General features: G+C 46.8%; 59 protein-coding genes, 2 tRNA genes, 1 pseudogene and 1 riboswitch. Of the genes and pseudogenes, 34 read left to right on the top strand and 28 right to left on the bottom strand.

From position 1 onward, the window contains the following. The 5 genes from G7Y37_RS06275 to G7Y37_RS06295 form a co-directional block, all read left to right on the top strand. On the top strand, window positions 1-3610 hold a 3610-nt coding region (locus G7Y37_RS06275), incomplete at its 5' end, for an InlB B-repeat-containing protein (RefSeq protein WP_165062626.1). A gap of 39 nt (window positions 3611-3649) precedes the next feature. Continuing rightward, window positions 3650-4231: a hypothetical protein gene (locus G7Y37_RS06280; protein WP_165062627.1), complete on the top strand. Its 582-nt coding sequence runs from the start codon at window positions 3650-3652 to the stop codon at window positions 4229-4231. Window positions 4232-4566: 335 nt separating this feature from the next. Then, window positions 4567-5166: a hypothetical protein gene (locus tag G7Y37_RS06285; protein ID WP_165062628.1), complete on the top strand. Its 600-nt coding sequence runs from the start codon at window positions 4567-4569 to the stop codon at window positions 5164-5166. A gap of 116 nt (window positions 5167-5282) precedes the next feature. After that, entirely contained in the window at window positions 5283-5951 is a 669-nt protein-coding gene (locus G7Y37_RS06290) for a hypothetical protein (RefSeq protein ID WP_165062629.1), read from the top strand. 18 nt (window positions 5952-5969) lie between these two features. Next, complete coding sequence (locus G7Y37_RS06295) at window positions 5970-8522, top strand: hypothetical protein (protein WP_165062630.1); 2553 nt, start codon at window positions 5970-5972, stop codon at window positions 8520-8522. Here G7Y37_RS06295 and G7Y37_RS06300 read toward each other — a convergent pair. From G7Y37_RS06300 to G7Y37_RS09130, 8 genes are all read right to left on the bottom strand, one after another. Beyond that, window positions 8519-9310 (bottom strand): mechanosensitive ion channel family protein, encoded by a 792-nt coding sequence (locus tag G7Y37_RS06300; protein WP_165062631.1) that lies wholly within the window; start codon window positions 9308-9310, stop codon window positions 8519-8521. The genes G7Y37_RS06295 and G7Y37_RS06300 overlap by 4 nt on opposite strands. 5 nt (window positions 9311-9315) lie before the next feature. Then, a complete protein-coding gene (gene nrdG, locus G7Y37_RS06305; RefSeq protein WP_165062632.1) occupies window positions 9316-9915 on the bottom strand; it encodes an anaerobic ribonucleoside-triphosphate reductase activating protein in 600 nt (199 codons plus the stop codon). 168 nt (window positions 9916-10083) lie between these two features. Continuing rightward, complete coding sequence (locus G7Y37_RS06310; protein WP_165062633.1) at window positions 10084-12414, bottom strand: anaerobic ribonucleoside triphosphate reductase; 2331 nt, start codon at window positions 12412-12414, stop codon at window positions 10084-10086. A 292-nt stretch (window positions 12415-12706) separates the two neighbouring features. Next, on the bottom strand, window positions 12707-12976 hold the full coding sequence (locus tag G7Y37_RS06315; protein ID WP_165062634.1) for a hypothetical protein: 270 nt from the start codon (window positions 12974-12976) through the stop codon (window positions 12707-12709). 29 nt (window positions 12977-13005) lie between these two features. Then, window positions 13006-13995, bottom strand: a complete 990-nt coding sequence (locus G7Y37_RS06320) for a homocysteine S-methyltransferase family protein (protein ID WP_165062635.1) — start codon at window positions 13993-13995, stop codon at window positions 13006-13008. 105 nt (window positions 13996-14100) lie between these two features. After that, a complete protein-coding gene (locus tag G7Y37_RS06325) occupies window positions 14101-15930 on the bottom strand; it encodes an ABC transporter ATP-binding protein (protein ID WP_165062636.1) in 1830 nt (609 codons plus the stop codon). Between the two features lie 83 nt (window positions 15931-16013). Beyond that, window positions 16014-16913 (bottom strand): DUF4097 family beta strand repeat-containing protein, encoded by a 900-nt coding sequence (locus G7Y37_RS06330; RefSeq protein WP_165062637.1) that lies wholly within the window; start codon window positions 16911-16913, stop codon window positions 16014-16016. Window positions 16914-16918: 5 nt separating this feature from the next. Beyond that, window positions 16919-17725 (bottom strand): helix-turn-helix domain-containing protein, encoded by an 807-nt coding sequence (locus G7Y37_RS09130; RefSeq protein WP_206214115.1) that lies wholly within the window; start codon window positions 17723-17725, stop codon window positions 16919-16921. Window positions 17726-17976: 251 nt separating this feature from the next. Here G7Y37_RS09130 and G7Y37_RS06340 point away from each other — a divergent pair, with 251 nt between their 5' ends. The 4 genes from G7Y37_RS06340 (at window position 17977) to G7Y37_RS06355 (ending at window position 20215) form a co-directional block, all read left to right on the top strand. Beyond that, window positions 17977-18342: an argininosuccinate lyase gene (locus G7Y37_RS06340; RefSeq protein WP_165062638.1), complete on the top strand. Its 366-nt coding sequence runs from the start codon at window positions 17977-17979 to the stop codon at window positions 18340-18342. A gap of 10 nt (window positions 18343-18352) precedes the next feature. Next, window positions 18353-18763: a type II toxin-antitoxin system VapC family toxin gene (locus G7Y37_RS06345; protein WP_165062639.1), complete on the top strand. Its 411-nt coding sequence runs from the start codon at window positions 18353-18355 to the stop codon at window positions 18761-18763. Window positions 18764-18783: 20 nt separating this feature from the next. Next, entirely contained in the window at window positions 18784-19932 is a 1149-nt protein-coding gene (locus G7Y37_RS06350; RefSeq protein WP_165062640.1) for a PucR family transcriptional regulator, read from the top strand. 118 nt (window positions 19933-20050) lie between these two features. After that, window positions 20051-20215, top strand: a complete 165-nt coding sequence (locus G7Y37_RS06355) for a hypothetical protein (protein ID WP_165062641.1) — start codon at window positions 20051-20053, stop codon at window positions 20213-20215. Between the two features lie 44 nt (window positions 20216-20259). Here G7Y37_RS06355 and G7Y37_RS06360 read toward each other — a convergent pair whose 3' ends face one another. Continuing rightward, window positions 20260-21795, bottom strand: coding sequence for a sodium:alanine symporter family protein (locus tag G7Y37_RS06360; protein ID WP_255463958.1), 1536 nt, complete (start codon window positions 21793-21795; stop codon window positions 20260-20262). Window positions 21796-21887: 92 nt separating this feature from the next. After that, window positions 21888-21984, bottom strand: a riboswitch (glycine riboswitch). Between the two features lie 293 nt (window positions 21985-22277). Here G7Y37_RS06360 and G7Y37_RS06365 point away from each other — a divergent pair. The 3 genes from G7Y37_RS06365 (at window position 22278) to G7Y37_RS06370 (ending at window position 23243) form a co-directional block, all read left to right on the top strand. Then, window positions 22278-22586, top strand: a complete 309-nt coding sequence (locus tag G7Y37_RS06365) for a BrnT family toxin (RefSeq protein ID WP_165062643.1) — start codon at window positions 22278-22280, stop codon at window positions 22584-22586. Further along, window positions 22576-22779, top strand: coding sequence for a CopG family antitoxin (locus G7Y37_RS09135; protein WP_165253891.1), 204 nt, complete (start codon window positions 22576-22578; stop codon window positions 22777-22779). The genes G7Y37_RS06365 and G7Y37_RS09135 overlap by 11 nt, the downstream gene beginning before the upstream one ends. A 185-nt stretch (window positions 22780-22964) precedes the next feature. After that, window positions 22965-23243, top strand: coding sequence for a hypothetical protein (locus tag G7Y37_RS06370; protein ID WP_165062644.1), 279 nt, complete (start codon window positions 22965-22967; stop codon window positions 23241-23243). Window positions 23244-23356: 113 nt separating this feature from the next. Here G7Y37_RS06370 and G7Y37_RS09270 read toward each other — a convergent pair. The 3 genes and pseudogenes from G7Y37_RS09270 to G7Y37_RS06385 form a co-directional block, all read right to left on the bottom strand. Beyond that, window positions 23357-23470 (bottom strand): annotated as a pseudogene (locus G7Y37_RS09270) (alanine:cation symporter family protein); the annotation flags it as partial. Then, complete coding sequence (locus tag G7Y37_RS06380; RefSeq protein WP_165062645.1) at window positions 23471-23764, bottom strand: type II toxin-antitoxin system YafQ family toxin; 294 nt, start codon at window positions 23762-23764, stop codon at window positions 23471-23473. Next, complete coding sequence (locus tag G7Y37_RS06385; protein ID WP_206214117.1) at window positions 23765-24091, bottom strand: type II toxin-antitoxin system RelB/DinJ family antitoxin; 327 nt, start codon at window positions 24089-24091, stop codon at window positions 23765-23767. 263 nt (window positions 24092-24354) lie between these two features. Between G7Y37_RS06385 and G7Y37_RS06390 the strand changes: the two genes are divergently transcribed. The 5 genes from G7Y37_RS06390 to G7Y37_RS06410 all read left to right on the top strand — a co-directional run bounded on the left by G7Y37_RS06390 (window position 24355) and on the right by G7Y37_RS06410 (window position 28415). Beyond that, entirely contained in the window at window positions 24355-25695 is a 1341-nt protein-coding gene (locus G7Y37_RS06390) for a phenylacetate--CoA ligase family protein (RefSeq protein ID WP_165062646.1), read from the top strand. Beyond that, window positions 25696-26349: a LysR family transcriptional regulator substrate-binding protein gene (locus G7Y37_RS06395; RefSeq protein ID WP_165062647.1), complete on the top strand. Its 654-nt coding sequence runs from the start codon at window positions 25696-25698 to the stop codon at window positions 26347-26349. A 26-nt stretch (window positions 26350-26375) separates the two neighbouring features. Beyond that, window positions 26376-26450: transfer RNA gene (locus G7Y37_RS06400), tRNA-Arg, on the top strand. Window positions 26451-26619: 169 nt separating this feature from the next. Next, on the top strand, window positions 26620-27396 hold the full coding sequence (locus tag G7Y37_RS06405) for an ABC transporter ATP-binding protein (protein ID WP_165062648.1): 777 nt from the start codon (window positions 26620-26622) through the stop codon (window positions 27394-27396). Between the two features lie 89 nt (window positions 27397-27485). Then, window positions 27486-28415 (top strand): SufD family Fe-S cluster assembly protein, encoded by a 930-nt coding sequence (locus G7Y37_RS06410; RefSeq protein ID WP_165062649.1) that lies wholly within the window; start codon window positions 27486-27488, stop codon window positions 28413-28415. 63 nt (window positions 28416-28478) lie between these two features. Here G7Y37_RS06410 and G7Y37_RS06415 read toward each other — a convergent pair whose 3' ends face one another. The 4 genes from G7Y37_RS06415 to G7Y37_RS06430 all read right to left on the bottom strand — a co-directional run bounded on the left by G7Y37_RS06415 (window position 28479) and on the right by G7Y37_RS06430 (window position 32623). Then, a complete protein-coding gene (locus G7Y37_RS06415; protein WP_165062650.1) occupies window positions 28479-29564 on the bottom strand; it encodes a DUF4013 domain-containing protein in 1086 nt (361 codons plus the stop codon). A gap of 28 nt (window positions 29565-29592) precedes the next feature. After that, window positions 29593-30120, bottom strand: a complete 528-nt coding sequence (locus G7Y37_RS06420; RefSeq protein ID WP_165062651.1) for a shikimate kinase — start codon at window positions 30118-30120, stop codon at window positions 29593-29595. Between the two features lie 90 nt (window positions 30121-30210). Further along, entirely contained in the window at window positions 30211-31155 is a 945-nt protein-coding gene (locus G7Y37_RS06425; RefSeq protein WP_206214118.1) for a DMT family transporter, read from the bottom strand. Window position 31156: 1 nt separating this feature from the next. Next, a complete protein-coding gene (locus G7Y37_RS06430; protein ID WP_165062652.1) occupies window positions 31157-32623 on the bottom strand; it encodes a DUF2207 domain-containing protein in 1467 nt (488 codons plus the stop codon). Between the two features lie 65 nt (window positions 32624-32688). Between G7Y37_RS06430 and G7Y37_RS06435 the strand changes: the two genes are divergently transcribed. After that, window positions 32689-32779, top strand: a tRNA-Ser gene (locus G7Y37_RS06435). A 218-nt stretch (window positions 32780-32997) separates the two neighbouring features. On the opposite strand, the gene G7Y37_RS06440 is transcribed toward G7Y37_RS06435, so the two are convergent. The 8 genes from G7Y37_RS06440 to G7Y37_RS06475 form a co-directional block, all read right to left on the bottom strand. Then, entirely contained in the window at window positions 32998-33528 is a 531-nt protein-coding gene (locus G7Y37_RS06440; RefSeq protein WP_165062653.1) for a metallophosphoesterase family protein, read from the bottom strand. Window positions 33529-33616: 88 nt separating this feature from the next. Then, entirely contained in the window at window positions 33617-34339 is a 723-nt protein-coding gene (locus G7Y37_RS06445; protein ID WP_165062654.1) for a metallophosphoesterase, read from the bottom strand. A gap of 5 nt (window positions 34340-34344) precedes the next feature. After that, window positions 34345-34584, bottom strand: a complete 240-nt coding sequence (locus tag G7Y37_RS06450; protein WP_165062655.1) for a hypothetical protein — start codon at window positions 34582-34584, stop codon at window positions 34345-34347. Next, entirely contained in the window at window positions 34581-35135 is a 555-nt protein-coding gene (locus G7Y37_RS06455; RefSeq protein ID WP_165062656.1) for a hypothetical protein, read from the bottom strand. Before G7Y37_RS06455 ends, G7Y37_RS06450 begins: the two co-directional genes overlap by 4 nt. A gap of 333 nt (window positions 35136-35468) precedes the next feature. After that, a complete protein-coding gene (locus tag G7Y37_RS06460) occupies window positions 35469-36587 on the bottom strand; it encodes an ABC transporter substrate-binding protein (RefSeq protein ID WP_241156041.1) in 1119 nt (372 codons plus the stop codon). Continuing rightward, window positions 36574-37398, bottom strand: coding sequence for an ABC transporter ATP-binding protein (locus G7Y37_RS06465; RefSeq protein ID WP_165062658.1), 825 nt, complete (start codon window positions 37396-37398; stop codon window positions 36574-36576). The genes G7Y37_RS06460 and G7Y37_RS06465 overlap by 14 nt, the downstream gene beginning before the upstream one ends. Then, window positions 37395-38465: an iron ABC transporter permease gene (locus G7Y37_RS06470; RefSeq protein ID WP_165062659.1), complete on the bottom strand. Its 1071-nt coding sequence runs from the start codon at window positions 38463-38465 to the stop codon at window positions 37395-37397. Before G7Y37_RS06470 ends, G7Y37_RS06465 begins: the two co-directional genes overlap by 4 nt. 114 nt (window positions 38466-38579) lie before the next feature. Continuing rightward, window positions 38580-39149: a hypothetical protein gene (locus G7Y37_RS06475; protein WP_165062660.1), complete on the bottom strand. Its 570-nt coding sequence runs from the start codon at window positions 39147-39149 to the stop codon at window positions 38580-38582. A gap of 278 nt (window positions 39150-39427) precedes the next feature. On the opposite strand from G7Y37_RS06475, the gene G7Y37_RS06480 reads away from it, so the two are divergent. The 5 genes from G7Y37_RS06480 to G7Y37_RS06500 all read left to right on the top strand — a co-directional run bounded on the left by G7Y37_RS06480 (window position 39428) and on the right by G7Y37_RS06500 (window position 43060). Beyond that, window positions 39428-40531, top strand: a complete 1104-nt coding sequence (locus G7Y37_RS06480) for an AAA family ATPase (RefSeq protein WP_206214119.1) — start codon at window positions 39428-39430, stop codon at window positions 40529-40531. Between the two features lie 218 nt (window positions 40532-40749). Continuing rightward, window positions 40750-40989: a glutaredoxin gene (locus tag G7Y37_RS06485; RefSeq protein WP_165062661.1), complete on the top strand. Its 240-nt coding sequence runs from the start codon at window positions 40750-40752 to the stop codon at window positions 40987-40989. Continuing rightward, window positions 40968-41468: a tRNA adenosine(34) deaminase TadA gene (tadA, locus tag G7Y37_RS06490; RefSeq protein ID WP_241156042.1), complete on the top strand. Its 501-nt coding sequence runs from the start codon at window positions 40968-40970 to the stop codon at window positions 41466-41468. The genes G7Y37_RS06485 and tadA overlap by 22 nt, the downstream gene beginning before the upstream one ends. A 114-nt stretch (window positions 41469-41582) precedes the next feature. Beyond that, entirely contained in the window at window positions 41583-42641 is a 1059-nt protein-coding gene (locus G7Y37_RS06495; RefSeq protein ID WP_165062662.1) for a 4-(cytidine 5'-diphospho)-2-C-methyl-D-erythritol kinase, read from the top strand. Beyond that, on the top strand, window positions 42638-43060 hold the full coding sequence (locus G7Y37_RS06500) for a guanylate cyclase (RefSeq protein ID WP_165062663.1): 423 nt from the start codon (window positions 42638-42640) through the stop codon (window positions 43058-43060). Before G7Y37_RS06495 ends, G7Y37_RS06500 begins: the two co-directional genes overlap by 4 nt. 15 nt (window positions 43061-43075) lie before the next feature. Here the strand turns inward: G7Y37_RS06500 and G7Y37_RS06505 are convergent, their stop codons facing one another. Further along, on the bottom strand, window positions 43076-44770 hold the full coding sequence (locus G7Y37_RS06505) for an amidohydrolase (RefSeq protein WP_165062664.1): 1695 nt from the start codon (window positions 44768-44770) through the stop codon (window positions 43076-43078). 27 nt (window positions 44771-44797) lie between these two features. Next, entirely contained in the window at window positions 44798-45661 is an 864-nt protein-coding gene (locus tag G7Y37_RS06510; RefSeq protein ID WP_165062665.1) for an Rpn family recombination-promoting nuclease/putative transposase, read from the bottom strand. Between the two features lie 380 nt (window positions 45662-46041). Between G7Y37_RS06510 and G7Y37_RS06515 the strand changes: the two genes are divergently transcribed. The 3 genes from G7Y37_RS06515 to G7Y37_RS06525 all read left to right on the top strand — a co-directional run bounded on the left by G7Y37_RS06515 (window position 46042) and on the right by G7Y37_RS06525 (window position 46938). Further along, complete coding sequence (locus tag G7Y37_RS06515) at window positions 46042-46353, top strand: DUF4190 domain-containing protein (RefSeq protein WP_165062666.1); 312 nt, start codon at window positions 46042-46044, stop codon at window positions 46351-46353. Beyond that, complete coding sequence (locus G7Y37_RS06520) at window positions 46314-46577, top strand: hypothetical protein (protein ID WP_165062667.1); 264 nt, start codon at window positions 46314-46316, stop codon at window positions 46575-46577. Before G7Y37_RS06515 ends, G7Y37_RS06520 begins: the two co-directional genes overlap by 40 nt. A gap of 79 nt (window positions 46578-46656) precedes the next feature. Further along, entirely contained in the window at window positions 46657-46938 is a 282-nt protein-coding gene (locus G7Y37_RS06525; protein WP_165062668.1) for a hypothetical protein, read from the top strand. Window positions 46939-47069: 131 nt separating this feature from the next. Here G7Y37_RS06525 and G7Y37_RS06530 read toward each other — a convergent pair whose 3' ends face one another. Next, complete coding sequence (locus G7Y37_RS06530; protein ID WP_165062679.1) at window positions 47070-48344, bottom strand: ArsB/NhaD family transporter; 1275 nt, start codon at window positions 48342-48344, stop codon at window positions 47070-47072. A gap of 197 nt (window positions 48345-48541) precedes the next feature. Here G7Y37_RS06530 and G7Y37_RS09140 point away from each other — a divergent pair, with 197 nt between their 5' ends. From G7Y37_RS09140 to G7Y37_RS06580, 8 genes are all read left to right on the top strand, one after another. Beyond that, a complete protein-coding gene (locus G7Y37_RS09140) occupies window positions 48542-51448 on the top strand; it encodes a MurT ligase domain-containing protein (RefSeq protein WP_206214120.1) in 2907 nt (968 codons plus the stop codon). Between the two features lie 16 nt (window positions 51449-51464). Then, a complete protein-coding gene (gene rlmH, locus G7Y37_RS06550; protein WP_370514609.1) occupies window positions 51465-51935 on the top strand; it encodes a 23S rRNA (pseudouridine(1915)-N(3))-methyltransferase RlmH in 471 nt (156 codons plus the stop codon). Window positions 51936-52048: 113 nt separating this feature from the next. After that, window positions 52049-52855, top strand: coding sequence for a type II toxin-antitoxin system HipA family toxin (locus G7Y37_RS06555; protein WP_165062669.1), 807 nt, complete (start codon window positions 52049-52051; stop codon window positions 52853-52855). After that, window positions 52842-53432, top strand: a complete 591-nt coding sequence (locus G7Y37_RS09240; protein ID WP_165062670.1) for a helix-turn-helix domain-containing protein — start codon at window positions 52842-52844, stop codon at window positions 53430-53432. Before G7Y37_RS06555 ends, G7Y37_RS09240 begins: the two co-directional genes overlap by 14 nt. Window positions 53433-53509: 77 nt before the next feature. Further along, window positions 53510-54295 carry an exodeoxyribonuclease III gene (locus G7Y37_RS06565; protein ID WP_165062671.1) on the top strand — a complete coding sequence of 262 codons (786 nt, stop codon included), beginning with the start codon at window positions 53510-53512 and terminating at the stop codon, window positions 54293-54295. Then, on the top strand, window positions 54295-54858 hold the full coding sequence (folE, locus tag G7Y37_RS06570) for a GTP cyclohydrolase I FolE (RefSeq protein WP_165062672.1): 564 nt from the start codon (window positions 54295-54297) through the stop codon (window positions 54856-54858). The genes G7Y37_RS06565 and folE overlap by 1 nt, the downstream gene beginning before the upstream one ends. A 111-nt stretch (window positions 54859-54969) precedes the next feature. Next, window positions 54970-55245, top strand: a complete 276-nt coding sequence (locus G7Y37_RS06575) for an ACT domain-containing protein (protein WP_165062682.1) — start codon at window positions 54970-54972, stop codon at window positions 55243-55245. Window positions 55246-55382: 137 nt separating this feature from the next. After that, window positions 55383-56315 carry an exopolyphosphatase gene (locus G7Y37_RS06580; RefSeq protein ID WP_165062673.1) on the top strand — a complete coding sequence of 311 codons (933 nt, stop codon included), beginning with the start codon at window positions 55383-55385 and terminating at the stop codon, window positions 56313-56315. Window positions 56316-56718: 403 nt separating this feature from the next. Here the strand turns inward: G7Y37_RS06580 and G7Y37_RS06585 are convergent. Continuing rightward, a partial coding sequence (locus tag G7Y37_RS06585) for an Rpn family recombination-promoting nuclease/putative transposase (RefSeq protein WP_165062674.1) occupies window positions 56719-57338 on the bottom strand: 620 nt, incomplete at its 5' end.

Below are 57338 nucleotides of genomic sequence, written 5' to 3' on the forward strand. Positions count from 1 at the left end.
TATTTACGAAGTAAACCTAGATGCTAACACTGCAAATGGTGGCAGTTCTGTTACTCCCTCTACAATTTATGAGTGGTATGAGACAGGCTGGTATACAAACGCCGACGGATCAGGTGAATTAACTGCAGAAACTTTCCCCAAGGCTGTACCTAAAGCGGGTTACTCTTTTGTGGGTTGGTATGATGCGCCAGTTGATGGCACACTAATAGCTGCATCCGGTGAACTTCCAAGCAATACTGTTGTAAGCAATGGTCCTACAACTTGGTATGCACAATATGAGGCAAACGATATTACGCTTCATTTTAATGTAGATGGTGTAGTTACCACAAAGATTCAGAAATACGCCCCCAATTCAACGATAGCAGCAGAAACATTCCCGCCAGCGCCTACAAAACCCGGTGCGAAATTTGTTGGTTGGTATACCAACGCCACCACAAGCACTACCCGAATATCTACAAATACAACAATGCCGTCTTCTAATATAACCTGCTATGCACAGTGGGCATATGAAGTTACATTAGATGCAGGTGATGGCATCGCAACTTATGGAGAAGGATTTTCTAGTCCTATTTATGCTTGGAAAAACCACGGGTACTTAAAGAGCGTGCCTGAATGGAGTGCATCAACAACTACAAACCCAACCATCACAAATACAAACACTGTAATAGTGACAGCAGAGAAGGAAGGCTACATATCTCAAGGCTATCAAAGTGGTGGTACTACATATATCAAAGCAGATGGCAAATTGAGTTCAAGTGTGGCGCCAACGTTTACAAGCGCTCAAACATGGACGTGTGGTTGGTCTGCTATTTACGAAGTAAACCTAGATGCTAACACTGCAAATGGTGGCAGTTCTGTTACTCCCTCTACAATTTATGAGTGGTATGAGACAGGCTGGTATACAAACGCCGACGGATCAGGTGAATTAACTGCAGAAACTTTCCCTCAGGCTGTACCTAAAGCGGGTTACTCTTTTGTGGGTTGGTATGATGCGCCAGTTGATGGCACACTAATAGCTGCACCCGGTGTACTTCCAAGCAATACTGTTGTAAGCAATGGTCCTACAACTTGGTATGCACATTATGAAGCAAACGATATTACGTTTAGTTTTTATGTAGATGGTGTCGTTACTAAAAGAACCCAGAAATACGCCCCCAATTCAACGATAGCAGCAGAAACGTTTCCACCAGCGCCTACAAAACCCGGTGCGAAATTTGTTGGTTGGTATACCAACGCCACCACAAGTACTTCCCGAATAACTACAAAGACAACTCTGCCGTCTTATAATGCACTCTGCCATGCACAGTGGGCATACGAAATTACATTAGATGCAGGTGGTGGCATTGCAACTTATGGAGAAGGATTTTCTAGTCCTATTTATGCTTGGAAAAACCACGGGTATGTAAAGAGCGTGCCTGAATGGAGGGCATCAACAACTGCAAACCCAACCATCATAAATACAAACACTGTAATAGTTACAGCAGAGAAAGAAGGCTACATATCTCAAGGCTATCAAAGTGGCGGTACTACATACATCAAAGCAGATGGCAAATTGAGATCAAGTGCGGCGCCAATGTTTACAAGCGCTCAAACATGGACATGTGGTTGGTCTGCTATTTCCTACACCATTCACTTCGATGGTAATGGCAATACGGGCGGAAACATACCTTCTGACATAAATGCCACTTATGATGTTGAATATTCGGTGCCCACTGCAACACCCACAAAAACGGGTTATGCATTTATGGGCTGGGCGAAAGACCGTGCTGCCACTTCTCCCGATTATATAGTAGGCGGCGATAAACTCGTTAACCTTACCGCCGAAAATGGCGCAACTGTAACGCTATATGCAGTATGGGAAGAAAACACAGCAACCATCCGTTTTGCTATAGCTAACGATAGTGCAGGCTGGGGTACATTAAGTAAAACTTCAGAGACTATTGGGGTAGTTAATGGCGCTACATCATGTATAGCAACTTCTAATGCCGGCTATGCTCTTGAAGGCTGGTATGACGGTGCCACCAAAATTACTACTACAAATGAAAATAACAATGCCTATATTGATAGTGAAAACAGTAATGTTTTGCATGTACACAGTACTCCAACCAGCCTGCTGCAGGATAAAACCTACACTGCAAAATTCATAGGCGAAACTATTACGCTTTCGTGGGATTCGTGCGGTGGTAGCCAAGTGGGCGATACTACGCAAGTGTATTCGTCTTCGTCGAAAGTAATTTTGCCCACCACTGTACCCACTCTCGAAGGCTATTCGTTTGAGGGCTGGTGGACGCGAGAATCGGGCGGCACGCAAGTTTTTAATACCACAGCATTGCCCACTTCGGACACTACCTACTATGCACATTGGCAAATTGGTAATTACAGCGTGTCATATCAAGATGCCGATACAGAAGAAGCTTCATCAGCTAATTTCGCCTATGGAACCACCATTACTATGAATCCTGACGGCGGTACATTTTCGCCTGCCACGCCGGAAGGTTGGACTGCTTCCGGTTCTGGTTTTACACGCAATATGCCAGCTGAGGCTATAGAGTTGCCTGTGCCCACGCGCGACAAGTTTAGTTTCAAAGGTTGGCGGCTTAACAACACCACATTTACAGCTGTTTGGGATAAGGCAGTTTATAGGATATTGCTAAATGGTGGTGAAGGTGTGAATGTGATTTCAACCTCGCAAGACAACTATACTTACGGCAATCAAGAGACGATTGCTTTGACGGTTACGGCAAGGTCGGGCTATGACGTAAATCGTGCAGTTTGTGTTTGCTCGGATGCAGGTGTCATCATAACAGCCAATGGCGGGGGCACATTTTCAGCCAAAATTGGGCAGGACGTTTGGGGCGATATAACCTTTACAGCAACGTGCCCCAAGTCATATTCCTACACACTTGAATACTACGACAATGCGGGTGGCGATACGCCTATAGCCACGCAAACTGAAACCGGGAACAAGGTTACATTGCCAGATGAAACCGATGAGCGCTTCAGGAAGGAAGGCTATCTGCTCTTAGGCTGGGCTAATGCGCCGAACGCTACCGCCGTAACGTATCAAGCTGGTGCGGAAGTTGACGCGCTAACAACCGAAGATGGCGCGGTTGTAAAGCTATATGCGGTGTATGCATTGCGCTTGTCGTGCAGCATTCCAGTTGAGATGCCACTGAAGTTCAATGTGGAAACCGGCAAGTCTATTCCGGCTTCTATAGAAGTGAAGTCGGACACTGTGGTTCCGATTAATTTCAGTGCGTATGCTTTAGCGACTGAAACCGGTTTGTGGTTATTCCCGAATGCGGATAATCGCGACAACGTTACGTTTAATTTCAAAGATGCCAACGTAGTGTTCAAACTGCCGCTGTTATATGCCGAGCCCGGTTCGCCAACATACCGGATGCTTGTGGATCGGCTTGAGGCAAATGGTGCGAAATCGCTTCTTATGTCGCTAGAAACGAATGGTGCCGATTGGCGACCTAGTGATGAATGGAACCAATCTCCAAGTAACGGTCAAGCGGGATTAAACGGATTAGATGAGGGATCTGCCATCTATCAACTGAATGATTCGATAGCGCAGATTTGCTGGTATGTATCAGCTTCTGAATAAAGCGGCACATAGGGACGAGAGAAAGAGGAGAGGAAAACAATGTCAGATAACAAAGTGAAGAACAAGCAGCCAGCGCCGCATGTTGGGCGGAATGCGCAAGGCGCTGATACTCAGAGTAAGAGTCACACAGGTAAAACCATTGCCATAGTGGTAATTGCGGTTCTTATAGTAGTCGGCATAATTGCTGGCATTGTATATGCTTTGTTCTTCTCAAAAGATAATTTCTACGACTCAAATTCCATAGTGGGTCAGGCACCATACAAGACACAAGAAGAAATTCAGGCTGAACTTGACCGCAAAATAGAAGAGGGCATGTTCAACATAAGCATAGCTTCTGTTATTGAATTTCAAGACGGCTCATCTTCAGGTACTGCGTATATAGAAAATGTGCCCGGCAATCAATATGTAATGCAGGTAGATATAAAGCTAGATGAAACTGGAGAAACCATTTATGAATCCGGCGGCTTAAAACCCGATTCCTACATTAAAGACATTGCTCTTACTCGTGACCTAGATGCAGGAACTTATCAAGCGACAGCAACATTTCATGCAATAGATCCCGAGACACTAGAGGAACAAGGTCAAGCCGCCGCAAAAATAACTTTGAACGTACTGAACTAGCTTCACCGTATCAACCAAATGTTTCACGTGAAACATTTTATGAAACATAAGCAGCAAGAACTTTGACAGCTAGTTGAGAAAACAATGCAGTTAAGGCGGGATGTCGGTGTGCTCACAAAGCGAGTTCCGCAGCGAACAGAAATGTCCTGTGGACATTTCTGCCGAGCGAGGACTGTAGAGCGACTGAGCATTCCGGCATCCCGCCTTAACGAACAAACTAGCAAGGCGTTTCACGTGAAACATTTTGAGACTAGCAAGGAAGAAAAGGTATCAAGAGGTAAGGGCCCTCTGGATATAGAAAAGGAAATGGTCATAACTAAAAAGGAGGAAAGACCATGAAAAAGACAAGAAAGCTGATGGGTGCATTTGCCCTGTCCGCTGCGTTGGCGATTGGGTGCGCCATGCCAGCGTTCGCAGCAGCAGGTGACTACGATGGAGAAAGTCCTTTCTATGGCGCCAAGACAGATGTATTCCTGCAAGGTGTTGCCGATAGTCAACAACAAATTAGCATTACAGTACCTGTGAATCTAACCCTTTCTGCCCCGCAAGCTGGCGGCACTATTACAGCTCCTAGTGCAGCTGCATACACAATTACCAATCGTGGTACAACGCCAGTAAAGGTTTCGGAAGTTTGTGCGATTCTTGCGACCAAAACTGTGCTTAGCGAAACCCCTTTGGATACTTCATTCGAAAAAGACTCGGAAAATACAACGATTTATCTAACTATGAAGACCGACACTCTAGCTACTCCAGTTCGTTTTATGAGTCCTGACATTGAACTTATTCTTCCTGATGGTCACTTTGACATTGCTGGTGGCGATAGCTTAGGCATAACCCTAGCTGGACAGGCATATCCTGCCTCAAGCGGGTCTTTCGCGATAGATACATCTGTTAAGGCTGTATCTCTAGAATATACCGTTGAACTTATTAATTAAAGCGTGCAGCGAAGAACCAATGTAGAAAATTGGTAGACAGTTTATCAATTTGCCCGTGGGAGCCGCCAAACCGTGTGGGCGGCGGCTCCCGCACCCATCCTTAAAGGATAGATACCATGAACAATAACCCAAAACCACCGTCTTGCGACGGGAAGACTAAAGATTTACCGCAAATGCATAACAATGACGGTATATATAATCCACGTACAGCGCCTAAGAGTAATGCGACAACAGATTCTGCAAGCAGTTCCGCTGCTGATGGGGTTAATAATTCTGGCAAGCGCAAGCGCGGAGCCGCTTTCTATATCGCTATTGTTATAGCAGTGCTAGCCATTATTGTGGCTTGTGTGTTTACTTATCTTTGGTGGCAAGACCAGCAGGTTGGTTCGCGCGATAGCAATGCGCTAATAGGTCAGCTAGAAGGCAAGTCGCAAGAGGAAATTCAGGCAGAGCTTGACCGCAAGGTTGAAGAGGGCATGTTCAATATAAGCATTGCCAGCAGGGTTGAATTTGAATCGGGTACATCTAAAGGACCGCTTCGCATAGAAAATGTGCCGGGAAATAGATATCTAATGCAGGTGGAAATTTTGCGCGACGATACGGGTGAAGTTATTTATAAGTCGGGCGTAATAGATCCGAATTATCACATTCAAGAAGCGGAATTAGACGTAGCGCTTCCGGCGGGTACTTATGAATGTACAGCGTTGTTTTATGCGTTAGACCCAGAAACTGAAGATCAGATAGGAAAAGTTGCAGCCAAGATGGTGATAACAGTTCTAAATTAAAGGGAAAAGGGATGCGCTATGGGAAGCACTATTCACGCATATATAAATAAGCTGATAGCGTGTCTTTTATCGGCGGCTCTTGTTGTGGGGTTATCGCCGGGTGCGGCGTTCGCTGAATCCGATGCAGGTTCGGGTTCTACCACGTACGAGGATAAAGACTTCAACGGCACCAGCGGTCAGTTCCAAAGCGACATTTACTTTATTGGGCAAGAGACGTTTGCTGTAGTTGACCCGACAACTTCTATGTATGAGCGAGAATTTGTAGCGGGAAACGCCATTGAAATGTATGTAAAAGGTGCTGCTAATTTTGTGGACAGTCTTACGGCTACGTGGAAAATGGCAGAGGCGGTGTATACGGGAGTTGATTCGCCAAACTATGCGGTGGCGTATGCAGCAGCGCAAGTTGTGGCGGCACACGAAAACGACAGCATTGCATTAGACAACCAGACTAGAGCGGTTGTTTGCAGGCATTTTCCGCAAAACGATGGGCTGGAAGCTAACAAAACTTATTGGTATTGGCTAGAGGTGGAAAATGCGTCGGGTCAGGTGGCGGTGCAAAACACGGATAAGCCTTTTGTAGTTATACGCGAAACGGGCTATAGAGTAGGACCCTACTACGATGATTTGGCTGCGAATGGGGCTGCTTATACTTGGATGGTGGCGGGCGGTCCGGTGGCTAATATTGATGGAGTTAATGTAAATACCGGTGTTAATGGTGCAATTTATAAGGGGTCTACGCTTTCTAGCATTGTGTCGCCGTCTACGTCGTCAGTGTATGAGTTTTTGGAGCAGGTGGCTGTAGCTGACAAAGACATTAGCGGTAACGCTATGAAGCTTAGTAAGGTGTGGCAGGTTGCTATACGTGGAGTGAACGAGGGTTTCGAAGCCTACAAGGAAGACATTTTCGTTAAATTGAATACCGATGCTGTAGAGGGTTTTGACACGAACGCTCTTGGCGACTACAAGCTGTTTATGCTTGACGATAGCGGGCAGGCGTGGAGGTCGGTCGATTTGATGGACGCTGCGGCGGCGGCAAGTGTCGGCATTACCGATGTTGCGGTTGAGGCAACGGGCATTACGTTTAAGCTGACGGGCACAAATACTACAGGCAATATTGGTGTGTTTGGTTTGGCAAAGCGCATGACGCAAGAAGAAACTGACTATTCTTTCCGTGTTACTCCGCAATTCAGCAGCGGCGGGCAAATTAACAATAATGGAGGCACATTCGCGTATGGTGCGTGTCCTACGTTTACATTCGATTCTTATCCGGGGCACAAGGTTGATAGTGTGGCGCTTTTAGTTGGCGACAGCAGACTAAGCGGCGGTCAGGTTAGGTATGAAATTCCGCATGCATCTAAGGCAAATGCGCAGGCGCCATATGGCACATACAGTGGCAACATCTACACTTTTCCCGCCGATTTTAACAACGACGGCAGTATGTCAGATGTAATTTTCTGTGTTACTTTTACTAAAGCCGACTCTTATGTGCCGCCGGTGCAGGGTCAAGTTCCTATCGTGCAGCTAACCGCGGGCGATGCTCGGCGGTTTTTGACTGATGTGCCGCATGGCAGTGTGTATTTTGGCGCCAAGACAAATGAAACGCGCGTGAATGCTGGCGAAACGAAGCGATTTGAAGCGAACAGAACTTATGGGTCGTACACCATGAAGGTAAACTATCCCATGACGCTTTACTTTGAACCTGCTGATGGTTGCAGAGTTGAGTCGATAACAATAAATGGTGAAACATATGCTGTAGCTGGAAGTTCTTACACTATTCCTTCGTTTAATACCGACATGTCTATAAAAGTTAACTTTGTATTTGCGACGATTGAACCCGTGCTCTATTTCAAAGTGTCAGCCGATTACGATAGCAGTCAAGCGCGTGTGGGCTTTGGGCAAAGCGGTGCCCAGTGGGTTGATTCTATTCGTGTATCTCAGGGCGAGCAGACTACATTTATTGTTGAGCCGTATGCCAATTATGCGCTTCAAAGTGCTGTTGTGTCTTACGGTGAAGGCACGCCTGAAACTGATGCAACAACTTGGATTTCAGAGCAAGGCATTCTTACTGTCCCAAATATTCAACGTGATACTATCGTTAGCTTCGTGTTTAAGAAAACCAACGAGCCGCCTGTGCCGGCTGACACGTTTACTGTAACTGCGCGCGCTGTGGGCAATGGTGGCTTCATATCTGGTAGTGGTACTGCTGGCACACTTTCTGCGACGGTTCAAGCCGGTGGTAGTTACACAATAAATTATCAGGTGCATTTGGGTTACAGAGTTGTATCCATTACCGATAACGGCAAAAGCATGAATTTTGGTTTGCGCGACAGGTCGTATACGGTATTTAACATTGCCGAAAATCACGACGTTGTTATAGCGTTTGATACGGTTAGTTCATGTCCACCGGCTGGCGTAATATCGCCCACAAAAAGGATAATTCACCGGTTGCAATCGCTTGCTAAGACGGGCGACTTGAATGTGCCAATTGCAATTAGTTTTGCTGCGGTAGCTGTAGTTGCTGGCGGTACTGCTGTATTTCTTTTGCGTCGCCGCAAACGAGCCGCTAGCTAGATGTTTTCCTCTTCGGCGCGTGCATGCACGTAAGGGGCGATGGCGCGTATCACTGAATCGCGTGCAGGTTTTACTTTCGACGCATCAGCAAGAGTGAATGAAAGTGTGCCTTTGAAGCCGTCTGCGGTAACTTCCGTGAAAGCCACCGATGGATCTTTGCGCAGCTTGCTTACACGGGTAAGCGCTTTTTGTGCTGCATCTTCTATGCGGTGGGCAACCGTTGTTAGGCGCTGTTCGTTGTTAGTGGCAACAATGGGAATAGATACGTTTTCCGGATCGGTTAGCTTCAGCAGCGCTGTTGTATTGATTATGGAATTGGGAATTATGACTGTGGTGCCATCTGGATTGTCTATTGTTGTGTGTCGCCAAGTTACGTCGCGCACTATGCCATTTACTCCGTTTGCGCCTAGCTGTATGTTGTCGCCGGGTTCTACGATACGTGACAGACTTACCTGTAAGCCCCCGATCAGGTTCGATATTGTGTCTTGAAAGCCCAGCGAAATTGCGATGCCGCCTACACCAAGCGCTGTGATTATGGCGCTAACATTTATGTTGAAGCAGACCGACAACATAAAGCTGATGCCTATCAGCCATATGCAAACACGTATTACGTTTACAAAGATGGAGCTTTGTGGCAGCAGCGAACCGCGCTTCAAAATTCGGCGCAACAATATTACGCAAATACGCGATACTAGCGCGGTTATTGCCAATATAACAACGATGCCTAAGGCAGTGGTTATCCAGTCGGTGTGGATGAATTTATCGAAATTGTTATATAGGCTATCCATATTTCCTACCAGCTTGCCGGTTTTGGTGGTGTGAAGCTAGGCTGGCTCCACTCTACTATTTTGCCTGTATTACGGGTGGCTTGCATGTCTATAATTCGTTGGTTCGACGATCCTCGCCATTTCAAATCTAGCGATTTGAGGCTTTCCACAAATGGACCATCTATAAGTACGTCTGCTGCATTTAGCAGTTTTGCTATAGCTGCCGCTTCCGGGGTTTCGTCTTGGGTGCGTTTTAGCAGGTCTTCATAAAGGTATCCCGTGAATACCCACAAGCCGTAGCCTTCCGCTTTTATGCGGCTGGCAAGTTCGGCACAGGCTTGCGGTTGTTCAAATGGTTCACCGCCGCTTAGGGTTACATCGTGTACAAGACCGTTATTGTGAATGTCTTGCATTATGGCATCAAGTGAAGTTTCGATGCCGCCCTGCGCATCCCAACTTTCAGGGTTATGACAACCGGGGCATGCGTGTGTGCATCCCTGCACAAATACAGCGTAGCGAAGTCCGGGTCCGTCAACTATAGAATTTGGGTCAGCTCCGAAAAGCCGCACGCTGGTAGGTGCATATTCCGGAGCAGGCGTAGAGTCGGTGTTGGAAGTGTTGGGCATATTTGTTCTTTCAGCTGATTGTGCGTCGCGTCTTGTGTCGGTCGGTTGCGTGGTTGGCTGGTTCGTTGTTTTGTATGTTTGCGTTTGCGTATTCATAACTGTAATTATAAAAGTAGCCCGCTGGCATTGCTGTGCGCGGGCTACTAAATTTACTCTATTGTTGACGAGTTACGCAGATGGAATAGAATGCTTCACTCTTTCGCTTTCCTCGGCGCGTTTAGCGTCGTTAAAGCGGTCTAGCGTACCTACCAGATAACCGGTGATGCGGCGAATGCGCTCAAAACCTTGCTTGCCGTCGTTTTCGCTGCGACCGCATTTTGGACATGTATCGCCGATGATGCCGTTGTATCCACATACCGGGTCGCGGTCAACCGGATGATTGATAGAGCCATAGCCCATTCCGCATTCCTTCATGTAGCGGATAACCGATTCAAACGCCTCAAGATTTTCTGTGGGGTCGCCATCAAGTTCGATATAGCTTATGTGACCGCCGTTGGTTAGTGCATGATACGGTGCTTCAATAGCAATTTTGTCGAATGCGGTTATGTCGTAGTACACCGGCACATGGAAACCGTTGGTGTAATAATCGTGGTCGGTTACGCCGGGGATAACGCCATAGCGTTCACGGTCGAAGCGAACGAAGCGACCCGAAAGACCTTCAGCAGGCGTAGCGATAAGCGTGTAATTCATGCCGCGTTCGCGTGATACGCTATCGCAGTAGCTGCGCATGTGACCAATAATTTCAAGCCCCAAGCGCTGTGATTCTTCTGATTCGCCATGATGCTTGCCTGTTAGAGCAACCAAGCATTCCGCTAAACCAATAAAGCCAGTTGTTAGCGTGCCGTGCTTTAACACTTCGCGCTGCTCTTCGTCGTGCGCTAGCTTTTCAGAGTCAATCCAGACACCCTGACCCATAAGGAACGGCGCGTTATAAACCTTTTTGCGAGCCTGAATTTCAAAGCGCTCTTCTAGTTGCTTGGTGACTAGCTGCAGTTTGCTGTCAAGCAAATCGAAGAATAGGTCTAAGTCGCCTTTAGCGCGGATAGCCAAACGTGGCAGATTGATTGAAGTGAATGATAAGTTGCCACGACCGGGTGTTACTTCGCGTTCTGGGTCGAATGTGTTGCCTATGACGCGCGTGCGGCATCCCATGTAAGCAATTTCGGTTTCGGGTGTGCCTTTGTAGTATTGGGCATTAAACGGTGCATCTAGGAAACTGAAGTTCGGGAATAGACGCTTTGCCGAGCAATGAATAGCTAGCTTAAACAGGTCGTAGTTAGGATCTTCCGGATTATAGTTCACACCTTCTTTGACGCGGAAAATCTGTACTGGGAAGATGGGGGTTTCACCGCTGCCTAAGCCTTCTTCGGTGGCTAGCAGCATATTTTTTATAACCATGCGACCTTCAGGTGATGTGTCCATGCCATAGTTAACACTGCTGAAAGGCGTTTGTGCTCCTGCGCGGCTGTGCATGGTGTTCAGATTGTGTACTAATGCTTCCATAGCTTGGAATGTTGCGCGGTCAGTGTCTTTTGCGGCGCTTTTTTTGCTGTAGCCTATTATGGCTGCAATTGAATCTTCGGCGATTCCAGCCTGACGCAGCTGATCTTCTATTGCGTTTTGGAATTCTTCGCTCATGTCTAGCGCTGCCCACTGACCGGTGGCATCTTCTACTTTTGCCATTATGTCTTCAGCCATTGTGCGTTCGTCTTCCACATTGCATAGCAAATCTAGTGCTTCGGCTAAATGCTTTTTGAACAGACGACGATGCGTTTTGCGCACGCCATCTGCCAGACCATAGTCGAAATCGCAAACGCTTTGACCGCCGTGTTGGTCGTTTTGGTTGCTCTGAATTGCGATACAAGCTAGGGCTGTGTAGCTGGCAATGTCGTTCGGCTCGCGCAGTACGCCATGACCGGTGGAGAAGCCGCCCTTGAACAACTTTTTCAGCTCTATTTGGCAGCAAGTAGTAGTAAGCGTGTAGAAATCCATATCGTGAATGTGGATGTCGCCTTCGCGATGCGCTTTGGCAAAACGCGGGTCAATAACGCACATTTCGTAGAATTGTTTTGCGGATTCGCTGCCATATTTAAGCATGGTGCCCATGGCTGTGTCGGCATTGATATTGGCGTTTTCGCGCTTTAAGTCAGAGTCGGAAGCTTTGCTGAATGTAATATCTTTTAGAGTTTGGATTAGACGACTGTTTACATCGCGCACACGGCTGCGCTCGGCGCGATACAAAATGTATGATTTGGCTGTTTGTACAAAGCCGCTTTCAATAAGGGTTTCCTCTACAAGATCTTGCACGCCCTCTACAGTAGGGATGCCTTCGATAGCACCGTCATCAATTTTTTGCGCAACTTTGTGTGCGATTTGATCGGCGGTTTCGCGATCCTGCATGGCAGCGCATGCCTGAAAAGCCTTCTCAATAGCTGCAGCTATTTTTTCCTCATGAAATTCGGTTTTACGACCATCACGCTTGATAATGGCTTGTGGCATGGTTGCTTCCTTTCGTTTGCTTTTATTCAGCCATTGTTCGTTTGTAAGGTTCCACCTGCGAAATGATATGTTTAATCAACATTCTTTCCACAGGCTTTATACCAACTTATCCACAACATCTTGTGGTTGTATTTAATGTAGCGGGTATATATAGTATATTGCTAGACGCGAAGGCGCAAGTGATTTTCACAAGTTTTTTAATTTCTGTAGGTTACAAAATTGGAAACTGGTGGCTTTTAAGATATTGCAGCTTGGGGTTGTTTTATTGGGGTTGCTTTGAGAAGTTGTTGGCTTATGAAACTGTGCCGTAAACTTGTCCCCAAGCGTGACCGATTATGGCTGAATTTAATTGGGTGGTTAGGCGTTCGCGTGTGTATTCGCCCGGAGGCAATAAATTGACGATGCGCATTAAGTCGTCGGGCAAATCGGACGACTCTGCTGCTAGTACTGTTTGCAAGCGCGTTACGGTGTCGTCTTCGGTCATATCGCGATACAGATTATCCACAACAGCTTGAAGAGCGCCGTAGTGTTCGCTTCTGTCTATGTTGGTGCCTTGTGCCACAGTTTTCTTTCTGTTTGTAATGTTTTCAATCAGGTCAAATTGTTTATAGCCTTGGCTACTTTTTCGCGCAACTGAGTGGCAATGTCTTCAACAGGGGGCATGTTTTCAGCATTGCGCGTAACAGTTGTGCCGGATAAAAGTATTGCGTCTAAGTCGTCGGTGGCAGCCACTAAAGCGCCGGTGTATGCAGGTGTGGCTTCTCCGGTTGCGCGCAGGAATTGCACGCCGCTTTCGCGCAGGGCATCGGCGGCATCTACCATAGTTTCGGCATCGTAATACGGGTTTTCAGGTGTTGGCACGGTTTGATCTTCGTTGTGGTGTGAAACGTACAGCTGTGTCAGTATAGGCAAACAGATTGCTTGGCGAATGCTAGAAGCTATGCGACAGGCATCGGATATAGGTGCACTTGTTTGGAACCCTGCTGTTTGGGCTCCGTATTCAGCCATAACAGCTACTGCGTCTAGTATTGTTTCGCCGCTGGGTAAAAGACCTTGTGCATCTATGTTGACAGATGCCAGAATAGGGGTATCGCTTACCTTGCGCATGCCTATTAGTGCGCATTTTAGATCGGTTATGCGTGTAAAACCATTTAGGAAAAAGGCATCGAACGTTTCGTTTTCGAACAGTAGGGCTGCTCGTTTGTATTGATCGCAGTTTTCATTTAGAGATGCTTTCGATGAAGCATCCAACGGAAGTCCGCATGGTCCTATTTCTACCAAAATATGTTGTGGTTTTTGTGCTTGCATTATGCGAATTGCTGTATGCGCCAGCTCTTGTGCACGTTCGCGCATGTTTGTATGAGTAAGTCGGGCTGGTGTTAAGGTTGCTGTAGGTGCTATTAAGCATTGAACACCAGTCAGCATGTCAAGTTTATATGCTTCTTCGAACACTTCAGGTTCTAGGAGCAAGGTTAGCTCGCCGTCGCGCGCTACGTTTAATCCTAGTTTTTCCAGCCCGGTCATAATCGGTTCAGATAGAACAAGCATATCTTTATGGAATCGCAGTTGTATATCAGCCATATATTTCCACCTTGTCTTACGACTTCAGCTAAATTATGCACAACAGTACAATCTAGCAGGAATCTGGTATGAATCTAGCAGCAATCTTGCATGGCATGCCAATCTTTACATATCAAACTCAACATTGCGTGTGTTGTTCGTTTCGCTATCTTCAAAAGCTCCAGTTTGACGGTTCCATAAATTTGAATATTCTCCACCGGCTTTTACTAAGTCGGCATGCGGACCATCTTCCACAATTTGTCCATGGCTTAGCACCACTATGCGGTCTAAGCTGGCAACAGTGGATAGGCGATGTGCAACCACAATGGTAGTGCGATTAGCCATCAATTTGCGCAATGCGTCTTGTACTAATGCTTCACTTTCGCTGTCTAGTGCGCTAGTGGCTTCGTCTAAAACAAGAATTGGTGCGTCGGCTAGCATGGCGCGCGCTATGGCTATGCGTTGGCGTTGTCCACCGGAAAGTTTTACACCGCGTTCGCCAGTAAGTGTGTCAAAACCCTGAGGAAGCCGTTCTATAAATTCCAATGCGTTAGCTCTTTTTGCTGCTGCGCGTATTTCCTCTGCACTAGCGTCGGGGCGTCCGTAAGCAATATTTTCGGCGATGGTGCGATGAAACAGCATGGCTTCTTGAGGCACATATGCGATATTACGTCGCAGGCTTTGCTGCGTTACGTCGGCTACGCTTTGACCATCTATTAATATCTTTCCTTTTTGAATGTCAGCCAAGCGCAGTAAAAGCTTAGTTAGTGTGGTTTTTCCAGCGCCGCTCATGCCGACCAAGCCCACACGTTCACCTGCGGGAATATGTAGGTTGAAATCGTCGAACACTACTGTTTCTGCGCCACCATCGGTATAGCTGAATCCGATGTTGCAAAAATCTATGGTGCCTTGCTTTACTACAAGCGGCTTTGCGTTGGGTTTATCAGCCACAAGGCGTGGCTCATCTAGTACGGCGGTCATGCCACTTGCGTCACCAAACACCTGATTCAACCGCTGCAGTCCAGTATTTATAAAGTTGAACTGATTTGTAAGTGTGTATGTATAGGTGAACATCATTACTAATGTGCCGGCTGAAATTCCAAACCACGCATTGCCGCCGGCTATGAATACGGTAACTATACTCATAATTACCACAGTAATGCATGCGGTTATAACACCGCGCGCAATAGATGATTTCATGCGTTTTGAATCGCGGCGCACAACATCGCGATTTGCCGTGTCGAATAGTTCGCGTTCGTAATCTTCGCGACCACAAGTCTTTACTGCCAAGATATTGGTAACTGCATCTGATAATTCACCTGACAATCTGTTTTGTGCGGCAGCAGCTTTTTCATTCAGATGCAAGATGCGTTTGTACATCAAGTAAGACACGCTGGCGTATATAACCAATAACACCATCAATATACCCACGTATACCGGCACAAGTGGTAACAATAGTAGGCAGGTGAAAGTTACAGAGCAGCAAACCGGCAAGAAAGGAAACACGATAGTATTTATTAGCAACGTGTAGGCGCTCATAAATTTCGAAGTTTGGCTTACAAGTGTGCCACCGAAGCGGCTGGAATGAAACGACATAGACTGATTCGACAGTGCGTCAAATGCCATAGTAGCAAGGTCGTAATTCACGGCTATTTGCAGTTTCCAAGAAACGTAATCTTGAAGTTTGCTGCATGTTTGACCGCAGACGTTAATTAATATTAGCGCTGTAATATAAGGTCCAAACACAGAAAAGACCTGATCGGATGCTACTGAACCTTCCGCTACGCGGTCTACAATTAGGCTCATAACATATGGGTTTCCATATGTTAGAAACCCAACAAAACCAATTGTAGACAATAGCAGCGCTACAAAATACCCCAAGTGATTACGTGTGGCTATCCAAAAATAGTGCAGCGTGCGGCGTGTTGCAGAGTGATTGTTTCTAGTGCTATTCATGCACGCTAGTATAACCTCAAGTGCATGCCAAACTGGTAGTGAATTGATATGTTGTGAGCGATAATGCTACCAACTTGTTTACCCTAAGCCTGATTGAAGGTTACTCGTCCGCTGGCTATGAATACATTGAAATTGCTCTTTCCGCTTCCAACTTTGTAAACATTATCGTTTTGCTGCGTGCTATTTGTGGGGAAATTGCAAGTGAAAGAACCTGACATTTTATCTACTGTAGCCAAGAAACTGCTATCTGTGGGTAATGTCATGTCTACGTTGCCGCTAGCTATTTGCAAATTGGCGTTAGAGGGGCACTCTTGAAGACAAGTTAAATTGATACCTCCACTGGCTATATCCAAGTCAACAAGTTGGGAGAAAACTCCGCGTATATTTGCATCGCCGCTAGCCACGTTTATTTGTAATTTGTTAGCACGCAGTTTTTCGCTATTTACATTTCCGCTTGCTAAGTCAATTTTAAGAGAATCGCAGCCGATAGATCCAAGGTTATAGGTGCCGGATGCAGCTTGTAAAGTGAAGGAGTCTAAGTGTTCGCCAAGTGTTTTGGGAATAGTAAGGGTTAGATTCTTATGCGACGTAGCTGAACAACCCACCAGCCATGATTGTTCCCAACCATATGCAACTTGCAGCGTATTGTTATGTACGCGCCAGCGCATTTTTTGGCGCTCTGGCATTCTTGATGAAGACGTTTCGCTTAACACGATTTCGTTAGAGTTGCTTTCATCTAAAACAACATCTACTGCGCCAGCCAACCATTGCAGTTCAATATTTTTTATGTCGTCAGCGTTTATGTTAGCGCTGCCCAGATTTTCAAATTGAGCTGCATCAAATTCAGTCATGAAATGTTTGTTGAATTGCTGGAAGGCGTGCGAACAGCCTACGCTGCAACTAAAAATGCCGCCACACAGTACAAGACAAAGCAATATAACAAGAGATATTTTTACATAGGTGGCTTTTGTTAGTTTTGTCATGTGAACTACCTTTTATCCTGAGTGGTTTGATGAGTGGCTTTATAGTTTGGATCGTGCAATATAAGGCTAACCACCCAGTAATAGAAAGGTATGGTTAAAAATACGATCCATCCCGGATGCCATAAGCCGCAGAAAAACCCGAGGAACAAATAAATAACTATACAGAGCAGCGGATAGGGAAAAATTCGCCATGCGCGGCTGGTTTTTTGCGCATCTACGTCTGCAGTATTTGGCGCGATGGTTTCAGCAGATGAATTTGGCGCTACGGGAATTTCTGAAGCCGGAACAGATTGAGTGTTCGTGTTCATGCTGGAACCAGATGCAGCTTGAGGTGCTGCGCCGTATGCTTGTTGGTATGCGTTAGGTTGCAAACTCGGTGCGCTTTCTTGGAAATCTTCAATAGTGGTTTTAGGTGAAGCAATTTCTTCTGCGGCTGCTTCATTTTCGCTGATTGCTGCATTAGCTTCTGTTGGCGTTGATGTTTCATTTAGTGCTGGCGCATCTTCGACTGATTTCTCGGGCTGTTTCGTTTCTGGTGAGTTTTCCGTTGCAGTTTCTGCTTCAGCTTCAGCTTTTGTTTTTGCTTCTGTTTCAGACTCGACTTCTGGCGCAATTCCGCGAACTAAATCGTCTAGCGATATTTCGTACAATTCAGAAAGCGCGACTAGATTTCCTATGTCTGGAGCTGATTCCGCTCTTTCCCATTTCGAAATAGCTTGGCGCGATAATCCTAGCTTCTTAGCTAGTTCTTCCTGACTTAAATCCTGCGAACGTCGCAGTTCTATTAGTCGGTCAGCAAACTCGTAGCTCATAAAATTCCCTCGTTTGTTGGCTGTCATACTATCTGCCTTTCGAGTATGTAGTAGCAATGCGGGTTGCGTAAGAAATTTCAGTAGTCATTTTTAAATTTCTTTGCAACTGTTAGTTGCATTGTTAATTTGCGCTGGTAAAACAATACTTTTAGCATACATGCAATATTAATTCATTATGCATGAACCTGCTTGCATAATAATAGAACATATGTATAATACATGCAAGATGCATTTAATAAAAAGGAGGCATCATGCCAGCATTGCAAGTGCGAGATTTTCCTGCCGATTTGTACGAAGATCTAAAAAAATGCGCTGCTCGTGAACATCGCAGCATGGCACAACAAACTATAAAAGCTGTTGAGGAAATGCTAAATAGACGCAAGTTTTCCGTATTCTCTTCTGTGAAAAAAAAGACGTTTGATGTAGAAACGGATGCGGAACGAATTCGCCGTATTGAAAAACGCAAAGCTTTGTTTGCTGAAATAGAAGAGCTCAGTAAGAAGCTTCCTAAAGATTTACCTGATGCCGCCGAAATAAACAGAATGGGGCACTATGAAAGAGATAAACGGATTATGGAGCCACTTGGTATCGAGGTTTCTTACGACGACTACATTTAAGGATGAAACGATGATAGTTCTCGACAGCAATGCAGCCATCAATATAGTCAAAAATACTGATGAGGGAAAAGCGCTTCAAGCTCTTATTTTGGACAATGAAGAAGTAATAGCCCCCGACCTTTTTGTATATGAAGTATCGAATATTGTGAGAAATTATATTCAGTTCAAAAATACAGATATTAAAACGGCTATGGACTTCGGAAGAAATGCGTGTGGCTTAGTAGACGGATTTGTCAATTGCGAAGATATGTGGGACGAGGTTACGGCAGAGGCTGTACACAACCAACACTCTTCGTACGATATATTTTATTTTGTGCTTGCACGTCGGAATAATGCTACGCTTTTTACACTTGATAAGAAGCTGCAAGAAATTTGTGTAAAAAATAAAGTAAATTGTGTGTATTTGGATGAAGAGTTCTAAAAAGATATTTACTAGTAAGAATGATAACTGTTGCTGACATATTGGCATTACCTGCTTTTCACAAATGGGATTTGTTGGGTGGTAGCTTTTTGCTTTCGCAGCGCAAAGTTTGGAACATGGGGATAGTAGATGCAGCTGTAGCAGAAGATGCGTATAGCGATTATCGACCGGGCGAATTTATTGTTTCAAACTTAGGGTTTGCGCGAGACAATTACGAATTGGCTGAGCGTTCGCTCTGTGCTATGTTGTCGCGCGATTTGGCAGCGATGGCGATACGTAATGTGTATGGTATTCCCATAACCGACGCTATTAAGAAAGCTAGCAACAAGTCGGGAACGCCGCTAATAGTTTACGAGGGTGAATATTACGAGCAAATAATTTTTCAGGGGATGAAGCTGCTCGAGCGTGACAAGATAGATTCCGATATCGCACGTTTAATTGATGGGCTTTTGCAAAGTCGTACTCCTGAAAGTATTCGCGAGGTTTTTTATCAAGCAATTAAAGCGTCAGGCTCTACTGTGCAATGTGCTGTACTGCGCCCAATTAATGGTGATGAAGCATCGCTATATGCTCAGATAGACGAGTTGGTAGGTGTTACAACATTTATTAAAAGAGAATGGGAGCGCGTAGAAACAGCAAGTGTGTTTCGATATCACGATTGCGCTATAGTGCTGGTGACATACAACCGACCTCCGGCGGCATTTTCCATTCAAACCGAATCGGAATTCATGCAGCTTTTGCAGCCTCATGGGCGGCTAGTCGGTGGCATTAGTGAAGAATTACCGCTTAGTGAAGGCGACTTGGCAGTACGTGAAGCGTTTGCTGCGCTAGAAAATGCGAAGCCCGGCAAGCAGCCTATTGTGCGTTGGGCAGCTATGGGTGTATCCGCTTTCAAAAAAGCAGCCCAGAGCGATAGGCTTATATCTAGTACATGTGAACTCTACAAGCAAATGCTGCAAGATCAGGACGAAAAGAGCGATTCTAATTTATTGGGTACAGCTGAAGCTTTTGCCGCAGCACGTGGAGATGTGCGTGCAACTGCCGAAGCACTATTCCAGCATCGAAATACAGTGCGCTACAGGCTACATAAACTGAAAGCAGTACTAAATATGGAAGACGCATCTGACCGCGAACTCGCGTATTTTCTTATGTTGGTGTTTTTAGTCTAAAAGTTATATTTGTACGATTGTACAAATAGCATTAACAAATTGTGTTCGTTCGTACAAACCATAAAGAAACATATGCAACTAATATTGCTTCCACGCTAGATAGAGAAAGGAAGTAAGCGTGTTAAGCAAAAAGACTTTAGAGATGATAGAAAATCTTAGTGGACTAGAAAAGCAGTATTGCTTCGAACTTCTTACCAGACTAAAGAATTTGAATATGCGCGATTATTCCGACAGTGCTGTTTGTGCTGTAGCTTCTGCGTCAACAATGCCTATTAAAAAATAGGCATTGTTTAATAGGCGCATTCAAACTTTTATTCCAAATTTGTTTTAGGCTTTAGCCGGTTCAGATAATTCATCAGCTTCAGGCATTGCTTCGCGTGAAAGAGTATCTTCATAAGGTACTTTCCAGTCGGCTTCGTCGCTGGGGCGCGGTGTCATATTAGCTTCTATGCCATTTGCAGCTTTAAGCCGGCTAAAGTAGCTTTGAGTTTCGCGTGCAACCACACCAGACAGCACAATAAGAGCAATCATATTTGGTACAGCCATACAAGCATTAAAGATGTCGGCAATAGTCCATACAGCAGAAACGGTTAGATATGGACCAATGAATACGGCAGCAATGTAAAGCCAGCGGTACACCTTAACAGCTATCATAGAGCCGTTGGTGAAATACTCTAAACAGCGTTCGCCGTAATAATCCCATCCAAGTATGGTGGTAAATCCAAATAACGCTAAGCACAGCATTAAAATAAACGACACAATTGTTCCATCAATAAAACTCATGCCACTTTGGAACGCCGCTATAGTGACACCGGCGCCTTCCAAACCCGGTGTTAGATAAGCGCCTGACATAACGATTGCAAGACCTGTCATGCTGCAGACTATTATGGTATCTAGGAAAGTACCGGTCATAGAAATAAGACCTTGGCGCACGGGCTCGTTAGTACGTGCTGCGGCAGCGGCGATAGGGGCGGAACCCAAACCGGCTTCATTAGAGAAAATACCGCGAGCAATGCCCTTCTGCATGGCAATTATAATGGCACCTAGCATGCCGCCAGCTGCCGCCTGTAGACCAAATGCACTTTCAAAAATAGTTACGAATGCTGCTGGCAATTCGGTTATGTTGGCAAAAATTAGTATCAGAGAAAATACCACATAGATAATTACCATTGTAGGTATTACCTTTTCTGACACGCTAGCAATGCGGCGCAGTCCGCCTACAAGCACAAGACCAACAAGAAGCGCCAACACAAGAGAACTTATAACAACAGCCCAAGAATATTCCATGCCAAATAGCATTACAGTAGCTGTGTTATTAGGGTCGAAGAAATTCGTAATAGCGCCGGTAATAGAGTTTACTTGAGTGATTGTTCCGATGCCCATAAGTCCAGCACATAGTCCAAAGAACGCAAACAGTTTCGCAAGCCATTTCCAACGTGAACCCATGCCGCGCTCAATATAGTAAAACGGACCGCCTAACACATGACCATCTTTACGAATGCTGCGGAATTTAATAGCCAGCAATCCTTCGGAATATTTGGTAGCCATGCCAAATAAAGCAGCTAGCCACATCCAGAACAAAGCGCCCGGACCGCCAGCAACGATTGCGGTTGCTACGCCAACAATGTTTCCCGTACCGATAGTGGCTGATAGAGCTGTGCATAACGCTGCGAAGCTGCTAACTTCACCCTTGCCACCCTTTTCGTTTTTCAGCATGTAGCGCAAAGCGCGTGGTAGCTGCGAAAACTGCAAGCCTTTCAGCCTTACAGTTAATAGTAAGCCGCCGAATAGGATAAGTACCATTAAAGGTACACCCCAGACAAAGTCATCTATGATAGCCAAGATATTATCGAATGTTTCCACGTCTTCTCCTTCAACCTGTTTGCGCATTTTGCGCAGCCCATAAATATGAAGGAAAGCGTAGAGAGAACGCTGCGCGCGCGAAGCTAAAGCTTGTGCGCTGCTCTGTCCTTTTGCCTGAGAGTTTCAGCAGATGCTTTCTGCCTTGCCCCTTCGGCACCCACTTCCGTGGGATTCTCCAGAGGCCCCTTCGCGTCCTGTTTCTTGGCGATTCAAGACGTTTCAGCGGGGTGCGCTATGCAGCGTCAATTATAAGCATGCTGTTAAGCGTGCGTCTAGAACGTAACATTGAATTAACAATAGCCGTTCTTTATGGCGGGGTGAGTGGGGCTGTTGGGCTTTTTTGAACCAGCCCAAGCTCCAGACAACGTATGCATATTGTGATGCCGTTTAAGCTCTTCACGCGATTCGACGGTGTTATTCGGGCACCGTTTTGCATGTCCTGATATATTGACTATATACATATAAATACATATAGTATAAATATGATTAAATATGCATTTATAACATTCGAATGGGATGATGCCAAGGCGGAATCGAACCAAAAGAAACATGGTGTCTCTTTTACGGAAGCATCTACGGTATTCTATGATCCGTATGCAATCGTGGTCGATGACGAGCCACATTCCTACGACGAGGAAAGATTCATTATCGTTGGCGTTAGCGCCGTTGCTCATGTTCTGACGGTATGCCATTGTTACCGTCAGACCAATGAGGTGATTCGGATTATTTCTGCTCGCAAGGCAACAAAAAACGAAGAGAACAGCTATTGGAGGTATCGCAATGAAAGCTGAATACGATCTCTCGAAGGCGCGCCCTAATCCTTATATAGACAAATTGCGGCGTCCAGTAACACTGAATCTCGATACCTATGCGATCGACTACTTCAAGCGAGAAGCCGACCGTACGGGCATACCCTATCAGCGACTAATCAATATGTATCTTGTTCAGTGCGCCAGACAAGAAAAGCACGTCGAGTTCGTTTAAATATAGAGAAGTGCGAGACTTCGAAACACACTGAAACTTTGCTTTTAGTTTGATCGGGAAACTGTAGAATCTCGTGCATTCTTACGATAGTTTTCCATTTTAACTCTTCTACTCGCCTATATATGATAAGCCGCATTCGGTTGATAAAGCATTGAACGCAACTTCGGTAATTTCAGCCAGAAAAGATGAATCTTTGGTATTCAGATATTGATTCAGTAAAACGAGTCAAATCAATGCTCAATGAAAAAATCTTACAAATAGAGATACAACTTGAATCCATTAAACAAGAAGATTCTCCTATTGCCATCCTAGAAGCACCTAATACTATCGACGAAGTTAAAGATAACGATGTGAGTACAATTGAACTGAGTTCAAAGAAGCAAGTCAAGGTTATTTCCAGAAGTCTTAAATTTTTGAATAGATGTAGTGACGAGCTCGCAGAAATTATCTCTAAAAATATTTAGCAAATAGAATATGATTTTTCTACCACTCGTTAGATATGGTGTTGCAGATATCATATTGAAAATGATACCTGCAACAGTCAATTTCACTTAAGACACCTTGTGGAATCACTGTTGATTGCGGTTGCTACGCCAACAATGTTTCCCGTGCCGATAGTGGCTGATAGTGCTGTGCATAACGCTGCGAAGCTACTAACTTCACCCTTACCGCCTTTTTCGTTTTTCAGCATTTAGCGAAATATGTCTTCGTGTGTTCCGGTGCGCTGGAAATAGGCTATGCCGTCAGCTTCGCGCCAGACCAGTAACCAGTCTCCGGCGTTACAAATATGACATTCGTTTGAACCAGCCCAAGCGCCAGACAACGTATGCATATTGTGATGCCGTTTAAGCTCTTCACGCGATTCGACAGTGTTTTCCAGTATAAGAAATATGCATTCTTTAAGACGCTTCATGTCTCGGTGTTTTTTCTTATTGCGCTTTACGTCTCTATAAAAGATAGGTGAGTATGATGCACGAAGATTCATTTATATTCCTAAAGCTTCGAATAACTCTTCTGCAGAGTTATATACCTCAGCGCTACCGGTTGCTATCATTTTGTCGGTATCACGGATGGCTTGCATGCTCTCTTCGTTTGGCTCTTCGCTAACAAAATAGAGCGGGATGCTTTTGGTATGAGCCATTTGCGTCCAGAAAGCTCTAGTGGCAGTAGCTAAGTCTAAGCCATAATATTTTGCAACTTTCGAAGCCTCGTTTTTGATATCTTCATCTATTCGCACGGCATAAGTTGTAGTCATAATGTCTCGATTCAATATGTTTGCATGTGTTATATATTGTATCACGTGTGCAAACATTTTCCAACAGCTCCCTATCAAACATCTTTAACCATAGCTGCGGGTAGGGCTAATACCAACCTGTTTGCTAAAGCAACGAGGTAATTGAAAAATAAATCGCTAGCTGCTGCCATCGGTTTTTCTAATAGCGCGCTATCTGAACTTAGCGAAGCTAATTGTATTGTGAAAGACAACCTTTTTTGGTTTCATAAATAACGCTGCGCCGCACCAAAAAATAACACCGACCAACGCAGTAAACGCACTTCTAAGAAACAGGAGACAACATGGCAAAAAAGCATATTCCATACGATCAAAAATACTACGATCCAGAAATAGAATGCATGCCACGCCCACAGCTAGAAGCCATGCAACTTGAACGCTTGCAGCAAATGGTGAAGTACGCATACGAAAATACCGTCTACTACAAGCGCTCATTCGACGAAGCTGGCGTGTGCCCTGAAGACATCAAAACGCTTGCTGATATTCAGAAACTTCCATTTATCGACAAGAAAACAGAACGCGACACGCAACATGTAGGTAGCTTCTTCGGCGAAATGTGCAGCGTACCCGAAGAAGACGTAATCTTCATGGCAACAAGTAGCGGCAGCACGGGCGTACCTACAGTAAGCCCTTTCACGCAGGAAGACTTCGACCTGTGGCAAGACACCGAAGCGCGCCTGTTTTGGCAAGCGGGCATGCGCCCGAACGATCGCTACGTTCATGGACTGAACTTCGCGCTATACGTAGGCGGACCCGACGTAATAGGTGCACAGCGACTAGGTGCGCTGGCTATTTGGGTGGGTGCCGTTCCTAGCGACCGCCTTCTGTTTGTGCTGAAGCAGTACCAGCCTACAATTATCTGGACATCGCCATCGTATGCGTGGACGCTTGGCGAAAAAGCCAAAGAAAAAGGCTTCGACCCGCGTACCGACTTCAATATTCACACCATTATTGTGGCGGGAGAGCCGGGCGGCTCTATTAAAAGTACACGCGAAGCCATTGAAAACCTTTGGGGTGCAAAAGTTGTAGATTTCTTCGGTCTGTCTGACATATATGGCGCCTGTGCAGCTATGTGCGAAGCGAAGGACGGTTTGCACATTGTGGAAGACCAGATACTGGTAGAAACGGTAGACCCAGCTACAGGAGAGATTTTGCAACCGGGCGAAATGGGCGAACTGGTATACACAACGCTGTGCAAGAAAGCGCGTCCAATGATTCGTTTCCGCACAGGCGATATCGGCTATGTCTCTAACGACAAGTGCGAATGCGGGCGCACGCTAGCGCGCATCCATATAACTGGACGCAAAGACGAGATGTTTATTGTGGGCGCAGTAAATGTGTTCCCAACAGATATTGAATACGTTGTACGCGCCGAACGTGGACTTACCGGCGAATACAGCATTCGCGTATACGACGAAAATTTCACAACGCGCTATGAAGTGTCGGTAGAGCGTGCGCAGGGTTCTGATGAGCCGTTTGACGAAGTGGCGCGCCGCGTGGAAGGCGCATTAAAAGCGCACACTGGCGTGCGCCCGGCAAAGGTGTTGGTGTACGATGCTGGCAAGCTGGGAACTTCCAGCGAACACAAAGCTTCGCGATTTGTAGATGAAAGGAAGGCAAAGTAAATGTCTGTTACTTTTTCAATTTCTCAGCAGCATTATTTGTTCAGTGTACAAGCGTTTGCCCACACTATATTGTCGCTGGGCGGTGATGAATATTCGTATGCGCTGCGTGACCGCACCACGGCTGGCGTTTTGGAAGACGTGGCAAATGGCACAAGCGAGCTAGGTGTTATAGTGCAAACAAGCGATACGGCAGCTGAACTTGATGCAGCTATAGCCGATGCGGGGCTACAATTTGTAAAACTGGCAGAAAGTGCACCTCGCGTTGCATTGCCGGTAAGCCATCCGCTTTCAAACGCTTCCAAACTTTCGCTTAACGATTTATCGGGTTGGCCCTACATCTGCTTTGATCAAGGCGACGATGCGCCACTTGCATTCGCAGAAGAAGCACTTGCTGGCGTTGCGCGAAACAAAGTTGTGAAATGCACCGACCGCGCTTCGCTTTCCGAACTTGCTACTGCGCTAAATGGCTACACCGTAACAAGCGGAATATTGGTGGGAATTGCCGATGGCTCAAGCTTAACTACAGTGGAGTTGGAAACAGATGTGAAGCTTCATTTGGGCTATGTGTGTCGCACAGACGAACCACTTAGCGAAACGGGGCATCGATATGTGGATAAACTAACGAGAGGGCTGGCTCTTTACGCTCGGTCGTAGCGCATGCATGATAGAATTGTTTGCGTGCCCCTGTAGCTCAATGGATAGAGCACTGGTCTCCTAAACCGGGTGTGCAGGTTCGATTCCTGTCAGGGGCACCATTTCCTTCATTTCGCAATACTGAACATGAACCGCTAAATTGCACAAATTTCTGTTCATTTTTTGTTATAAAAAACCACCTTGCATTCCTGCTTTTGATTGATAGTATGACATCAATAAATGGTAGCGTGCGTCGGCAAATGTGGGCGCACATGGACGCAAGGAAAAACGGTGCTAGAGATAAAAGATCTTGTATTTGAAGTGCCTGCTACAAACGGCACTGGCGAAAAGAAGCGCATTATTGACAACTTGTCGCTTACAGTAAACGACGACAAATTCATAGTTATAACTGGTCCGAATGGTGGCGGCAAATCTACCCTAGCTAAGCTAATAATGGGTATTGAAAAGCCCACTTCGGGCACAATTCTATTCAATGGTGAAGATATAACCGGCATGTCAGTTACCGAACGTGCCCGCTTGGGCATTGGTTACGCTTTTCAGCAGCCTGCGCGCTTCAAAGGTATGAAAGTGAAAAAGCTGCTAGATATAGCATCGGGCAAAAAGCTGCCTATGTTAGCGTGCAACGAATATCTATCGAAAGTTGGTCTGTGCTCAGCCAGCTATTTAACGCGCGAAGTGGATAAAAGTCTGTCAGGTGGCGAAGTGAAGCGTATTGAAATAGCCACCATTTTGGCACGCGACCCGAAACTTGCCATTTATGACGAGCCAGAAGCTGGCATAGACCTATGGAGCTTCGACCGTCTTACCGAGACATTCCGCGACATACACGAAGCTAAAGGCGGACGTTCTATTGTGATAATTTCGCATCAGGAACGCATAATTCAGCTGGCAGACGAAATAATGGTACTGGCGGATGGCAAAGTAAGCGAAACCGGCACACCCAGCGAAATAATTCCCAAACTTGGTCTTATCTCAAAAGGAATGAACGGCTGCCAGTTAACCGAACCTACCGAGCTGCATCTAACCGAAATTCCTACCACTTGCTAGGCGAAGGCGGAAGAAAAGGCGAAGACAGAAGCAGCACAATCAAAATTCGCAATTAATTGACCAACGTAGTTTCTACATAAGGAGAAAAAATGGCTAATGAGCTTTCATCTATAGATATGAATCTTTTAGCAGAAATAGCCAACATACACGGCATGCCAAAAGGCGCGGTCAACATTCGTAAAGATGGCGAATTGGTGGAGCGCCATTCGTCGGCAAACATAGAGATATCCACCAAGACCGACCACCCCGGCATAGATATACATATTGCACCCGGTACGCGCGGAGAAACTGTACATATTCCAGTCATAGTAACTATGGCGGGCGTGAAAGATGTGGTGTACAACACCTTCTACATTGGAGACGACTGCGACGTAAATATAATAGCCGGATGTGGCATTCATAATTCTGGCGACGAAGCGTCCGAACACGACGGCATACACACTTTTTATTGCGGAAAAAATTCACGTGTACGTTATATTGAAAAACACTACGGCGAAGGCGAAGGTACGGGAGAGCGCATCTTGAATCCTGTTACCAACGTAATAATGGAGGAAGGTTCCCAATGCGAAATGGAGTTGGTACAGCTGCGCGGGGTTACATCTACCGTGCGCGACACCAACGCTGAACTTGCTGCCGGAGCTAAGTTGGTGCTAACGGAAAAACTGCTTACGCACGACAATCAGACAGCCACTTCGAATATGAAAGTAGAACTTAAAGGCGAAGACTCCAGTGTGCAGGTTATATCGCGCTCGGTAGCGCAAGACAATTCAGTTCAGGTGTTCAACCCGCTAGTAATAGGCGAGACGGCATGCCGCGGGCATGTGCAATGCGATGCCATAATTATGGGAAACGCAAAGGTTAAAGCTATTCCGGGAATAGAAGCTGCTAGTGAAGATGCCATGCTAGTACATGAAGCAGCCATAGGTAAAATAGCTGGCGATCAAATAGTTAAACTGACAACACTAGGTCTTACGGAAGAAGAAGCTGAACAGGAAATACTTGACGACTTCTTGAATTAACCAAACTAAAAGCCCCTCTGTGTTAGAGGGGCTTCGTTGGTTTGTGAGTCTGTATTTGATAGCCTAAACTTGGTCGGGATGAGTGTTTGCGCTGGCAGAAACTGTGGGATCGGTAATCCAGTCGCTTGCATAGCGTGCGGTCCAATGACCAAGAGCGCGGAACGTTAACAAGTATTGGAATGCAGTGGCAAAGCATCCAATGATGTAGCAAATTAGAATAGCTGGAATCAACGTGCCAATTATTGCTAAAGCTGCAGCTATAATTTCGGGTGTGTAATAGCTTTCAGGTGAGTAATATCCGCTGTAAGAATAAGCATCGCTATAGTAGCTAGTCATGGCAAGGCTCATAATGTCGCCGCCTACAAACAGGGCTGCTATTCCTATGATAACAACCGTTATAACGCACACGCACGCCGCTATGATAAGAGCAGGCACAATGCTTATGCATAAAAGCGATCCGGGGCTGCGCTTAAATGCTGTCCATATGGCGCTAAAGTCAAAACCTGCGCCTAGTCTGTCAGCCAGCGCGGTGCGCATGAGTGCCGCATCCAGAAACATTTCTACGAAAAAGGCTATAGCAATGCCGGCGATCCAGCCCAGCAGAGGTACTATGCTCAATATTCCGGCTACGATGCTACCTACTAGACCAAATACTAACGACAGCAAGAACCAGAATGCGCCGTTTACAAAGCCACGGTTTACGAAAATACCCTTCGGCATAGGTGCTATTTTTCCCATGGGAAGTTGGCGAGCCCAACGCATGCAATAACCGGGAACAATCCAGTTAAGAATGGGGACTATGTTAATAAGCCCAAGCAACAGTGTGTGACCAAACCAGCCCTCGCTGTGTTTTATATCATCCCATGCGCTAGATATGCAGCCTTTCTTGTAAACCTGTGCAGCGGGTTGCTGATATGTTGCTTGCGCGGTGGGTTGTGGCTGCGGTTGTGCAGTTGGCTGCTGTGCAGCTGCTGCCTGCGGCTGCGATTGCGGTTGTGCGGCGGCAGGCTGTGCTTGCGCTGCTGCCTGCGCTGCAGGTTGTTGCGGCGTTTGCGCCTCCGCATTTGCCGGTTTTGGCAATTCCGCGCTACAGCTATAGCAAACTGCATTGCCATCTGGGTTTTCTTTTCCGCATTTTGGACAGAACATAGTACTTCTCCTTTTATAGTTGCGGGCGCTATTGCAGCGCCTTTATCACCTTATCGGCTGCTTCCGTTATGGAAAGTCCATCAACGTTAACTGTTATATCTGCATATTTTTCGTACAGCGGTATGCGCTCTTCGTATAAATCGGCAAGACTCATCCCGCGCGCACGACGCATAACAACACCGCGCTCATCAAAGCCGGGGAAGCGGCTTTCCAACTCTTCTAATTCAACTTTAAGGTAGACTACGCGACCGTTTTTTGCCAAATGCTGCATACCTTCGTGCGAATATATAGCCGAACCCCCTGTAGAAATAATAGCGCGCTTAAATTCCAGATCTGCCAAAACTTTGCCTTCAACCTCTATAAATCCATCAGGACCCAGCGTGTCAATCAATCGTTGCAAGGTTTTGTCGCAGCGCTGCTGAATTATAAGATCGGCGTCAACGAATTCGTAGTTCAGAATTTTCGCCAACACAACTCCGATAGTAGATTTCCCTACACCGGGCATGCCTATAAGCACTATGTTATTGCGAGTTTGCTCGGTGGAATTCTCGTGCATTCTGCCCTCCTTCAGTATGCGCGTTCTGTGTTTCTTCCCGTTATTGTTGCGCGACGGTTTTGCGATTTCACGCATGGTCAATATTACACGTTATTTTGACCTTTCTAAACAGTTTGGATTTTCTGAAATCGAAACGTTAGTTTTCCGTGACGGCTTTTTTAGCGGAAAGGCTTCAGACAGCACTATAGCGCAGAAGATAAGGACAAAACCTATAACTAACGGCACTGTAAGAGTTTCTCCATATAGCGCTACGCTGAAAGCAACTCCGAACACCGATTCAAGCGACAGAAGCAGCGAGGCTTGTGACGGGTGGATATATTTTAGGGCTGTGTTTTGAAAAACCATAGCTACGCAGGTGCAAGCAACAATTAGATATGCCATGTTTGCAAAATATGCAGGCGGTATGGCAGCGAAGTTGGGCATGGGTTCAGTGGCTGCGCCCACTACAATGCCTAGTGCTCCGCTAACCCAAAACTGATAGACGGTTAGCACAATTGCGTCGCGATTTTTTGCAAGCACGGCGGTAGCTACAATGTGTGCGCCGAAGAAAAAGCCGCCTATTATTGTCATGAAATCGCCGAATCCCACTGATAGCGTATCGCCTGAAAGCGACACAAATCCCACGCCGGTTATGCACAATGCTGCAGCTGCAAGATTGTAGCGTGTTGGGCGCTTGCGGGTAACGAACCAGAACATGAATGGTACCAGCACACAATAAATATCGGTTAGAAAAGCATTTTTGCCCGGGGTGGTAAAGTTCAGTCCCACTGTTTGAGCCCAGTATGCCGCAAAAATTAGCGCACCTAAAATAGAGCCTGCGCGCAGCGATTCTGCGTTTAAGGCGTGTCGCATGCGCTTCGCAAACACAAGTGTCAGCAAAAGTGCTGTGAGCAGGAAGCGCACGCCAATTAACCATGAGGGTGGGAAAGCGTCTATGGTGTCTTTCATGACCACAAACGAGCTGCCCCAAATAAGTGCGGCGGCGGCGCACATTAGTTTATATACAAATGGAGGCAGGGGCTGCATGCGCGACATATTATGAATCACCCAATTTGGCGCTTTGCTGGTCGGTGGCATTTTCCAGCGCCAAGGCTAAAGCTGTGCCTTTTGGCGTGCGTCTTGGTATGTAGTTTGCGCACACGCCTATACATATTCCAGTAATAAGGAATGCGGCAAATGTTAGCCAATTCCCAAATACGATAGCTGCGATTGCGGAAAGCGCTATGAATACCAAGGCGACAATGGCAAGCACTTTCTGAGCTTTGAAGCTGCGCATGTCAAATAAGTTGGCTTCTTGCAGGCGTTTTGTTGTGTTGTCGGGATTGATTTCGTTTTCGGCTATATGATTCCACGAGTTAAAGCGCGCTAGCATTTCGCTGTCGGAGGTTATTGATGCTATTTCTGCATCGGTTAGCGCGGGCAGTTTGTCGCGATGTTTTTCGCGACCAAGCACCATGTATGTTGCGCCCGATGCAATTAGCGCTGCAGCGCATACAGCCAATGCGGCTATATTCATACTTAGCGTATTTACGACATTGTTGCTCCAAGTGTCGGTCCACGATTCTTCTTCGGTGCGGGCATTGTCTAACCGTGTGCCCGAATAGGCTTGCTTTGCTTCTACCGTCAGATTTGGTAGCCACGTTACCGGAAAAATAATATGTGCGTTTGCGTATTGTCCCTTTGGAATGTATGGCACTTTGTAGGTAATGGTGCCGTCTGTTCCTATATCGAATTCGCCGATTGCTCCGTGTCCCCAAGCTAGTACTGTTTTGTCCGGGGTTATGGTGGCGCTTTCCGGAACTGGTAGCTGCACCGTTGCTATAAGATTATGCGTTTCTGTGTCATTGCGTGCGGGGGCGTAATCCCAATATATTTCTGCCACATCGTCATAGGCGGCTATTGCATTTTCAACTGAGTAGTCTATTTCAAAAATTGTACGGTTGGTGGTGGGTTGGAAGAAAGCATATAGCGCATGTTGGCGATCGTCTAATGCCCATGAGTTATCTGCGGGGAAGACAGGCGCGCTTTCGCCTGTTTTTTGGGGTGTTTGCGAATCGGCGTATTCTTTTTTCATGTTTCCGCCGGAATCTTTAACGGCTTCGCGCCAATCGGAATTAAAAGTTACTTGAGAGAGCGTAATCCAATCGCCTTCGACGGTGTTTTCTTCATTAACTTTCGCCATGCGAACTGAGGATACGTTTATTTTTGCGTCTTCGGGGAAGCCGGTGAACGACCAGCGTAATGTGTCGTATTCGCCGTTGAACGCGAATACGCGATGTTCAATTATGTGCATAGTGCCTGTTGTTTGCACTTGGGCGGTTATGTCTACGCTGGGGTTTTCTAAGGCGGGCTCTGCTGCTATAGCGGAGAGCGGCATGGCGAGCGAAAGCATTAGCGCAAGCGCTGCTGTCAGCGCTGTTGTTATGGTTGCTTTCAATATGTCGAAGTTAGGACCCAATGTTTCTCTGCGTTCTCCGTTTGTGAAGTTTTGTAATGGTTTCATTATAAACATGCAGCGTAGTTTATTGACCCGCAGGCTTTGCTCGGGTAACATGCAGGGTTACATGCGGAGGAGTGACCGAGAGGCCGAAGGTGCTCGCCTGCTAAGTGAGTAAGCCCCAAAAGGGCTTCTAGGGTTCGAATCCCTACTCCTCCGCCAGACCTACCTATTTCGCGAACAGCACTATACAGGCGTTTCTTTTATCTCACCCAACTCGTATAACTTGAAAAACGCTGATTTTCGTTCGGTTGTTCCCAAAATGCTCCCAAAAACGAAGCAGCCACAAAACCGCCAAATTCGTGGTAACACTATTGGCAACACAAAAAGCACCGTTTCTCAAAGTTCGCCCAGCTAGAAGCGCATTTTCAAATACTCATTTAGCCAACATCCACCATCAACGCATTTCTGATATCTTCCCAGCTAACAGGCGCATAATCATTGGTATCAACGCCAACATCCCAAATCATACGCCTTTTCTCCATGTTCGAAAGATTATATTCAGACCCGTTATGGCTATGCCCATGCAAATGAATCGAGCCATAATGCATGCCGTTCCATTGGGTAATCGGATAATGCATAAGGCAGATGCGCCGACCGTCTAATCTCAACTCTCTGTAGTCGCTAACCTCGGTGAAGATATTGCTGTCCGTCCAATCCCTATCGTGATTGCCCCTCAAAAGTCGTATATCTCTGCACTTAATACGCTGCAACCACTTCTCTGCTTCACGGCGGCTAATCCGGTACGAAACATTTCCTAAGATCCACAACGTATCACTGACAGCCACACGGCGATTGATGTTCTCAATCAACTGCGCGTTCATATCCTTAACATCACAGAATGGACGAGAGCAAATATCCAACACCGCCCGATGCCCTAAATGCAAATCACTTGTAAAGAATACCGTCATAGCAACCGACCTTAAAACCCCTAAGCCCAATCCTCGAAACCCTCGCCGAGACGAGAAGACAACCCATTATCAACCCGATAAACCGCATCTACAAATAATCTTCGAGGTCAACAATGGAACGATAAAGAACAGTATGGCGGCTGTTTATGTCGCAGTCTCTGTGAAAATGGCCGCAGAACCAATGCCTATATTGCAGCTTGTCCTCTAACTCGTCCAAGAAGTCCGTCAGTTTGTCGCTGACAGCACCAACGCCAATAAAGCCCTTATCGCCTATGGCTTCTGCGAGATAGCGCGTCGCACAGGTGTGCGAGAGGACGAAATCGATGCGCCAATCGCAACGAGCAAGGTTCTTCCTCGCATTGGCGTATTCAGCTTCGTCCGGTATTTCCTCTGGGAACCATGTCCCCCAACTCTGCTGTATCGCCTTGTCTATCGACTGCGCACCGCCCATGCAGAAGAACGAATAACCGCCTATGTCGTAGACCTCACCGCGCATGAGATGGACAATATTCTCGTATCTCGGATAACGGTGAACCGCTCCACCATGCCATTTCTCAACTTTTAGATGATTGAGATAGTCGAAGCGCTCATGGTTGCCGTCGATGAAAAGGGTGGTCCAAGGCTTAGCCGCCAAGGAGCGCAAATCATGGTCGCTATCAAACAAGTCCGAGGGCATCCCAAAATCGCCGAGGACAATCAGACAATCATCCCTCGTCAACTCCGCGCCCTCGGGGAAGTTCCAGACCTCGAAGCGGTCGAAGTCCTCGCTTCCGACCATGCCGTGGGTATCGCCAGTGAGATAGACAGCCATGACGGTCAATCGGAGCAGTCAGGCAAACTCGCCAGATAGTCATCTAACTCCTCAAGCAAATTGGGATATCGACCCTTCCCGGTATCACGGAGGGCTACGGCTTCTGCAATGAAGTCCTCCAAGCGTTCAACCTCCCGACGATGCATCTCATATGGCAGGTCTTTCATGCTATACACCTTGTCACTCACATCGTCGTGAACAAAAAGGTTGCCATGCTCGTCCATCGCGATGTTGACCTTATTCATGCTCCCACCAACGACCCTTCTATGTAGTCACTGACATATTGTCCGCTTCCGAGAACGACACGCTTTGTCGGGTTCATAGACTCGTAGTACGTTATGAAATAGGCGAAGTCACCATAAAAAACCTCGATGAAGGACTGCGCATTTCCCCTGTCCTTGTATCGCTGCAAATACTCATCGGCCAAATCCGCACGGGGATAGACCAGCGTGTAAGGCTGGTAACCGCCATTGAAGCATTCTGCTTCAAAAGTAACCATCACAGGAATAATAGGCGGCGCGAGAACGAAGCGGTACTCACTGCTTCGCTGAACCTCGGACAAATAGTGATAGTAGTTCATCGGCCACTCGTCGCATATGTCGCTCTCGCAGCAAGGCGAAGCCTTCAACCTCTCCGCTTCAAGCAGGGAATGAGCGCATATAGGCTTCTTGTACTTGAATCGACCAATCCTCGCATCAAGCACGCCGTCAAAACCACCTGCATAGGTCTTGCCCGTACCGGGATAGGCGAAAACCACTTCACATTCACCGGAACGCTTAAATTGAACAGAAGTCATAACCAACCCTTTCAACAAGCCTCCTATTGATGGAGTTACATTCTCGATAGATGCCAAGAACGTTGCCAAAGGATGCGCACTCAACTAAACCACCCAGCATCCTGCAAGGTGAACGGCGCTTTTCCTTGCAGGACTAGCAGGGAAATCCTTATTCCTCCACCACAATCCCAACAGCGCTCGAAGAAATTGCGGTATTCGCTGATAATGTAGAACAAAGCCATTTCCTTATCAATCGCCTTGTTGTGCTTTTTTGTAAAAAATGAAGAGATCGGCTTACGCCGATCTCTTCATGAGAGAGGAGAAAACAATAGAACTTATTGCGCTTTTGCCACTTTAGCGAGGAAGCGCTCCTTGCAAAATCTCACTCAATTCAGCATCTGTAAGGTCTTTGTTGTACATCGTCTTGTAGTAAGCTTTCGTAACGTCTTCGATGCTGTTGTTGAACTTGTCAGGATAGAGCAGGCGAGGCAGCCACTGCATGCCCATCAACTGATTCACGGTGGGGGGATTGTTCATCCAGCACCATGGATTGTTCGGTACTTCATAGAAATTGTTGTTGGCGATGGCTGCGATGCCACTCCATGCCGGATCGCTGCCTACAGTGTCGTAGATGCTGCCTTTTTGGAAGATAATCAACTCCGGATTCCAAACAGCAATTTGCTCAAGGCTGACTTCGTTGCCATTGCCCTTACCGGAAACATCGTCTACTACAACTACATTATTCGCAACCATGTCAATGACCTGCGCTTGGAAGGAAGTCTTTGCAATGGCGTTTAGCCCGTTCTCGCCAAGTAGATATGCCATGTTTACACGTTCAGATTCGGGGATTGTGTCCATCGTGCTCTTCACTTCGTCATAAACGCGGGTGCAATATTTGGAAAGCTCGTTGCCGCGCTCTTCCATTCCGAGAAGTTCGCCGAGCGTTTTGTAAGCTGCGCCGTAGTCTTCGAGATAAGCCTCAACGAAAACGACGGGGATGCCGAGCTGCTCCTGAAGCGCATCAAGGCTTTCCTGCGTGTCCTTCTTTGCTTCGCCAGTGTCGATGATGACCTGCGGATCAGCGGCGGCAACCGCCTCGCGATTGAGGTCGTCCTTCGCACCGAGTACTGCACCGAAGACCGGGTAATCCTTGAACTTTTCACCGAAGATAGCGAGCTGGTCATCGCTAAGCGGCTGAGATAGACCTACCATCTTGTCCGGCGCCATGGTGAGTAGAACCTGCTGTGCGGTATGACCCGATGGACATATCCTCTCGATGTTCGCCGGCAGCTCCACCTCGCGCCCAAGTGAATCTGTGAACATACGCGTTTCTGGCTGCGCCTGAACTGCTTGGCTGCTGGATGCCTGATTGTTTGATGTGCAGCCTGCGAGAGCAACGGTTCCCATACATAGTGCACCGACGCACAGCAGCGCGGTCGCCCCTCTCAAAACTGACTTCTTAGATATTCGCATCGATCCCATCCTTTCCAATTTCTTCTCGATTGCGTTTTATCTCTTTAACGGGCACGCACACGCGTACCTTGTCGCCATAAAGGGAATTGACCTCTACATCTATGCTGTAAAGACCGCTGATAAGCTTCGACGTAATGACGTTATATGGAGAGCCGTAAGCGGCTACGCGACCCTCTTTGATGACAAGTGTTTTGTCGGAATAGAGGAATGCGTGGTCGGGATTGTGGGTTGATTGCACGATTGAGAGGCCTTCTCGAGCAAGCTGTCGAACGCATGAGAGCACGCGCATGGTGTTCCCGTAATCAAGTGCACTTGTGGGTTCGTCCATAACGATGGTGTTTGCATTCTGCGCGAGCGCTCGCGCCACTAAGACGAGCTGCTGTTCGCCGCCAGAAAGATGCGTGTACATGCGATGCGCGAAATTCTCAATACCGACGCGTTCTAGCGCTTCATACGCACGGCTACGCTGGCTGCAGCCGGGATTACTTAGCATTTTCAGATCGGCGCCGGTTGCCATGAGCACTACATCGAGCACTTCGTAGTCGTATACGGGTGCGTGCGACTGCGGAATGTATGACACTTCTTTGGCGCGCTCGCGAATAGAAAGATTCTTGATGTTCTTGCCATTCACTTCGATTATGCCATCGTAATTGCTGTTTAGACCCAAGATGCAGCGGAACAAGGTGGACTTTCCTACGCCGTTTGGTCCGAGCACGTTCACAAGCGTGCCATCGGGGATGTCGAACGTCAGGTCGTGCAGTACCTCATGGTTGCTGTATGCGAACGTAAGATTCTTCACCGATATGCTCATATGCGCTTCCTTCTAGTAATGAGATAGAGGAAGAATGGTGCGCCGACAAATGCGGTGAGGATGCCGATTGGGATTTCGGCGGTAGTTGCTAGGCGTGCGATATCGTCAACAAGCAGGAGAAAGCCTGCGCCCATTAGCATGGATGCTGGGATTAGCTTGCGATAGTCGGCGCCGACAAGCATGCGACAAAGATGTGGAATGACGAGTCCGACCCAGCCAATCGTGCCAGTGACGGATACGCATGCCGCCGTAAGGAATGTGGCGGAAACTATAACGACAATTCGGATGCGACGGGCGTTCACTCCCATTGTGGATGCCTCGTCGTCGCCCATGGTAAGGATGTTAATTCGCCAACGCAATGCGAAAAGAACCGCACATCCGATGAATAGGATTGGGAACACGGTTGCCACCTGCGACATCTTCGCGCCGGTAAGGCTTCCCATTAGCCAGTATGTGATATCGGCAAGTTCATCAGAAGGATCGGCAACCAGTTTGCAGTACGAAACAGCCGCTTGAAAAAGCGAGCTTACCATGACTCCTGCAAGCACTACCACCATCATATGGTTTCCCTTTGCGCGAGCGCTTATCAGCAGAACTATCAATACGGTAAGGAGCGCAAAGCAGAAAGCGGACACCGATACCACTGCAGCGGTAAAACCTAGCAGGATCGCGATAGCTGCACCAAATGCAGCTCCTTGGCTTGCGCCTAGAATATCTGGTGAAACCAGCGGGTTTTGGAAGGTGCCTTGGTATGCGGCGCCAGCAACAGAAAGACAGCAGCCCACCATAAGTGCGAGCAAGATGCGAGGGAGACGCACATTAAAGAAAAGAGTGGACTGCTGCTCTGTCCAAGTTACATCTAGCGGAATGATGCAGCTAATCAGCATTGCAACTGCCTGACCGGGGTCGATAGGGTATCTTCCCAGCATGAGCGAGATGGCGGCAAGCATCACCATGAAGATAGCCAGTCCGAGAATGATGACATCGGCATGCGTACTCAACTTAGAGCGGCGCTTACAGACCTCAACTTCCTTGCCATGCTTCTTTTCGGCAGACTGGGTTTGCATGTATTATCCTTACAAGGGATTAATCTAATATAAGTATTATACTCATTTATAGATATTTCAAAAGAGAAAATTCTTCTATGCGAAAAATTGTTGATATTTCGCTGCAAGGGCTTGCTAAAGCGAGATCGTTTGAGAGCTGCCCCATTTGTTGGCAAAACGATTCACTGCCTTTTCCGTCAATTCACGGCGAGCAACTACTATTGCATTTGGGAAACTATCGCTTGCACCCGTTTCAAGAAGCTTCATGGCTTCAATAAGACCTGCATTATGGTCCAGCTCTAAGCGCCCGAGTTCATCGACTACAAGCATTCCGTGAATCTTATCTGCCTTAATTTGCTTTGCAATCCATGCGAAATGCGCGTTCACTCGTGCAATCGCCTCATCCGAAATATGCCAACCAAGCCCTACTTTGCCAGCTTGGCTTCGCTGGTTAAACGAACCATTAGCTTTAGCCAGATCCTTCCGCTTTGCGAATTCGAATCTCTCCATATTGGGCAGCAGAATGCTTTCGATGCCAAGCTTTTCGAAACCTTGGCTATTAGCACATTCGCTATCAGACCTAATCCAGATGCCTGCAGAAATAACACCATAGCATTCGATGCCTTCGGCACCTAATGTCTTAACACGCTCTTCCAGCCAGCGGCTCTTTCCTGATTGAACCTTGCCTGTAAGAATGTAGAGCATTTCTTTTCCTGACGTACCTCGTAAAATATATTCTCATTTATATATTATACTGAAATCAGTATCAACTGATAAATTGACGAGATAAAACACTTCAACAAACGATTTAGGAAACGCCCTGCGCAGCTTAGCAAAATAAGTATGTAAGACTTAGCGTGATTCTTGAAAGTAGAAATAGGAAAAAAAGGAAAAAATAGGAAAAAAAGGAAAAAGTTTCCAAATAATGCGACAATGAATAAATATTTATTTAATGAATTAAATAAATGTTGCAGGAGGTTGAAATGATTAAGGACACAATATTTTCTCCTTCATTTGGAAATCGCCCTGCGCAGCTTGTTGGGCGAGAACCTGTAATTAAGCGATTTCTTGATGGACTTGAAAGCGGGCCGGGAGACAAAGATCGCGCAATCGTTCTTCTTGGGCAAAGGGGCAGTGGTAAAACAGTGCTTCTTTGGGAATTGGCAGACAGGGCATCCGAAAAAGGATTTGTTGTAGCTACGCCCTCGATTGCAACCGATGATATGCTCCGGCGGATAGTGGAGAAAATTCAAGATGCTGGTGAGCCGTATGTAAAAGAGCGTAATTCACATGTTTCTGGAGGTAGTTTTGGGGTCTTTGGTTTTTCGGCGGGACTCCAGTTTGATAAGAACACACAGGAAACAAAAAGTTACCAATATATGCTTACCCAATTATGCAGGAAACTTACACTTCAGGGTAGAGGGGTATTGATTCTTGTTGATGAGCTTCAGGCAAATTCCGTTGAAGTGCGTCAGCTTGTAGCAACCTATCAGGAATTGGTTGGCGAAAGGCAAAATGTTGCTCTTGTGATGGCTGGACTTCCGGGAGCTGTGTCGGCAACGCTGAATGACAAAGTTCAGACATTTTTAAATCGTGCGCGTAAATTTGTGCTCGATCCTTTAAATTTCAGTGATATAGATGCGTTTTTTGCAAGATCGTTCGAAAAACTTGGAATTTCGATTAGCTCTGAATTGCGAAATAAGGCATCGGAAGCTACGCAAGGGTCGCCGTATCTGCTTCAGTTAATAGGTCATAATTTGGTGCTTTATGCGGGAGAAAATGATGCAGTAGACAGTGAAGTTTTATCGAACGCTATACAATCTGCGCGCTACGATTTTGAAAATGATATATGTAAGACCACTCTATCAGCACTTTCTGATATGGATGTGTCTTTTCTGCGTGCAATGGCTGAGGATGAACCGATTGTATGGGTAAAGGATATTGCTGAGCGGATGAATGTAAACTTCGATTACGCACAAAAGTATCGCAAGCGTCTTATTGATGCTGGTATTATAGAGGCTCCGGCGCGTGGTAAAGTTGAGTTTGCGGTTCCGTATATAGCGGACTACTTAAGGAATTTAGATTAACAGCTAGCGCATCATTGATATTTCACGTTTGTCTTACATTCGAGTAGACTAACATATTTTTGTAGGGCAAAGCTGCTACTGTAGCTTTGCCTGCTAGTCCGCAATCGTTTGTAATAAGATAGTTTATGTTTGCTATTTGGGTAGCTGCCAACAAAAAATGCCGAAACGGCTGTTGACGGTGCTTTTCTCTTGGGAAGTTATTACTGAAAGAGGCTTATATGAAACTGGATTTGTATATAAAACCCACATGCCCGTATTGCATGCGCGTTGTGAATGCCATTGACGATATGGGTGATGCGGCTGCGCATATTGAAATGCACGATATAAGTTCCGATGCGACTGCGCTACAAACACTAGTAGAAGTAGGTGGCAAACAGCAAGTTCCTTGCCTTTTTGTCGATGGTAAGCCTATGTACGAAAGCGCTGACATAATAAATTGGCTGCGTGCGAATTGCTAGATGATGAAGCATACATGCGGCTAGCTTTAGAAGAGGCTCAAGCGGCTTTTTCGGAAGGCGAAGTGCCTATAGGTGCCGTAGTAGTTTATCAGCCTTTTGATGCGGGCACGCGGCGTGCGCTGGCAGAACCTTGCGTTATTGCTAGGGCTCACAATATGCGTGAACAGTTGTGCGATCCGGCAGCTCATGCAGAGTTTTTGGCACTAGAACAGGCTTCGCGCGAATTAAATGCATGGCGGCTTTCTGACTGCACGGTGTATGTAACGCTTGAGCCGTGCATAATGTGTGCGGGGCTTATGCATCAGGCACGTGTGCGGCGTTGCGTATATGGTGCCTCCGATAAGAAAGCCGGGGCATTAGGCACGCTTTATAGCGTGCATAATGATGAGCGACTGAATCATCGTTTTGATGTTGTAGCTGGTATACTTGGCGAAGAATGTGCCGACATTTTGCGGAAATTTTTCAAGCAACGCCGTTGAGTAATCAAGCTTGCGATTTATCGAAATTTCGCATTTTGACTATTTCACGGTAACATTTTTCAAATTATATTTGACCGAATTTGATTAAATTAGCGATACGAACGGAATGCGGATATGGAAACCCTAACTGTAGACATGATGGCTGAAGCTAGAAATGCTCAGTGGTCAGCTGATACATTCTTAGGGCCGGGTGCTTTGAAAGTAATAGCGCCAGCGAAAGTGAATTTGTTTTTAGCTGTGGGTAGGCATCGTGGGGATGGGTATCATGATGTTGTAAATGTAATGCATGCGCTAGCATTACATGACGTTCTTTATTTTCATCGTAATGCTCAGTCTTGGTGCGCGCCAGAAAAGTTGCCCTCGCATATGGCAGCGGTAGGTCCAGCTAATAATTTGCTTGTAAATATAACAACGGCAGATAAAACTCAGGCTGCCATAAGGGCGCTTGATGTTCCGGCTTCAGAAAATTTGGTAACTCGAGCTTTGGCAAAGTTGGCGCATGCGATTGATTACAAAACATTCGAAAGCATATCTATTCACATAGAAAAAAACATACCTCATCAAGCTGGATTAGGTGGCGGTTCGTCAGATGCGGCAGCAGCGTTAGTGGCAGCTGCGAACATGTGGGGCTTGCCGTCCGATGCTCCGGTGTTATACGAAGTAGCTTCTTCACTTGGTGCCGATGTGGCGTTTTTCTTACAGGGAGGATGCGCGCTTTTAAGTGGCGCGGGGGAATGTTTGAAATCGCGTTTACAGCCCGCTAAGACCCCAATAGTGTTAGCGAAGCCACATGCGGGTGTTTCTACCGCACAAGCCTATGCGCGTTTCGACGAAGATGCGCAGTTTGCACCATCCGATTTACTGGCGCAGGTTGAAAGTGCGAAATTAGCTAGCGAAGTTCCGCTGTATAACAACCTTTCGTCTGCGGCAGAATTTCTGGTGCCTGAATTGGTTAGCGTTCGCGAAAAGCTAGAGGAATATCTTGCGGGGGATATATCTGCAGCAGCGCCGTCTGCAGTTTGCAACCAAGTATTACTGTGTGGCAGCGGTTCTTGCACATTTGCCATAACTGACAGTTTTTCGCAAGCATCACGTATTGCCGCTGAAGCCAGAACGAATGGTTGGTGGGCACGCGCAACAACGCTAAGCAGTTTGAAAGCAGCCATATTATGATAGGTCTTCTTGCTCGACTTTCGCGCAGTTTACCGCTAGTAATAGCGCTTATAGTTCTGGCTATTGTTATATACATGGTAGTTACTTATGTGCACTCTAAAGCGCGCGCTAAAGAGGTGCTTATTAGTGTATTTACCGTGCTTTGTGCAGCCATATCAATATTTTTCGGGCTAGCCTCGCTTTATGCAGTTATAGATAACAACTCACCCGTATTGGAATTAACCGCAAGTTTTGCTGTGGTGGGTGTTCTGGGTCTTATTATCACGAGAATTTGTAATCACTTTTTCAAGAAGAACAACCCGCATTACAGCCAGAAAGCGCAGAAAGCTACAGTTGAGTTAGACAGCACTAGCGTAACGCGGAGTACCATTTTTTGGAAAATATACGACTTGTTGGGGAATTTTCGCCCAAAAAAATAGGCTACTGAGGCTGCGCTAGTGTAGAGAGCCACCCACATAAGTAGCTAAAACTTTTATGTTGGGTATATCTTCCGTATCGCATATTAGTGGGTTGCTACTAAGTACGGTTATGTCGGCAAACTTGCCGGATTCGAGACTGCCAAGCTCGTCTGCTCGACCAGTAGCCATTGCGCTTCCTAAAGTGTAGGCGCGCAATGCTTCGGCTACAGTTATATGTTCGCTGACTGACCAGTCGCTTGAGGGCAGTCTGGTGTCTGCGCCGCGACCGGTAACGGCGGTATACACAGCAGCCAGCGGGTCTATATTTGTAACCGGCGAATCGGTGCCGAAAGCTAGCGTTGCCCCCGATTGCAAAAGTGTACGCAGCGGCCAAATATAAGGCAGTCGCTCATCTCCAAGATCGCGCTTGGGACCTCCGGGATCTAGCGTTATGTGTCGTGGCTGCACCGAGGCAATTACGTCTAAATTTGCAAGGCGTTCTATATCGTGTGGTTGGAAGTTTTCTACGTGTTCCAAAGTGAAAATAGGTTTTGGTGTAGGGCATTTTTCAAAAATATCTAGTGCTTGGTGTATGGCTTCGTCGCCTATTGTGTGGATGCGCACGCTTTGGTTGGCGCGTGCAGCTTCAAACACCAGCTGTTTCATGGCAGGTGGGCTAATTGTGGGGCGCCCGCAATCGTCGGGGAAGCGTGCGTTTGTATATGGATCGTGCAGCCATGCGGTGTGTTGGCTGGATACGCCGTCAAAGAATTGCTTGAATCCGCAGGCGCGCAACATTGGGCTTTGCAGACGGGCTTGCAGTTCACTAAGGCGCGTAGTGCCGGATAAAAGCGTGGGGAATAAATGCGTGCGCACGGTAAGTTCGCCAGTGTTTTCTAAGTGTTGAAATAAGTCGTCGCGCACGAAATCGACACCGGGTGTAGCGCTAAGTGCCATATCGCATATTGCCGTTATGCCATGCGCATTAAGTTGTGCTTGGAAATTGCGATATGCATCCAATAATTCTTCGGTACTGAACGTAGCAACTATTTTCGGCATAAGTTCCATAGCGGCGGTTTCGCGCACGATGCCGGTAAGTTCGCCTGCGGCATTTTTTTCGTATGTGCCGCCTAATGGAGCTTGCGAACTTGGGTTTAGCCCCAATTCTTCCATGGCGCAAGAGTTTAGCCACAGTGTATGGGCATCGCCGGAATACATAGCTACCGGTCTGTCGGGGTAGGCTGCATCAAGTGAATGTTTGGACGGCATAACCGGTGGATTCCATAGATATTCGCGCCATCCTTGGGTTAGTAGCCATGAACCTTTCGGGCGTCGCTGCGCTAACGGGGCAAGTCGTTCCACGCAATCTTGTTCGTTTGTGCCTACGAACTGCTCTGCCAAGGGCGACGCATATAGTGCAGAATGAAAAAAGTGCAGATGTGCGTCGTGAAATCCGGGCATTACAAAGGCGTTTTTGTAGTTGAATATTGCGGCGTTTTTGCTAATGGGGAATTCAGTGGTAAGTGCCGTGGCTATTTTGGATGCAGGTGCGGTGGTTGTGTCGGCTTCGTCCGATAGCATTTCTACTATATGCGCAGCGGGTGCCACCCAGCATATGCGGTCGGCATATATGCCTACGGCTAGCGGCTTTGCTTCGTCGTTCAGCCCCGTGAACACGTTTTGTGACACGATTACAGTGTTAGCAGGGGTGTTGTTTTTTGCTATATTCATACAAGAGGCTTGATGAGGACCGCAGTCTTATATTCCAAATTCTTTGAATAGTTGTTCGCGATAGGCTGGGTCTTTAGAGGCTTTAAGAACATCGCCCTCGCGTCCAGCGGCAAATAGGTGTTCGATAAGAGAGTCGTAACGTGCAGCTTCCGTGCGTCCTTGTTGTAAGCCTTCGGCTCGCCCACGTTTCAACCCTCGTTCTTCTCCCTCTTTTAGAGCAGCTCTGCGGGCTATACGTACTTCTCGCTCCCAATCTTCTCCTATTGTACTTACAGAAAACACCTTATTCACCCACTCTCTATCTTCATTGGCTCTATCTACTGCACTAGCAATAGATTTAACTAGTTTGTCTTGTTTATCTATTTTACCAGTGAAGACATACTCCATAAAAGAAAGCAGATGCTTATCCTTTGTCTTCTTATAATCCTTGCAGTTAAGGGCAATCCAGTGTATACCGCTGTCTATATCTAAAGATGTGTCTTGTCTACATATTGGCTCTATCTCATATACAGGAAGTCCTGCTTTGAAAGGATCATGATTACAAACAAAGATAATATAGCTTATGGGTAGCTTATCGTAGTCTGCTCCTTTATCAAGCGATGTAGTATCAATAGATGCTTGATAGTATCTATATCTCCTAGCGATATCTGCTCTTTGTTGAATTTGTAGTTCTATATCAAAGACTTCATGTTTTGTTTTAGCAAATAGATCAAGTCGCACACTCTTAAAGTCTAGTCTAGGTTCTATTGCTTGTTCTGCGTTTTTATAGATTAGGTCATCAATTTGTTTATTCAAAACACACTCTAGAAAGTCTTTACATATTTCTTTTTGAATCATTACACGATTAAACATAAATTGATTTGTAATAGAAACAAACTTTTCTTTATCCATAGCAACCTATTCTTTCTCTAGAAGACTCATAAATCTTCTAATCAAGACTAGATAGCAAACCTTATATCTGTGTATCAAAAATGCGATATCAAGTGACATACAAACCTTGGCACAAAACTAACTGTTTGCAACACCTATTGACATCACAAGTTCCCATAGTTGCGACTTTTAATGAGTGCAAATCTTGCAGAAAGCTGGCAGAGAATAGTGCTGCGTTCATTTATTTTCAATCCGCAAAAACGTAAATAGTGCAAAACCATTTAATCTTAGCTGGCAGCTAATGAAATCTCTCTCTGTCTTTTTTACTATGAATCACAGATTTAATGCATGAGATTTATGTCCGTTCATGCATTTTTAGCGTGTAATCTAAAGGAAAATCTATGAACCAGAACGAATTTTCTGCTCAAGGCGATCAGCCAGTTCCTACCCAACAAAACCAGCCAATTTCGTCTGAGCAATCGATTGTGTCTAAGCAGTCTGCTCAGGCTATGCAACCAAAAAACCGTTCTACTATGGGAATAATCAGCTTGGTACTCGGCATAGTTTCCCTGCTTACTTCGTTTTTACCCATTGTTAACAACTTATCTGCTATTTTGGCTTTTGTTGGACTTGTTTTCGGCGTAATTGGAATTGTAATAACAGCAAAGAACAAATGTGGCGGAAAAGCGTTAGCATCGTCGGGCTTATCCTAAATGTTATAGCCATTATTGTTGTGCTTGCTTCGCAAGCGCTTTATAGCGCTGCGATAGATAGCGCACTGTCTACTAATGACCCCTCGCAAGTTGTGCCTCAGAGCGAAAACGATAGCCGATCAAACAATGCAGCCACTTCAAGCAATTCGGAAAGTTTTGAAGATTTGGCGCTTGGTACTGCGGTGCAGTTGAATAATGGAATTACGGTCAGTGTAGATTCATAGGCATAATTTCCACGCACTTTTTTTGGTGCCACAAATTCCTAGGTGGTTGGGGATTTGTTGGAATGTGGTACTGGCTGTTGTGTGGATACTTTTTGTCGTGGTTACAACTATGATGATTGCAGAGCCTGCCGAAAGCCTTGCTCAGTATTCTTTGTGGGGTAGAGTATTTATGGGGTATGGAGTTATTGCGGTTGGTTTGGGGATTGTTGCGTTTGCGCTTATGGACAAGCGACGGTTGGCTGTGCATTTCCCTATGCTTTCTAGACAGAATCCGGTGAAACGGTTTTTGGTTCTTGTGATTATTTCGTTCGCCGCAATGATGCTGTCGGGTATTTTGGCGCAATTATTCGTACTGCCGTAGTGCCGCGCTGGGGCAGTTATGCTGGGTAATTATGCTGGGCAATTATGCTGGCGGGCGTGTCAAACCAAGTGCGCGATGCCATGCCTGCCATGCCCGCTATACCTGCTGTGCCGATGGAAGTGTCAAGCGAACTATGCCGGCGGGAAACGAAAAACCAAATAGATTGCCGCTATTACTACCGTAAGAAGCATTATCGGGAAACCAACTTTGAAATATTGGGCGAAAGTTATGGTGTAGCCGTTTTTGCGCGATATATCGCTTAGCACCACATTCGCGCTGGCTCCAATAAGCGACCCATTTCCACCTAAGCATGCGCCCAGCGAAACCGCCCACCAAAGCGGCGTAACATCCATTCCGGCAGCTTGCATCGAGGTCAAAATTGGAATCATTGTAGCTACGAATGGAATATTGTCTAGGAACGCCGACACCACCGCCGATCCAAACACAAGCACCAGCATCGTAAGGAACACATCGCCGCCGGTAACGCTTACCAGCCACGTTGCCAGCATATCTATAACACCTGTGGCTGTCATTGCGCCAACAATTATGAACAGACCGGCGAAAAATAGCAGGGTGGTCCACTCTACATTTGCCAGCGCTTCATCAATTGGTGCGCGCGAAATTAGCAGAATAAGCCCTGCTGCCCCAAGTGCAATAACGCACGATTCCCAACCCAGCGCTCCGTGCAGCATAAAACCTGCAACCACTAGCGCTATCATGCCAACCGAAATAGCCATCAGGCGCTTATCTTTTATGTAATCGGTTGCGCGCAGCTGGAGAACTTCGTTTACGTCGCGCACGTCAACGGTCATTTTCCGTCCGTATAAGAAGTAAAACAGCACCAAAATAACCGCCAGTATTATTACTACGGCGGGTGCATCAATAGCAATGAAATCGGCGAATGTATAGCCTGCAGCTGAGCCAATCATAATGTTAGGCGGGTCGCCAATAAGCGTTGCTGTGCCACCAATGTTCGATGCCATTATTTCTGTTATGAAATATGGCACGGGGTTAACTTTTAGCATTTTGCAAATATTGAGTGTCATAGGACCAACAAGTAGCACGGTGGTTACGTTGTCTAAAAATGCGGAAAGCACAGCAGTAAGCAGTACGAACAGCATCATTATCATCCATGGTTGACCTTTTGCAATATGCGCACATGTTACGGCTAAATACTCGAACAGCCCCGACATTTTCACCACGCTTATGAAGAGCATCATGCCGAACAGCACGCCTAGCGTATTGAAGTCTATGTGGACCAGCGCTTCGTCGAAGGGAACCAGACCCAACATCATAATTAGCGCTGCGCCTACTAGCGCTACTACGGCGCGGTGTACTTTCTCGGAAATTATGACGGCAAGCGCAATTAGAAATATTGCTAACGAGGTTATTTGCGATACGTCCACTGCAGTTTGCATCTCCTTTTGCTTGCCGTTGTCAGTTGCGGGCTGCGTGGCGCAAAGCTGCAAGTGCCATCAACTGCGGGATACGCACCGTTTTGCACGCGCACGAATGAACGAGCCCACATGAATTATAAACATAGAGCGAGCTAAGCGTTGCAGTTGCAGGTTATACTTGATGCAAACTGGTTGAAAGGCTCGGTTTGGGAATACGTTTCGGAATAGCGAAGACCGTGGCGCGAGGATTGCATTGGGGATTAACCAATGTGGCGCGTCGTGCGGGTGCAACTTTGCCGGGAAAAATGGCTATGCGCCTAGATCCGCAGGTAATACAGCATGCACGCGGAGTGCTGCGTAGCGGATCTGTGGTGGTGGCTGGCACAAATGGCAAAACTACATGTACGAATTTGCTTGCCGATTCGCTAGAGCAAGCTGGTTTTAGCGTTTGCTGCAATCGTACAGGGGCTAACTTGGCGTATGGGGTTGCGTCGGCGCTGCTGGAATGCCGCGGGGCTGACTGGGGCGTGCTGGAAAGCGACGAATTGTGGCTAGGTCGCACGTTGCCTGCGCTGCAACCCAACTATTTGGTGCTGTTGAATCTGTTTCGCGACCAGCTGGATAGGTGCGGCGAAATTGATCACATACAGGATGTAATTGTGCGGGCGCTAAGCGAAAGCCCGCGTACTGTGCTTGTTTACAACGCTGATGACCCGCTGTGTGCAATGGTGGCGCGCCGTGTGGGCGAAGTGCCTGCGCGCAAAGATGTGCCCAGCGTTGCGTTTGGTGTAGTTGAGCCGTTAAATTTAGAGCAGAATGCCGTTAGTGACACCACTATGTGCCAAGTATGCAATGCCATGATGGAATACGATTACAGACAGTATGGGCAACTGGGTGCTTATAGGTGTCCGGAATGTGGTTTCGCTCGACCTGCATTGCAATTTGCGGCTAGAGATGTGCGTTTCAATGTAGATGGTCTGCAATTCAATGTTTCACGTGAAACACTTTTACTGAATGATTCGGAAGAAAGCGCTCGGTTAAATACGATTGCAGGAACAAATGTTTCACGTGAAACATTTTCGACTGATACATTTGCTGAAGCGGCGCGCGAAGTGGTGCGTGAAGTGCCGGGTGAAGCGGTAGATGAAGCGAAGCGCGAAACGCCGGGTGAAGCGAAGCGCGAAGCGGCAGATAAAGCGACGTGCGAAGTGGTGCGTGAAGCGAAGCGCGAAACGCCGGGTGAAGCGGTGTATAAGGTGGCAGACAACGTGGCGTGCGAAACGCAAGGTGAAATGGTGCGCAAAACAGCAGACGAAGCGGAGCATGAAGCGCCTACGATAAAAATTCCCGATTCCGCCGACACTTGTTTTCCTGTGCATACTAAGCTGGCTGGAAATTATATGGTATACAACCTGCTAGCAGTATCCGCAGCAGCTATTTGCGTGGGGTGCGCTCCGCAAGATGTTCAGCGCGCAATCGATAATTTCAATCCGAAAAACGGGCGTTTGCAGGACTACAAAATAGGGCAGCATCGTGTTCTGCTTAATTTGGCGAAAAATCCCACCGGGTTTAACCAAAATCTGCGCATTGTGGTGCAGCGCGTTACAGCCAATGCTGTGCCTGTTCATACTGCTGGAGTCACTAACGCTTCTAAAGAAGTAACGCATGATGATGCTGCTGCTGCCGAAATCGATGCGGCTAAGTTTGCGACTAGCGATACTTTATCTGTTACCAATGCCCCTGCTGGTGTGCAAAATTCGGAATGCGCAATCGCATTATTCATAAACGACAATAATGTTGACGGGCACGATATATCGTGGATTTGGGATATAGATTTCGAGGAACTGCAGCAGCTTTCGGGTGCGCATATATATGTGGGCGGAATACGTAAAAACGATCTTCAAGTGCGCCTGAAATATGCTGGCGTAAAAGCGCAACTGATAGACAAAATGTCAGATGTGTTTGCAGCTGCAGCAGCTGGGGAATTTCCTCAAAATGCTGATGTGTATGCTGTTGCGAACTATACGGCGCTGGCACCTGTTCGCGAAGAGCTGAACGCATTGCAGAACGCACCGCAAAACTCGCCGCAAAGTGCGTCGCAAAGTCTTCCACAAAGTGAGCTCCAAAGCGCACCGCAAAGTCTGTCGCAAAATGAACTCCAAAGTACCTCATATGCTTGCGAACGCGCAACGTCTGCTCAAACAAATGTTTCACGTGAAACATCTTCAGACGACACACGCACCGCGAAATTCGCGAAATCGCCGTCACTAAACAGCGAAAACAGCATACTGACTGCACCGAATCCATCAACCACACCGAACACAACATCTACATGGAACCCTCCAATCACCTCAAATCCACCAAACTCGCCGGTAGTAATCGCGCACATGTTTCCCGATCTTTTGAATTTATACGGCGATGGCGGAAACGTGCGAATTTTGGAGCAGCGTTTACGCTGGCGCGGAATACCTGTGCGCGTGCAGCGCGTAGAGCATAATCAAACGGTGGATTTAAATAAGGTTGACCTAGTATTTCTTGGTGGTGGACCCGATCGCGAGCAGTCGTTGGCAGCCAAGCAGCTTATGGCTATGCGCGACCAGCTGACACATTTTGCGCAAGCTGGCGGTCCTATTCTGGCTATTTGTGGTGGCTATCAGATACTGGGAAACACGTGGCTTTCTAGCGAAGGCGAAGTGCCGGGGCTAGGCGTTTTGAACATTGAGACGCGCCGCGCTGGCACATCTACCGACCGACTAATTGACAATATCGTGTTGGATTCGCCGCTTGCAAAACATCCTGTGGTGGGCTATGAAAACCATGCTAGTTGCACATATCTAGCGCCCGACATGCAGCCGTTCGGTCGCGTGATATCGCGCACCGGTCATGGTAACAATAGTGAAAGCTATGCTGACGGTGCCATAGCTAATAGCGTGTTGGGCACGTATCTTCACGGTGCGCTGTTGTCTAAGAATCCGGAAGTGGCTGACTGGTTGCTGCAGCGCGCACTGGCGCGCTATGCTGCGCGCACGGGCGTGCCCGCTATTGCGCTAGAGCCGCTGGATGATTCGGTGGAACTTGCGGCAAACGATTTCATGGTGCAGAAACTGGTGTAGTGCGGGTGTATGTTCTATGATGCGTATAAGTGTGGTGTCTGTTGGAAAGCTGAAAGAGCGCTTTTGGGCGCAGGCGTGCGATGAATACTTGAAACGCTTGCGTCCTTATGCCAACGTGTCGGTCTTAGAAGTTCCCGACGTTGATTCGTCGCAATGCGGGGTACGGCAGGCACTATCCCGCGAATCTGATGCTGTGTTGCGCGTAATACCTGAAGATGCCTTCGTCATACTTTTAGCAATTCGCGCAAAGGAATTTTCTAGCGAACAATTAGCTGCAAAATTGGACAAATTAGCGTTGGAAGGCAGAAGTAACGTAGTGTTCGTAATAGGCGGATCGCATGGCGTAGATTCTACTGTAATTGCCCGCGCGAACGCGCAAATGTCGTTCGGTCCCATAACTTTGCCGCACAACTTAGCGCGTGTGGTTTTGCTCGAACAAGTTTACCGGGCTTTCAAAATAAGCCGCGGCGAACCGTACCATAAATAGGACATCTAGCAATTTTTAAAATTCGAAGACCTTTCTCACAAACTTTATATGTAGTATATTGCATATATAAAAATTGTCACCATAGAAATTTGCTGCATCGAAAGAGGTGCATAATGCGTGATGTTATATCAAAAATACAAGACCTAAGAAAACTCTCGTGGACCGAGCGCGCCACATCTTCGGGCACAGCAGGATGCTTTCTAAAAGCGCGTGAAGAAACTGGCGCGGGTGCTTGGTTTTATAAACTTTCTTGTTACGATAGCTACCGAGGCATATATGGTCACGAATGCGTAAATGAGCTAATTGCCAGTCGCTTAATGGAACTGCTAGGCATTCCACATTTGCAATATCGACTTGTTCATGCGCTAGTGAATGTGGATGGTGCGCAGTATGAAACGTGGCTAAACAGGTCGCGCAACTATCGCGCTTCGGACGAGCGAAAACTAGCCCTAGATGCGTTTTATGATTTAACGAAGAAGCACGGCGAATCGCCGCTAGAGCTATGCGACCGCTATGGTTGGGGCGAGCAAATTAGGCAAATGATGCTGGTGGATTTCCTTATCGCGAACAGGGATAGGCATGGTGCAAATATAGAAGTTCTGCGAAGCGCCAATGGCAATATGAGGTTGGCGCCTATTTTCGATAGTGGACTTTCGCTTGTGTTTTCTTGCTATAACGATGAAGACAAAGTGGCTGCGGTAGACCCCCTAAACGACGTGGATGCGAACAACTTTATAGGTACACGTTCACTTCAGGAAAATATTACTCGCTTTGCATCTTCAATAAAGCCGCCCAATACGTTAACCCAGCAGGGGAAAACATTCCTGTTCAAAGGGCTAAATTCTGCCATTTCACAAACTCATGTAGATAAAATATGGGAAATTATATGGACTAGGTGGTGTTGGTATGCGCAAATTTAACATCATAGACGGATCGAAGCGCGCGGCGCAACCATGTGCCGTTCTAACTTACGATGAAGCGTGCGATTTGTTTCGCATAGACATTTCTAGGGATATTGATTTGGAGGAAATGCCGTTTGAATTTTCGCTAATGGTTGAAAACGGTTCGTACTCTATGGAAGACAAGCAAAGTAGGCGCTGGGTGGAAAGCCGCGTGATACCTAGTAGCAGGCAAAATTTAGGGCAAGTGCTCAAAGCTCATGATATGGATTTTTATGATCCGTTTCAGTTGCTTGTGGATCATGAGGGGCGCTGCGTGCAAGACAATTTTTATATAAGGGAAATAACCGAAAGTGCCGATAGCGCTGAATGCGGCGCTGGAGATATCGTCGATAGTTGTCATTCGGTAAACATTGGCGCAATGCTTAGGCGCGCCAGAAAAAACGCCGGGATTTCGCAACAGGAATTGGCTAAGCGCGCAGGCGTTCAGCAATCACTAATAAGTCGCCTCGAGAACAACAAATTCAACCCAACAGTTAATTTGTTGGCAGATGTGGCTGCAGCGCTAAATAAGAAACTAAAAATAGACATTGTTTAGTGCCGCAAAAAGCTAGTTTAGTGCCACACAAAAGTGCGGTTTTGGATATCATATTCTGCACACTTCAAGGAGGCTTCATGCGATTCATTTCGTGGAACGTTAATGGGATACGTGCTGTCTTGGGCAAAAATTTCGCAGAGGTATTTGCCCACTTCAACGCCGATGTGTTTGCCCTGCAAGAAACAAAATGTCAGGCTGGGCAGGTGGAGTTAGACTTGCCGGGCTATCATCAATTTTGGAGCTACGCCGAGAAAAAGGGTTATTCGGGCACGGCGGTGTTTAGTAAGGAAGAGCCCGCGCGCGTGCTGCATGGTCTTGGCATTCCGCATTTCGACTGCGAAGGGCGCATTGTGGCGCTGGAATTTGATAAATTCTGGTTCGTGGATTGCTATACGCCAAATTCTCAGACCGATCTTGTGCGCATAGACTATCGCACGGAATGGGACGATGCGTTTCGCGAATTTTGCTTAGGGCTGCAGTCTGGCGTGCTGCCCGATGGCTCTACTGTGCCTAGCAAGCCGGTGGTAATGTGTGGCGACTTCAATGTGGCACACAACGATATAGACCTGAAAAACCCTGACCCGAACCGGGGCAAATCGGGCTTCTCCGACGAAGAGCGCGGCAAGTTTGACGAACTTCTAGCCGCCGGTTTTGCGGATACTTTTCGGCGCGTGCATCCCGACCTAGCAGGGGTGTACACTTGGTGGAGTTATCGGAGACGCGCGCGCCGCACGAATGCCGGCTGGCGCATAGACTATTTCCTAGTTAGCGAAAGCCTGATGCCGCGCGTGGCGGGTGCCAGCATTTATGATGAAGTGCAGGGCAGCGATCATTGCCCGGTAGGTTTGGAATTGGAGCTTTAATGGACAAGCGCAAAATAGAAGAGGGTGTACGTTTAATTCTGGAAGGCATCGGGGAAGACCCGAACCGCGAAGGGCTGATTGAAACGCCCGCGCGCGTGGCGCGCATGTACGAGGAAGTGTGCGCCGGTTTGCAGGAAGACCCTGCGCAGCATTTCCTGAAAACTTTTGACGAAGGTCACGAAGACATGGTAATAGAGCGCGACATTCCGTTCTATTCAATTTGCGAACATCACTTAGTGCCGTTTTTTGGCACCGCTAACATAGCCTATATTCCGGGTCCTAGCGGGCGAATTTGCGGAATATCGAAGCTGGCGCGGCTTTTGGATGCGTTTGCGAAACGCCCGCAGGTGCAAGAGCGTCTTACTACGCAGGTTGCCGACACGCTTATGGAACAGCTGCAGCCGCGCGGAGTGCTAGTCGTGATAGATGCCGAACACTTATGCATGAGCATGCGCGGGGTAAAAAAGCCCGGCACTCGCACCACAACAAGTGCGGTGCGCGGCGCTTTCAAAACGAATTCCGACACGCGTGCCGAGGCGCTTTCTCTGTTGCATGTTGGCTGATTTGCTACTATGTAGGCTACATGCAATTGCGGAATGCGAATGTGGGCTGCGTTTGTAGTGCGCAAAATTCGCTGTGTCCGTTTTGTCCGATTCGAAATTAAGGGAATTGCCATGAAATGTGTCATATCTGTTTTAGGTAAAGACCGCACTGGCATTGTTGCTGCTGTTGCTACGGTTCTTACCGAATGCGGTGCGAACATAGATGATATTAACCAGACGATTTTAGGCGCAAATGAAATATTTAGCATGACGATGCTGGTGACGCTGGCGCCTGAGGTGTGCAACTTCAACGAAGTGCAAGAGCGCCTGAACGAAGCTGGCGAAAATTTGGGTACGCAAATTACCATTCAGCGCGAAGACGTTTTCCGCTATATGCATGAAATTTAATTCAAATTGTGGCAAATTAAACAGAAGCGCTGCTAAAAGTTGTGCGCTAGGCGCTGTATTTGCATTGAGCTTGCATGCCGGCGCTAGGCTTGCCTTAGTTTGCGAATTTGTGGGTTTGGAATTTTGGAAGGTATAGTATGGCTCTTTTTGGTGTTATCGATTTGGGGTCGAACTCGGTTCGCCTAGTAGTTTATAAGGTACATGCAGGCGCAAAGCAGCCTTTCACCAAGAAAGATTTCCGAAACCTTATCGACGAAAAGAAAATTGCGGGTCTTTCAGCATATGTGGAGGACGGTCAATTTACGCAAGCTGGCATCGATCGCGCCGCCGAAGTGCTAGACGACCACTTGCGTCACGCGAACAATATCGGATGCACAAACGTGCATATTTTCGCTACCGCTGTGCTGCGCAACTGCGAGAACTCTGCTCAGGTTACGCGCATTTTGGAAAAAACTATAGGTCACGAAATTGACGTGTTGTCTGAGTGCGACGAAGCCCATCTGGGTTTTGTGGGTGCCACGTGCGATCGCAATATAGAGCACGGTACGCTTGTTGATATTGGTGGTGGTTCCACCGAGCTTACCGTTATACGGAATAATACCGATTCGCACTGCGTCAGCTTGGGGCAAGGTAGCGTGTCGTCGTATGCTCAGTTTGTTAACACGGTACTGCCCACTTTGCAAGAGACGCGCGCAATAGAGCAGGCTTTTGCCGCGCAGTTAGATACGCTTCCTAGTATTGAGCCTTACCGTGCTAAGCGCATTTACGGCATTGGTGGTTCTGTACGTGCTGCAGCCAAAATGTGCGGCGGAATTTTAGGTAACGGAAAGCGGCTTAAAGTTGTTGCTGCTGACCAGTTAAATGATATGTTAGCTGCGCTTGAAAGCAGTCCGCATATTTTTGCGCATACTGCTGCGGCTGTTGCGCCCGATCGTTTGCACACGTTAGTTCCCGGTAGCATTATCGTGCGCACTCTTATGCATGCGCTTGGTGCTACTCATCTGGAAATATGCAGATTCGGCATACGCGAAGGCTATTTAATAGAACGCGTACTTGGCGGAGAAAAATAGTCAGAAAAATGGTCAAAACTTCCGACTTTCCATGGTTCTGAATGCGGAATTGTGCCTACTAAGGCATCAGAAAGGTGTCGAATTTTCTGTTTGCCCAGTGTTCTCCACATTTCAAGTTAGCTATGTGGCGCTACGACCATGGAAAGCTGGAAGTTTTGACCATTTTTGAGAAAAAAGTAGACCCATGGATCTAATTGCGTGCAATCTGATTGAGTGCAAACCGCACTGATGTGCTGCGAAACTACTCACTAAGCCCATTAAACGTTGATTGTCTATACTTTGCAGCTTTTGCGAGTCGCCTACTCCGACTGTGTCCGACACTCTCTAATCTGTTGATGTTTGCTTTAGACGAGAGTTTTTCATTTTGTTCAGCACAGTTTTTAGTCTACGTTGATAAATTGTTCTATATATTAAACTCTGTAAAAAGCTGTTCACGATAGGCTGGGTCTTCGGATGCCTTAAATAGGTCGTTTTCACGCTTTTTAGAGAGAAGTAACTTTGTGAGTTCTGCATAACGCATTTCAGCTTCCGCACGCCCACGCTCTAACCCTCGTTCTTCTCCCTCTTTTAGAGCAGCTCTGCGGGCTATACGTACTTCTCGCTCCCAATCTTCTCCTATTGTACTTACAGAAAACACCTTATTCACCCACTCTCTATCTTTATTGGCTCTGTCTACTGCACAAGCAATAGATGTAACTAGTTTGTCTTTATGGTCTATTTTACCAGTGGAGACATACTCCATAAAAGAAAGCAGATGCTTATCCTTTGTCTTCTTATAATCCTTGCAGTTAAGGGCAATCCAGTGTATACCGCTGTCTATATCTAAAGATGTGTCTTGTCTACATATTGGTTCTATTTCATATACAGGAAGTCCTGCTTTGAATGGGTCGTGATTGCAAACAAAGATAATATAGCTTGTGTCTAGCTTATCGTAGTCTGCTCCTTTATCAAGCGATGTAGTATCAATAGATGCTTGATAGTATCTATATCTCCTAGCGATATCTGCTCTTTGTTGAATTTGTA

This window comes from Adlercreutzia sp. ZJ154, assembly GCF_011039055.1.
Lineage (GTDB): Bacteria > Actinomycetota > Coriobacteriia > Coriobacteriales > Eggerthellaceae > Adlercreutzia_A.

What these genes read in the sequence shown, in the direction of transcription:
- G7Y37_RS06280 (WP_165062627.1), top strand. Translation starts at nt 3,650, where the DNA reads ATGTCAGATAACAAAGTGAAGAACAAGCAGCCAGCGCCGCATGTTGGG.
- G7Y37_RS06285 (WP_165062628.1), top strand. Translation starts at nt 4,567, where the DNA reads ATGAAAAAGACAAGAAAGCTGATGGGTGCATTTGCCCTGTCCGCTGCG.
- G7Y37_RS06290 (WP_165062629.1), top strand. Translation starts at nt 5,283, where the DNA reads ATGAACAATAACCCAAAACCACCGTCTTGCGACGGGAAGACTAAAGAT.
- G7Y37_RS06295 (WP_165062630.1), top strand. Translation starts at nt 5,970, where the DNA reads ATGGGAAGCACTATTCACGCATATATAAATAAGCTGATAGCGTGTCTT.
- G7Y37_RS06300 (WP_165062631.1), bottom strand. Translation starts at nt 9,310, where the DNA reads ATGGATAGCCTATATAACAATTTCGATAAATTCATCCACACCGACTGG.
- nrdG (WP_165062632.1), bottom strand. Translation starts at nt 9,915, where the DNA reads ATGCCCAACACTTCCAACACCGACTCTACGCCTGCTCCGGAATATGCA.
- G7Y37_RS06310 (WP_165062633.1), bottom strand. Translation starts at nt 12,414, where the DNA reads ATGCCACAAGCCATTATCAAGCGTGATGGTCGTAAAACCGAATTTCAT.
- G7Y37_RS06320 (WP_165062635.1), bottom strand. Translation starts at nt 13,995, where the DNA reads ATGGCTGATATACAACTGCGATTCCATAAAGATATGCTTGTTCTATCT.
- G7Y37_RS06325 (WP_165062636.1), bottom strand. Translation starts at nt 15,930, where the DNA reads ATGAATAGCACTAGAAACAATCACTCTGCAACACGCCGCACGCTGCAC.
- G7Y37_RS06330 (WP_165062637.1), bottom strand. Translation starts at nt 16,913, where the DNA reads ATGACAAAACTAACAAAAGCCACCTATGTAAAAATATCTCTTGTTATA.
- G7Y37_RS09130 (WP_206214115.1), bottom strand. Translation starts at nt 17,725, where the DNA reads ATGAGCTACGAGTTTGCTGACCGACTAATAGAACTGCGACGTTCGCAG.
- G7Y37_RS06340 (WP_165062638.1), top strand. Translation starts at nt 17,977, where the DNA reads ATGCCAGCATTGCAAGTGCGAGATTTTCCTGCCGATTTGTACGAAGAT.
- G7Y37_RS06345 (WP_165062639.1), top strand. Translation starts at nt 18,353, where the DNA reads ATGATAGTTCTCGACAGCAATGCAGCCATCAATATAGTCAAAAATACT.
- G7Y37_RS06350 (WP_165062640.1), top strand. Translation starts at nt 18,784, where the DNA reads ATGATAACTGTTGCTGACATATTGGCATTACCTGCTTTTCACAAATGG.
- G7Y37_RS06365 (WP_165062643.1), top strand. Translation starts at nt 22,278, where the DNA reads ATGATTAAATATGCATTTATAACATTCGAATGGGATGATGCCAAGGCG.
- G7Y37_RS09135 (WP_165253891.1), top strand. Translation starts at nt 22,576, where the DNA reads ATGAAAGCTGAATACGATCTCTCGAAGGCGCGCCCTAATCCTTATATA.
- G7Y37_RS06370 (WP_165062644.1), top strand. Translation starts at nt 22,965, where the DNA reads ATGAATCTTTGGTATTCAGATATTGATTCAGTAAAACGAGTCAAATCA.
- G7Y37_RS06380 (WP_165062645.1), bottom strand. Translation starts at nt 23,764, where the DNA reads ATGAATCTTCGTGCATCATACTCACCTATCTTTTATAGAGACGTAAAG.
- G7Y37_RS06385 (WP_206214117.1), bottom strand. Translation starts at nt 24,091, where the DNA reads ATGTTTGCACACGTGATACAATATATAACACATGCAAACATATTGAAT.
- G7Y37_RS06390 (WP_165062646.1), top strand. Translation starts at nt 24,355, where the DNA reads ATGGCAAAAAAGCATATTCCATACGATCAAAAATACTACGATCCAGAA.
- G7Y37_RS06395 (WP_165062647.1), top strand. Translation starts at nt 25,696, where the DNA reads ATGTCTGTTACTTTTTCAATTTCTCAGCAGCATTATTTGTTCAGTGTA.
- G7Y37_RS06410 (WP_165062649.1), top strand. Translation starts at nt 27,486, where the DNA reads ATGGCTAATGAGCTTTCATCTATAGATATGAATCTTTTAGCAGAAATA.
- G7Y37_RS06415 (WP_165062650.1), bottom strand. Translation starts at nt 29,564, where the DNA reads ATGTTCTGTCCAAAATGCGGAAAAGAAAACCCAGATGGCAATGCAGTT.
- G7Y37_RS06420 (WP_165062651.1), bottom strand. Translation starts at nt 30,120, where the DNA reads ATGCACGAGAATTCCACCGAGCAAACTCGCAATAACATAGTGCTTATA.
- G7Y37_RS06425 (WP_206214118.1), bottom strand. Translation starts at nt 31,155, where the DNA reads ATGTCGCGCATGCAGCCCCTGCCTCCATTTGTATATAAACTAATGTGC.
- G7Y37_RS06430 (WP_165062652.1), bottom strand. Translation starts at nt 32,623, where the DNA reads ATGAAACCATTACAAAACTTCACAAACGGAGAACGCAGAGAAACATTG.
- G7Y37_RS06440 (WP_165062653.1), bottom strand. Translation starts at nt 33,528, where the DNA reads ATGACGGTATTCTTTACAAGTGATTTGCATTTAGGGCATCGGGCGGTG.
- G7Y37_RS06445 (WP_165062654.1), bottom strand. Translation starts at nt 34,339, where the DNA reads ATGGCTGTCTATCTCACTGGCGATACCCACGGCATGGTCGGAAGCGAG.
- G7Y37_RS06450 (WP_165062655.1), bottom strand. Translation starts at nt 34,584, where the DNA reads ATGAATAAGGTCAACATCGCGATGGACGAGCATGGCAACCTTTTTGTT.
- G7Y37_RS06455 (WP_165062656.1), bottom strand. Translation starts at nt 35,135, where the DNA reads ATGACTTCTGTTCAATTTAAGCGTTCCGGTGAATGTGAAGTGGTTTTC.
- G7Y37_RS06460 (WP_241156041.1), bottom strand. Translation starts at nt 36,587, where the DNA reads ATGCGAATATCTAAGAAGTCAGTTTTGAGAGGGGCGACCGCGCTGCTG.
- G7Y37_RS06465 (WP_165062658.1), bottom strand. Translation starts at nt 37,398, where the DNA reads ATGAGCATATCGGTGAAGAATCTTACGTTCGCATACAGCAACCATGAG.
- G7Y37_RS06470 (WP_165062659.1), bottom strand. Translation starts at nt 38,465, where the DNA reads ATGCAAACCCAGTCTGCCGAAAAGAAGCATGGCAAGGAAGTTGAGGTC.
- G7Y37_RS06475 (WP_165062660.1), bottom strand. Translation starts at nt 39,149, where the DNA reads ATGCTCTACATTCTTACAGGCAAGGTTCAATCAGGAAAGAGCCGCTGG.
- G7Y37_RS06480 (WP_206214119.1), top strand. Translation starts at nt 39,428, where the DNA reads ATGATTAAGGACACAATATTTTCTCCTTCATTTGGAAATCGCCCTGCG.
- G7Y37_RS06485 (WP_165062661.1), top strand. Translation starts at nt 40,750, where the DNA reads ATGAAACTGGATTTGTATATAAAACCCACATGCCCGTATTGCATGCGC.
- G7Y37_RS06495 (WP_165062662.1), top strand. Translation starts at nt 41,583, where the DNA reads ATGGAAACCCTAACTGTAGACATGATGGCTGAAGCTAGAAATGCTCAG.
- G7Y37_RS06500 (WP_165062663.1), top strand. Translation starts at nt 42,638, where the DNA reads ATGATAGGTCTTCTTGCTCGACTTTCGCGCAGTTTACCGCTAGTAATA.
- G7Y37_RS06505 (WP_165062664.1), bottom strand. Translation starts at nt 44,770, where the DNA reads ATGAATATAGCAAAAAACAACACCCCTGCTAACACTGTAATCGTGTCA.
- G7Y37_RS06510 (WP_165062665.1), bottom strand. Translation starts at nt 45,661, where the DNA reads ATGGATAAAGAAAAGTTTGTTTCTATTACAAATCAATTTATGTTTAAT.
- G7Y37_RS06515 (WP_165062666.1), top strand. Translation starts at nt 46,042, where the DNA reads ATGAACCAGAACGAATTTTCTGCTCAAGGCGATCAGCCAGTTCCTACC.
- G7Y37_RS06520 (WP_165062667.1), top strand. Translation starts at nt 46,314, where the DNA reads ATGTGGCGGAAAAGCGTTAGCATCGTCGGGCTTATCCTAAATGTTATA.
- rlmH (WP_370514609.1), top strand. Translation starts at nt 51,465, where the DNA reads ATGATGCGTATAAGTGTGGTGTCTGTTGGAAAGCTGAAAGAGCGCTTT.
- G7Y37_RS06555 (WP_165062669.1), top strand. Translation starts at nt 52,049, where the DNA reads ATGCGTGATGTTATATCAAAAATACAAGACCTAAGAAAACTCTCGTGG.
- G7Y37_RS09240 (WP_165062670.1), top strand. Translation starts at nt 52,842, where the DNA reads ATGCGCAAATTTAACATCATAGACGGATCGAAGCGCGCGGCGCAACCA.
- G7Y37_RS06565 (WP_165062671.1), top strand. Translation starts at nt 53,510, where the DNA reads ATGCGATTCATTTCGTGGAACGTTAATGGGATACGTGCTGTCTTGGGC.
- folE (WP_165062672.1), top strand. Translation starts at nt 54,295, where the DNA reads ATGGACAAGCGCAAAATAGAAGAGGGTGTACGTTTAATTCTGGAAGGC.
- G7Y37_RS06575 (WP_165062682.1), top strand. Translation starts at nt 54,970, where the DNA reads ATGAAATGTGTCATATCTGTTTTAGGTAAAGACCGCACTGGCATTGTT.
- G7Y37_RS06580 (WP_165062673.1), top strand. Translation starts at nt 55,383, where the DNA reads ATGGCTCTTTTTGGTGTTATCGATTTGGGGTCGAACTCGGTTCGCCTA.